Annotated in this window: 53 protein-coding genes and 2 tRNA genes (2 of these 55 only partly in view); 44 read left to right on the top strand and 11 right to left on the bottom strand. The window is 60.7% G+C overall.

Translation table 11 applies throughout. From position 1 onward, the window contains the following. Positions 1-1,802 carry the 5' portion of an asparagine synthase (glutamine-hydrolyzing) gene (gene asnB, locus PTZ19_RS05645; RefSeq protein ID WP_276352883.1) on the bottom strand. It extends 55 nt beyond the left edge of the window, so 1,802 of the gene's 1,857 nt are visible here — the first part of the coding sequence; it begins with the start codon at positions 1,800-1,802; its stop codon lies off the left edge, out of view. A gap of 126 nt (positions 1,803-1,928) precedes the next feature. Between asnB and PTZ19_RS05640 the strand changes: the two genes are divergently transcribed. Both PTZ19_RS05640 and PTZ19_RS05635 read left to right on the top strand, forming a co-directional pair. Beyond that, complete coding sequence (locus tag PTZ19_RS05640; protein WP_276352882.1) at positions 1,929-2,276, top strand: hypothetical protein; 348 nt, start codon at positions 1,929-1,931, stop codon at positions 2,274-2,276. Further along, a complete protein-coding gene (locus tag PTZ19_RS05635) occupies positions 2,270-2,620 on the top strand; it encodes a hypothetical protein (protein WP_276352881.1) in 351 nt (116 codons plus the stop codon). Before PTZ19_RS05640 ends, PTZ19_RS05635 begins: the two co-directional genes overlap by 7 nt. Before the next feature lie 266 nt (positions 2,621-2,886). On the opposite strand, the gene PTZ19_RS05630 is transcribed toward PTZ19_RS05635, so the two are convergent. The 6 genes from PTZ19_RS05630 to PTZ19_RS05605 all read right to left on the bottom strand — a co-directional run bounded on the left by PTZ19_RS05630 (position 2,887) and on the right by PTZ19_RS05605 (position 6,711). After that, on the bottom strand, positions 2,887-3,312 hold the full coding sequence (locus PTZ19_RS05630) for an EamA family transporter (protein ID WP_276352880.1): 426 nt from the start codon (positions 3,310-3,312) through the stop codon (positions 2,887-2,889). Positions 3,313-3,407: 95 nt separating this feature from the next. Further along, positions 3,408-4,088 carry a Crp/Fnr family transcriptional regulator gene (locus PTZ19_RS05625; protein ID WP_276352878.1) on the bottom strand — a complete coding sequence of 227 codons (681 nt, stop codon included), beginning with the start codon at positions 4,086-4,088 and terminating at the stop codon, positions 3,408-3,410. A gap of 26 nt (positions 4,089-4,114) precedes the next feature. Continuing rightward, positions 4,115-5,113, bottom strand: a complete 999-nt coding sequence (locus tag PTZ19_RS05620; protein ID WP_276352877.1) for an HD-GYP domain-containing protein — start codon at positions 5,111-5,113, stop codon at positions 4,115-4,117. Positions 5,114-5,318: 205 nt separating this feature from the next. Then, a tRNA-Arg gene (locus PTZ19_RS05615) sits at positions 5,319-5,395 on the bottom strand. A 326-nt stretch (positions 5,396-5,721) separates the two neighbouring features. Continuing rightward, positions 5,722-6,069, bottom strand: coding sequence for a hypothetical protein (locus PTZ19_RS05610; protein ID WP_276352875.1), 348 nt, complete (start codon positions 6,067-6,069; stop codon positions 5,722-5,724). A 568-nt stretch (positions 6,070-6,637) separates the two neighbouring features. Then, positions 6,638-6,711, bottom strand: a tRNA-Gly gene (locus PTZ19_RS05605). A gap of 233 nt (positions 6,712-6,944) precedes the next feature. On the opposite strand from PTZ19_RS05605, the gene PTZ19_RS05600 reads away from it, so the two are divergent. The 5 genes from PTZ19_RS05600 to ispG all read left to right on the top strand — a co-directional run bounded on the left by PTZ19_RS05600 (position 6,945) and on the right by ispG (position 12,501). After that, positions 6,945-7,874 carry a hypothetical protein gene (locus tag PTZ19_RS05600; RefSeq protein ID WP_276352874.1) on the top strand — a complete coding sequence of 310 codons (930 nt, stop codon included), beginning with the start codon at positions 6,945-6,947 and terminating at the stop codon, positions 7,872-7,874. 118 nt (positions 7,875-7,992) lie between these two features. Continuing rightward, positions 7,993-9,282, top strand: a complete 1,290-nt coding sequence (tig, locus tag PTZ19_RS05595) for a trigger factor (protein ID WP_276352873.1) — start codon at positions 7,993-7,995, stop codon at positions 9,280-9,282. Positions 9,283-9,467: 185 nt separating this feature from the next. Further along, a complete protein-coding gene (clpP, locus tag PTZ19_RS05590) occupies positions 9,468-10,058 on the top strand; it encodes an ATP-dependent Clp endopeptidase proteolytic subunit ClpP (protein ID WP_276352871.1) in 591 nt (196 codons plus the stop codon). 12 nt (positions 10,059-10,070) lie between these two features. Continuing rightward, a complete protein-coding gene (gene clpX, locus PTZ19_RS05585) occupies positions 10,071-11,330 on the top strand; it encodes an ATP-dependent protease ATP-binding subunit ClpX (RefSeq protein ID WP_276352869.1) in 1,260 nt (419 codons plus the stop codon). 73 nt (positions 11,331-11,403) lie between these two features. Further along, positions 11,404-12,501, top strand: a complete 1,098-nt coding sequence (gene ispG / locus PTZ19_RS05580; RefSeq protein ID WP_276352867.1) for a flavodoxin-dependent (E)-4-hydroxy-3-methylbut-2-enyl-diphosphate synthase — start codon at positions 11,404-11,406, stop codon at positions 12,499-12,501. 76 nt (positions 12,502-12,577) lie between these two features. Here the strand turns inward: ispG and PTZ19_RS05575 are convergent, their stop codons facing one another. Next, entirely contained in the window at positions 12,578-14,173 is a 1,596-nt protein-coding gene (locus PTZ19_RS05575; protein ID WP_276352866.1) for an MFS transporter, read from the bottom strand. 155 nt (positions 14,174-14,328) lie between these two features. Between PTZ19_RS05575 and PTZ19_RS05570 the strand changes: the two genes are divergently transcribed. From PTZ19_RS05570 to hemB, 12 genes are all read left to right on the top strand, one after another. Beyond that, entirely contained in the window at positions 14,329-15,225 is an 897-nt protein-coding gene (locus PTZ19_RS05570; RefSeq protein ID WP_276352864.1) for a LysR family transcriptional regulator, read from the top strand. A gap of 184 nt (positions 15,226-15,409) precedes the next feature. Next, positions 15,410-17,206: an ATP-dependent protease LonB gene (gene lonB, locus PTZ19_RS05565; protein ID WP_276352863.1), complete on the top strand. Its 1,797-nt coding sequence runs from the start codon at positions 15,410-15,412 to the stop codon at positions 17,204-17,206. Positions 17,207-17,552: 346 nt separating this feature from the next. Then, positions 17,553-20,000 (top strand): endopeptidase La, encoded by a 2,448-nt coding sequence (gene lon / locus PTZ19_RS05560; protein WP_276352861.1) that lies wholly within the window; start codon positions 17,553-17,555, stop codon positions 19,998-20,000. A gap of 31 nt (positions 20,001-20,031) precedes the next feature. Then, positions 20,032-20,685, top strand: a complete 654-nt coding sequence (gene yihA, locus PTZ19_RS05555) for a ribosome biogenesis GTP-binding protein YihA/YsxC (RefSeq protein ID WP_276352859.1) — start codon at positions 20,032-20,034, stop codon at positions 20,683-20,685. A 159-nt stretch (positions 20,686-20,844) separates the two neighbouring features. Continuing rightward, on the top strand, positions 20,845-21,435 hold the full coding sequence (locus tag PTZ19_RS05550) for a non-ribosomal peptide synthetase module (RefSeq protein WP_276352857.1): 591 nt from the start codon (positions 20,845-20,847) through the stop codon (positions 21,433-21,435). A gap of 365 nt (positions 21,436-21,800) precedes the next feature. Beyond that, on the top strand, positions 21,801-22,199 hold the full coding sequence (gene speD, locus PTZ19_RS05545) for an adenosylmethionine decarboxylase (protein ID WP_276352855.1): 399 nt from the start codon (positions 21,801-21,803) through the stop codon (positions 22,197-22,199). 236 nt (positions 22,200-22,435) lie between these two features. Then, positions 22,436-23,830 carry a glutamyl-tRNA reductase gene (hemA, locus tag PTZ19_RS05540; RefSeq protein ID WP_276352854.1) on the top strand — a complete coding sequence of 465 codons (1,395 nt, stop codon included), beginning with the start codon at positions 22,436-22,438 and terminating at the stop codon, positions 23,828-23,830. A 57-nt stretch (positions 23,831-23,887) separates the two neighbouring features. Further along, a complete protein-coding gene (gene ccsA / locus PTZ19_RS05535) occupies positions 23,888-24,703 on the top strand; it encodes a cytochrome c biogenesis protein CcsA (protein WP_276352851.1) in 816 nt (271 codons plus the stop codon). A 47-nt stretch (positions 24,704-24,750) separates the two neighbouring features. Continuing rightward, a complete protein-coding gene (locus PTZ19_RS05530; RefSeq protein ID WP_276352850.1) occupies positions 24,751-25,407 on the top strand; it encodes a precorrin-2 dehydrogenase/sirohydrochlorin ferrochelatase family protein in 657 nt (218 codons plus the stop codon). A gap of 23 nt (positions 25,408-25,430) precedes the next feature. Continuing rightward, positions 25,431-26,369, top strand: a complete 939-nt coding sequence (hemC, locus tag PTZ19_RS05525; RefSeq protein WP_276352849.1) for a hydroxymethylbilane synthase — start codon at positions 25,431-25,433, stop codon at positions 26,367-26,369. Between the two features lie 3 nt (positions 26,370-26,372). Further along, a complete protein-coding gene (gene cobA / locus PTZ19_RS05520) occupies positions 26,373-27,917 on the top strand; it encodes a uroporphyrinogen-III C-methyltransferase (RefSeq protein WP_276352847.1) in 1,545 nt (514 codons plus the stop codon). A gap of 16 nt (positions 27,918-27,933) precedes the next feature. Further along, positions 27,934-28,932, top strand: a complete 999-nt coding sequence (hemB, locus tag PTZ19_RS05515) for a porphobilinogen synthase (protein WP_276352846.1) — start codon at positions 27,934-27,936, stop codon at positions 28,930-28,932. 96 nt (positions 28,933-29,028) lie between these two features. On the opposite strand, the gene PTZ19_RS05510 is transcribed toward hemB, so the two are convergent. Next, positions 29,029-29,691, bottom strand: a complete 663-nt coding sequence (locus PTZ19_RS05510; protein WP_276352845.1) for a Crp/Fnr family transcriptional regulator — start codon at positions 29,689-29,691, stop codon at positions 29,029-29,031. 74 nt (positions 29,692-29,765) lie between these two features. Here PTZ19_RS05510 and hemL point away from each other — a divergent pair, with 74 nt between their 5' ends. The 19 genes from hemL (at position 29,766) to PTZ19_RS05415 (ending at position 51,953) form a co-directional block, all read left to right on the top strand. Next, the gene (gene hemL, locus PTZ19_RS05505; protein WP_422614970.1) at positions 29,766-31,076 is read left to right on the top strand and encodes a glutamate-1-semialdehyde 2,1-aminomutase; all 1,311 of its coding nucleotides are present in this window, start codon (positions 29,766-29,768) and stop codon (positions 31,074-31,076) included. A gap of 218 nt (positions 31,077-31,294) precedes the next feature. After that, a complete protein-coding gene (locus PTZ19_RS05500) occupies positions 31,295-32,587 on the top strand; it encodes a LysM peptidoglycan-binding domain-containing protein (RefSeq protein ID WP_276352841.1) in 1,293 nt (430 codons plus the stop codon). A 1,860-nt stretch (positions 32,588-34,447) separates the two neighbouring features. Next, positions 34,448-37,120 carry a valine--tRNA ligase gene (locus PTZ19_RS05495; RefSeq protein ID WP_276352839.1) on the top strand — a complete coding sequence of 891 codons (2,673 nt, stop codon included), beginning with the start codon at positions 34,448-34,450 and terminating at the stop codon, positions 37,118-37,120. Positions 37,121-37,126: 6 nt separating this feature from the next. Then, complete coding sequence (locus PTZ19_RS05490; protein WP_276352838.1) at positions 37,127-38,518, top strand: bifunctional folylpolyglutamate synthase/dihydrofolate synthase; 1,392 nt, start codon at positions 37,127-37,129, stop codon at positions 38,516-38,518. A 7-nt stretch (positions 38,519-38,525) separates the two neighbouring features. After that, the gene (gene murC / locus PTZ19_RS05485) at positions 38,526-39,911 is read left to right on the top strand and encodes a UDP-N-acetylmuramate--L-alanine ligase (protein ID WP_276352837.1); all 1,386 of its coding nucleotides are present in this window, start codon (positions 38,526-38,528) and stop codon (positions 39,909-39,911) included. A 34-nt stretch (positions 39,912-39,945) separates the two neighbouring features. Further along, positions 39,946-40,200 carry a hypothetical protein gene (locus PTZ19_RS05480; protein WP_276352835.1) on the top strand — a complete coding sequence of 85 codons (255 nt, stop codon included), beginning with the start codon at positions 39,946-39,948 and terminating at the stop codon, positions 40,198-40,200. 101 nt (positions 40,201-40,301) lie between these two features. Then, positions 40,302-41,615: an SPOR domain-containing protein gene (locus tag PTZ19_RS05475; protein WP_276352834.1), complete on the top strand. Its 1,314-nt coding sequence runs from the start codon at positions 40,302-40,304 to the stop codon at positions 41,613-41,615. A gap of 176 nt (positions 41,616-41,791) precedes the next feature. After that, complete coding sequence (locus PTZ19_RS05470) at positions 41,792-42,034, top strand: DUF4321 domain-containing protein (protein ID WP_276352832.1); 243 nt, start codon at positions 41,792-41,794, stop codon at positions 42,032-42,034. A gap of 25 nt (positions 42,035-42,059) precedes the next feature. Continuing rightward, the gene (locus tag PTZ19_RS05465) at positions 42,060-42,671 is read left to right on the top strand and encodes a Maf family protein (protein WP_276352831.1); all 612 of its coding nucleotides are present in this window, start codon (positions 42,060-42,062) and stop codon (positions 42,669-42,671) included. A 69-nt stretch (positions 42,672-42,740) separates the two neighbouring features. After that, a complete protein-coding gene (radC, locus tag PTZ19_RS05460) occupies positions 42,741-43,430 on the top strand; it encodes a RadC family protein (RefSeq protein ID WP_276352830.1) in 690 nt (229 codons plus the stop codon). Between the two features lie 40 nt (positions 43,431-43,470). Further along, entirely contained in the window at positions 43,471-44,496 is a 1,026-nt protein-coding gene (locus PTZ19_RS05455) for a rod shape-determining protein (protein WP_276352829.1), read from the top strand. 123 nt (positions 44,497-44,619) lie between these two features. Continuing rightward, positions 44,620-45,480, top strand: coding sequence for a rod shape-determining protein MreC (mreC, locus tag PTZ19_RS05450; protein WP_339329302.1), 861 nt, complete (start codon positions 44,620-44,622; stop codon positions 45,478-45,480). A 2-nt stretch (positions 45,481-45,482) separates the two neighbouring features. Next, complete coding sequence (gene mreD, locus PTZ19_RS05445; protein WP_276352942.1) at positions 45,483-46,007, top strand: rod shape-determining protein MreD; 525 nt, start codon at positions 45,483-45,485, stop codon at positions 46,005-46,007. A 75-nt stretch (positions 46,008-46,082) separates the two neighbouring features. Next, on the top strand, positions 46,083-46,745 hold the full coding sequence (locus PTZ19_RS05440; protein WP_276352827.1) for a septum site-determining protein MinC: 663 nt from the start codon (positions 46,083-46,085) through the stop codon (positions 46,743-46,745). A gap of 4 nt (positions 46,746-46,749) precedes the next feature. After that, a complete protein-coding gene (minD, locus tag PTZ19_RS05435; protein ID WP_276352825.1) occupies positions 46,750-47,544 on the top strand; it encodes a septum site-determining protein MinD in 795 nt (264 codons plus the stop codon). Between the two features lie 6 nt (positions 47,545-47,550). Further along, entirely contained in the window at positions 47,551-48,699 is a 1,149-nt protein-coding gene (locus PTZ19_RS05430; protein ID WP_276352823.1) for an FtsW/RodA/SpoVE family cell cycle protein, read from the top strand. Between the two features lie 137 nt (positions 48,700-48,836). Beyond that, positions 48,837-49,814 (top strand): M23 family metallopeptidase, encoded by a 978-nt coding sequence (locus PTZ19_RS05425; protein ID WP_276352822.1) that lies wholly within the window; start codon positions 48,837-48,839, stop codon positions 49,812-49,814. Continuing rightward, entirely contained in the window at positions 49,807-50,682 is an 876-nt protein-coding gene (locus PTZ19_RS05420; protein WP_276352821.1) for a site-2 protease family protein, read from the top strand. Before PTZ19_RS05425 ends, PTZ19_RS05420 begins: the two co-directional genes overlap by 8 nt. 35 nt (positions 50,683-50,717) lie before the next feature. Continuing rightward, positions 50,718-51,953 carry an Rne/Rng family ribonuclease gene (locus PTZ19_RS05415; protein WP_276352819.1) on the top strand — a complete coding sequence of 412 codons (1,236 nt, stop codon included), beginning with the start codon at positions 50,718-50,720 and terminating at the stop codon, positions 51,951-51,953. Between the two features lie 12 nt (positions 51,954-51,965). Here the strand turns inward: PTZ19_RS05415 and PTZ19_RS05410 are convergent, their stop codons facing one another. Beyond that, positions 51,966-52,754, bottom strand: a complete 789-nt coding sequence (locus tag PTZ19_RS05410; protein ID WP_276352818.1) for an arylamine N-acetyltransferase family protein — start codon at positions 52,752-52,754, stop codon at positions 51,966-51,968. Positions 52,755-53,037: 283 nt separating this feature from the next. On the opposite strand from PTZ19_RS05410, the gene rplU reads away from it, so the two are divergent. The 5 genes from rplU to obgE all read left to right on the top strand — a co-directional run bounded on the left by rplU (position 53,038) and on the right by obgE (position 56,306). After that, on the top strand, positions 53,038-53,349 hold the full coding sequence (rplU, locus tag PTZ19_RS05405) for a 50S ribosomal protein L21 (RefSeq protein ID WP_276352817.1): 312 nt from the start codon (positions 53,038-53,040) through the stop codon (positions 53,347-53,349). A 15-nt stretch (positions 53,350-53,364) separates the two neighbouring features. After that, positions 53,365-53,700, top strand: coding sequence for a ribosomal-processing cysteine protease Prp (locus PTZ19_RS05400; protein WP_276352816.1), 336 nt, complete (start codon positions 53,365-53,367; stop codon positions 53,698-53,700). A gap of 15 nt (positions 53,701-53,715) precedes the next feature. Further along, the gene (gene rpmA / locus PTZ19_RS05395; RefSeq protein WP_276352815.1) at positions 53,716-54,030 is read left to right on the top strand and encodes a 50S ribosomal protein L27; all 315 of its coding nucleotides are present in this window, start codon (positions 53,716-53,718) and stop codon (positions 54,028-54,030) included. A 117-nt stretch (positions 54,031-54,147) separates the two neighbouring features. After that, the gene (locus tag PTZ19_RS05390; RefSeq protein ID WP_276352814.1) at positions 54,148-54,927 is read left to right on the top strand and encodes a Spo0B domain-containing protein; all 780 of its coding nucleotides are present in this window, start codon (positions 54,148-54,150) and stop codon (positions 54,925-54,927) included. Between the two features lie 47 nt (positions 54,928-54,974). Beyond that, positions 54,975-56,306, top strand: a complete 1,332-nt coding sequence (obgE, locus tag PTZ19_RS05385; protein WP_276352813.1) for a GTPase ObgE — start codon at positions 54,975-54,977, stop codon at positions 56,304-56,306. An 86-nt stretch (positions 56,307-56,392) separates the two neighbouring features. Here obgE and PTZ19_RS05380 read toward each other — a convergent pair whose 3' ends face one another. Beyond that, positions 56,393-57,256, bottom strand: coding sequence for an HD-GYP domain-containing protein (locus PTZ19_RS05380; RefSeq protein ID WP_276352812.1), 864 nt, complete (start codon positions 57,254-57,256; stop codon positions 56,393-56,395). Between the two features lie 218 nt (positions 57,257-57,474). Here PTZ19_RS05380 and PTZ19_RS05375 point away from each other — a divergent pair, with 218 nt between their 5' ends. Beyond that, on the top strand, positions 57,475-57,671 hold the 5' portion of the coding sequence (locus tag PTZ19_RS05375) for an ACT domain-containing protein (protein WP_276352811.1). Its footprint extends 241 nt past the window's final position; only the first 197 of its 438 coding nucleotides appear in the window; it begins with the start codon at positions 57,475-57,477; the stop codon falls past the right edge of the window.

The raw sequence follows: 57,671 nt of genomic DNA, 5'->3' as shown, positions 1-57,671 counted from the left end.
TAAGCGAACATCTGGGGACCGGACATCAGCTGGCCGAACCAGGGCAGATGGGAACTTGCGTCCGTCTGTGCGGCGAGCTCCCGGACGCGTTTGACGTCGATCAGCGGAAGCAGCGGGGAGGACGGATCGTCCAACCGTTCCAGCAGCCGGTTTCTGACCGTCGCGAAGTAGTTCGGATTGTGGGTTTTCGGGTACGGGCTTTTTTTGCGGTACAGGACGTCGCGGGGCAATACCCCTTCCAGAGCCCGGCGCAGCACGCCTTTCTCGCGGTCCCCGGTCATCTTGATCTCCCAAGGGATATTGAAAACGTAGTCCACCAGCCGATGATCGCAATACGGGACGCGGACTTCCAAGCCGACCGCCATGCTCATGCGGTCTTTGCGGTCGAGCAAAGTCGGCATGAACCTCGTGATGTTCAGATAGGACATCCGCCGCATCCGGCGCCGCTCCTCGTCCTCTCCGGGCAGTTCGGGCACCTCCGCGACCGCTTGGGCGTAACGGTCGCCCAAATATTCCGCGGGGCGGAGCGAACGTTTCAGTTCCTCGGACAGCAGGCTGGTCCGCAGATCCGCGGCGAGCGACCAGGGGAACGTGTCCGCTTCCAACGTATCCCTCCGGTGGAACCAAGGATACCCTCCGAAAATTTCGTCCGCCGCTTCGCCGGAAATGGCGACCGTCGCCTGCTTCTTGATTTCCCGGCAAAACAGGTAAAGCGACGCGTCGATATCCGCCATGCCGGGCAGGTCTTTGGCCAGCACGGCGTTCTCCAAGGCGTCCGCCAGCTCCGGCGTGTCGAACCGCACTTCGTGGTGGATGGTGGCGAGATAATCCCGCATGCGCTGAATCCACGGCGCGTCGGCGTTCGGCTGGAACGCGTGCGCCTGGAAATACTTGTCGTTATCGACGTAATCGACGGAGAACGTATGGACTTTGCCTTGGCCCGTGGAATCGTAATAACGGACCGCCAAAGCGGTGAGCGCGCTGGAATCGAGTCCCCCGGACAGCAGCGTGCATACCGGGACGTCCGATACGAGCTGGCGAACGAGGGTGTCTTCGAGCAGCTCCCCGACCCGCCGCGCTGTCTCTTCGGCGTCTTCCTCGTGCGGCCGGCTTTCCAGCCGCCAATACGCCCGGGTACGCAATCCGTCCCGGCTGAACGTGAGGCAATGGCCCGGCTTCAACTCCCGGAAGCCCCGGTACACGCCATGGCCCGGCGTACGGGCCGGGCCGACGATGAACAGCTCCGCGAGTCCCTCCGCATCCACCTCCGGCTGCACGTCGGGATGGGCCAACATCGCTTTCGGCTCGGACCCGAACAGCAGGCGGCCCTCTTCATGCCGGTAAAACAACGGCTTGACGCCCAGCCGATCCCGGGCCATGAACAACGTCTCCTCGTCCGTCCTCCAAATCGCAAAGGCGAAAATCCCGTTGAATTTCTCCACGCAAGCCGGTCCCCATTCAACGTAGCTGAGCAGCAAAACCTCGGTATCGCAGGTCGTCCGGAACCGGTAACCGAGCCGGACCAACTCCCCGCGAAGCTCGGGGGCGTTGTACAGCTCGCCGTTGTACACGATCACGCAATCTTGGTCGTCGGCTGATTTGACCGGGCGAACCATCGGCTGCGCCCCGCCCGCGGGGTCGATGACGGACAGCCTGCGATGGCCGAACGCGCAATGCCTCGACAGCCAGGTGCCCGAGGCGTCGGGTCCCCTCAGCTCGAGCGTCTCCGTCATTTTTTCGATCGCGTCCGCGTGTTTCGTCAAATCCTCGTCCCAGTCGACCCATCCGGCAATCCCGCACATGGGTACTTTTCCTCCTCCCGCTGTAGCGATCAACCGATCATAAGATGGATATGCGAATGAAGGGATAACATGTATGTCCCGGGAGAAAATACGTAACGAATCGCGTCGGAAGGAGAGGGTCCCAGGATGGAAGACGGACGCAAAACGTATTACGTGGCGGTAGCCGCGGGACAAGTATTGGAGGACCGCCAGGCGGCTCCGTTCGAATTCGAGATCCGGGCGAACGAAGAAGAGTTGAACAAACTCCAGGAGTTGTTCGAAGAAACGTCCAGCGCGGAGGAAGCTTCCGCGTTCCACTTCGTCCGCCCGATTACGACCAAGGGCGAAGAGGATTACAATGCCGTGTACGATGCACAACTCAAAGACATTTACCGGTTGCTCTACCGGCTTGGAACCGATGAAACGAAACGCCACATCGCATCCATGAACGTCCTGAAACCGGAGATCGTTCAGGCGATGGTGCCGCCATGCTGACGGTCAGGCGGGCTGCTTGCCGCGGCATCCGGGAATGGGGAGACCAGCGGCTGGCCGAGGTCGAGGTGCACGCCGGCGATCCCGGCGTTCCGGAGCTGCTGGCCTATTTCCGCGAGGGTCCGAAAGGGTATCAGCTGGTCCGGGTGCTGGCTAACGACGCCAGGACCGAAGTCGACTGGTACGACAACGACATGCACGACGCGTTCCGGGACGTGACGATGCAATGGTTCTCCGGTCCGAGTCACCTGTCGGATAACGATCGCCGGACTTTCGCGGAGGACGTGCTGAATTCGGACGGCGTGCGGTCGGACCTGGATCTGTTGTTCGGCCGCAGCGGGAGGTGAGCGAAAAATGCCCGAGCGGTTTAAACAGAACGAAGGGAACCAAATCCGGAAAAAAGGCGAGACGTTCGTAGAAGAAGTTTTGCGGAAAAACGTGCGTCATCCGGCTCAGAACAATCCGAGGGATGAGGCCCAACGGTAATTTGTAATATCTATGTTATTTAACATAACGTAAAATGGTGCCGAATCCAAAAAAAAAGGATTCGGTATTTTATTTTGCGTTATAATACATTACATTAAATTGACATTTCCGCTGTTTTTATGCTCGCTTATTTCAAGGCGACCAGAATGGCTCCCGCGGCGATCATCGCCACGCCGAGGGCGTTCAGCCAGGAGATTCGCTCCCCTAGGAAAAGAAACGCCAGCACGACCGCGATCACCACGCTGAACTTGTCGATCGGCCCGACCTGCGAAACTTTGCCCGATTTCAGGGCGAGGAAGTAGAAGAGCCAGGAAAGCGCGCCCGCGACCCCGCTCAGGCAGATGAAGGTCAGCGCCTTTTTTTGTCCGAGGATTTGATGCACTTCCGCGAATTTTCCCTGGAAGGCGACCACGCCGACGAGGAAGAGCGCCATGATCACCGAGCGGATCGCGGTGGCGGCATTGGCGTCCAGATCCTTCAAGCCGATTTTGCCCAATACGGCGACCAGCGCCGCGGTAACCGCCGACAGCAGCGCGTAGAACAGCCAAGTCATCGCGTAGCGCCTCCGATTCGGTAAGGGTTTCCCGTTTATTATGGCCCCGGAAAGGCCATGAAAAAGAGGTTTTCCGGCATTCGGAAAACCTCGGTTCATTGATCTTCCAGCAGCTTCCGCTCCAACGTCGCCGGGTCGATCAAGCGGAACGTTTTGTCCTTGATCTCGATCAAGCCTTGGTCCTGGAGCTCCTGGAGCACCTTCGACACGGTTTCCCGCGCCGCCCCGACCATGTCGGCCAATTGCTGGTGCGTGATTTTCACCGGGATGCGGGTTCCGCCGTACTCCTCGCCGAGCAGCAGCAGTCTCTTGACGATCCGCGTTTTCACGTTCAGGAAGGTCAGGTCGTATATTTGCTGGTTCGCCTTCCGCAGTCGTTCCATGGTGTAGTCCAGCAGGTGGAACGCCAGGTTGCGGTCTTGCTCGATCAACGTTTGGAAATCGGATTTCCGCAGGGCGTAAAGCCGCGTCGGCATCAAGGTTTCGGCGGTGGCGGACCGCACCAGGCCGGGTTTGAGCAGGGCCATCTCGCCAAAATACTCGCCTTCCCGAAGGAACGCGAGCGTCACTTTTTTGGCTTTATCGAACGTATAGATGCCGACTGCGCCGGAACCGATGAAGTATATTTCGTCTCCTTCGTCCCCTTCGAGGAAAATGATTTGCCCTTTGCGGAATTTCTTCTCGAACATGAAGGGGACGATGCGGGCTAACAGGCCGGGTTCGATCTCGCGGAAAAAGGGAATGGAAAGTCGCAGTTTGGCGGCGTCGATCGGCAATCTCCATCCCTCCCGTTCCTTCCGGTTTATACGACCGGTTCCGCGCGTTCGATCCGGAACGTGATATGCTGCATTAGATCGAACCGGTCCCCGGTAGCCTGCAGCCGGATCACGGGGCGGCAAGGGTGGCCGGGGTTCGTCTCGGCGACGGTGCCTTCGAGGCCGCCGGTCAAAGTAACCGGGGTTCCGACGGGGTAAGGTTCGAATACGTTCAGGAAAGCGCGGACGATTTCGTAATCGTACGATGTATCCACTTTCGACATCACGAACTCAAATCCTTCACAAGGAAGGCGATTTGTCAAAGATCGGTTCATGAAATCGTCGAATTCGACCGCGAGGGCGCAAATTTGGGAGGCTTTCCGGAACGCGCCGCCGGAAATGCCGTGCGGGAATCCCCTGCCGTCGATCCGCTCGTGATGCTGCAAGACGATCTGGAGCGCGTCGGCCGTAATGCCCGGCACCTTGCGGAGCAGGTCGAAACCGATCAACGGATGGTTCAGCACCAGCTTGTCTTCCAGCGGGACGGCCAGCCCGATGTCATGCAGCAGGCTCCCTACCGCCACGTCAATCAGTTCCTTTTCCCTGTAACCCAGCGCTTTGGCCGTCAGGAGCGACAGAAAGCAAACGTTCAGGCTGTGGGCGACGAAAGGTTCCCGGTCGCGGGACATGTCCGCCAAGCCGATTTTCGCTCCGGCTTGTTCGGATACGATTTCCGTGACGTGTTCGGCCCAATCGAACAGCGGCTTGACGGGAAGGCTTTCCTTCTGGCGTACGGCCTCGAACCAGCGGAACAGCAAATCTTCCGTCAGGCGGCGAAGGTTCTTTTTCCAATCCCATTCTTTTTGGCCGGTTCTCGTCTCCGTCAGTTCAACGTAAACGTAATGCTGTCCGAGCCGTTTGATCCCTTCGATCAACCGCTCGTTCAGCCGGCTTCCCCGCCCCAGCATCAGGCGGCCGTCCGCCGAGTACAGTCCTTTGCCCAGCAAATCTCCGTCTTTCAAGTCTTGCACGGGAACCAGCAGCACGTTTTTCCTCACTCCATGTCCCGTTTGGCGGGTTTCTCTGATTGGAGAAAATCGTACCATGTACCCTCGGCGCGTTCTGTAACCCTGGTTACAAAATGCGCAAATTATAGGGTTCCGGTCCTAGAAAATACGCGAAAAAAGACGCTTCGTGTCGAAGCGCCTTTCGGTTAACGAGAGATGGAAGTTCGGTTTTTAAGCGTGATAATGGCGTCCCGGAAGGGATTCGAACCCCCGACCGTGCGCTTAGAAGGCGCATGCTCTATCCAACTGAGCTACCGGGACGCAGCTTGATTAGTTTATCATACGGAGCTCCCCTGTCTCAAGAGGGGAAAGAGGAAAAATCGCCTGAAATCCCCAAGCGGGGGTCTGCTGGGCGGCCACTGCCATATCGCCGCTGCTCGCGTGGTCGTTTTTCCTTGGTTGAGGTTGTCCGATAAGGGACTCGTTCGGATCTTGCCGGAAAGCATCCGCAGAGTCTCGCTCGTTCCGGATGTTGAATGACCGCGTTTTTCGCGGTCCGACTCGTCAGATCATTTCGAATCCGCAAAAATAGCCGTCGGGAAGCGGGAGTTCCCAACGGCCTTTTTGGGGTTCGCCAGCGGGGTTGGTTATTGCACCAAACCGTCTTCGGCGGCCATGGACTGTCCTTGGTCCGGCTGCGCGGACGCCGCGTTTTGTCCTTGAAGCGCGCTGACCGTGTTCTGGGCTTGGCCGATTTGCTGTTCGGCCGCCGTCAATTGCTGCGTGCTTTGCGCTTGCGCTTGCTGCAGCTGTTGGCTGAGCTGCTGGGCGGTCGTTGCCGTCTGCTCGGCTTCCTGGGCCAGTTGAGCCGCTTGCGAAGCTTGCGCGCTCACTTGGGCGGCCGCTTGCTGCGCCTGTTGGATCACTTGCTGCGCTTGCTGCTGCACGTTTTGGGCTTCCTGTACGTTCTCCTGTGGGTTTTGCGACGGGGTCATCGGTTCGGGTTCCCTCCGCGTTCAGATTAGTTGCCTGGCAACCTGCTTTAGCGTGAGCATCGGATCGGAATTTATGCGGAATTTCCGCCAAGTGAATCTTGGAATGGACGGATCGCGCCGGACATAACGGCTGGGGGTAAATTTATTCCCGCACGACATTGCGAGCGCTCTTTCAGCCTCATTTTCAAACCTGCCGACCCTTGTCCTTAACATGGCCGTACTTTAATCATATCGTAAAGCATCCCAGGGACAAGGAGGTGTTCAGACATGTTGTTTGGAATTCCCAATGGAACGAATTACGGAAGCGGCTCGTTACGCGGTACGAGCACGTCGGGCCGCTCCTCCGGCCGTTCTCGCGTCAAAGTCATCGTCATCGTCAAAGACCGGTCGAGAGGACGTTCGAGAGGTCGTTCCGGCGGCCGTAACGGTTATTGAACGAGCCGGGACCCATGCGCGGAATGAGAGACGTCGAAATGCCCTGCCGACCGATGAAGGAGGCAGGGCTTTTTTTTTTATGCGAAAATCAAAAAAGAAGCCTGCGTTGCAAGGCTTCTTCATCAATGTCGTATGGAGCGGGTGAAGGGAATCGAACCCTCGCCTCAAGCTTGGGAAGCTGGCGTTCTACCATTGAACTACACCCGCGTGTTGCTGTGAGCAGAAATTATGATAGCACAAACGGGAGAACGAAATCAATGGCAGCGAATGACAAGTTTTCGTTCCAACGGCGGCGCGGACAACTTCTCGGGCGGCGTTCGCCGACTCGGCCGCCGGGACCGTTCCGTCTTCTTCCGCTTTTCCATTTGCGCTAGCCTTCGTGTTATAATGCGGGAGACCGAACCTTCGCAACGAATATCCGGTCCGGAAGGGGACTGGCCATGAGCGGCCGCGCCAAAGACAATTTGGTGTTGTTTCCGAAAACGTTGGACTTTTATCAGATCAAATTAACGAAAATGCTGGAGACGGAACGCTACGGCGAGGCGAAAGCGCTGCTGGACTTTCTGCTCCAATGCGGCGGGGAAGCGGAGAAGCATCATACGGAGTGGCAGGCGCTGCTGGGATGGCTGGAAGCGGCGTTTCCGGAAGCGTCCGCGTCCGGCAATGACTGGGCCGGGCTGGAGGATGACGAGCTCCCGGACGAAGAGTCCGGAGAGTCCGACTGGGTCCGCCGGCGGGTGGAGGATCGGACGCGCCAAGACGCGGAGTACGTTACGAAGCTGCTGGCCTCCCTGCGGGAAGGGGAAGACCCCGAGCAGCAGCTTCTGGCCATCGGGCAGCTGGCGCACGTCGTGCGGCCGGACGTCCAGTTAGCGCTGAAAGATTGGCTGAGCGGCGGCGAACATCATCCGGCCGCGCAATTCAAGGCGCTGCAGGCTTTGCGGAACCAAGGCGCCGCGGGGCCCGTATCGATGTGGAGGGACGGGGAGGCGTTGACGCTGGAGATCGGGGATACGCCGCTCCAGTTTTCCGATTTTCCCCCGGCCGTGATCGACGTCATCGAAAGGGTGCGGTTGTCGGCTGAAGTGTCCGATCCCACGCTCGCCTATTTCGCCGAAGAAATGTGGAAGGAATGCGTGCAGGCCGCCTACGGGACGCCGATCTACCGGACGATGGCGGCGGACGAAGACGGCCAGGCGGACGTATGGGCGGCCGCGCTGCACCAGATGATGCTGGAAAAGCTGCACGGCGCCGAAGGCGACCAAGAAATCCGCGATCAGTACGGAATAACGGACGAGCTCCGGTTTCGGTACGAGCAGGCGCTCCGGTGGCTCCGCCAGTACGCGGTCGAACCGCGCACGGCGTTCTGAGCGGAACCGGCGAGGGCTTGTCTTGCGCAGGCCGCCGGGGTTGTATATAATGGAATGGTTTATGTGAAGACGCCGCAATCGGCGGCACGAAGAAGCCTTACGGAGGGGAAAGCAGCCAATGAAAGCAAACTGGGAAAAAATAGAGAAGAACGTCGGCGTACTCGACGTCGAGATCGATGAACAAAAAGTCGCCGCCGCCTTGGACAAGGCGTTCCGCAAAGTCGTCGCCAAGGTGAACGTGCCGGGATTCCGCAAAGGCAAAGTGCCGCGTAAAATTTTCGAAGCCCGTTTCGGGGTGGAAAGCCTGTATCAAGACGCGATCGACATCCTGCTTCCGGAAGCGTATTCCGAAGCCGTCGATCAAGCCGGCATCGAGCCGGTCTCCCGTCCGGAAGTCGACGTCGAGCAATTCGGCCGCGGTCAATCCTTCAAATTCAAAGCCAAGGTCACCGTCAAGCCGGAAGTGAAGCTCGGCGAATATAAAGGCATCGAAGTTCCCGCGGCCGACACCGAAGTGACGGACGAGGAAATCGGCAAGGAACTGGAACGCCTCCAGCAACGCCATGCGGAGCTGGTCGTCGTGGACGAAGGTCCGGCCCAAATGGGCGACGTCGCCGTGATCGATTTCGAAGGCTTCCTGGACGGCGAAGCGTTCGAAGGCGGCAAAGGGGAGAACTACTCTCTCGAACTGGGCTCCGGCTCGTTCATCCCGGGCTTCGAAGAGCAAGTTGTCGGCCTGAACATCGCCGAAGAGAAAGACATCAACGTCACGTTCCCCGAGTCCTACCAGGCGGAAGAGCTGGCCGGCAAGGCCGTCGTGTTCAAGGTCAAGCTGAACGAGCTCAAGCGCAAAAACCTTCCGGCGCTCGACGACGAATTCGCCAAAGACGTCAGCGAATTCGATACGCTGGAGGAATATAAACAGGATTTGGCGGCAAAGCTGAAGGAACGGAAGGAAAAAGAAGCGGAATCGGCCCGCGAGAACGCGATCATCGACAAAGCTTCCGAATCGGCGGAAGTCGAAGTGCCGGAGATCATGGTTCAGAACGAAGTCGACCAGATGCTGAAGGAATTCGAAAACCGCATCCGGATGCAAGGCTTGTCTCTCGACCTGTACTATCAATTCAGCGGCCAGAGCGAGGAACAGCTCCGGGAACAGATGAATGGCGACGCCTCCAAACGCGTCCGCAACAACCTGGTGCTGGAAGCGATCGCGAAAGCGGAGAACCTGGACGTGACGGAAGCGGACGTGGAAGAAGAGCTTTCCAACCTGTCCAAGGCGTATAACCGTTCTGTCGAAGAGCTTCGCGCCATTTTCTCCTCCAACGGCTACATGGATACGCTGAATTCGGACATCCGGATCCGCAAAGCGGTCCAATTCATCGTAGAGAACAGCAAAACGGCCTAAAAGCCGACATAGCGTCACGATTACAGGCACGTGCGGTCCGCGTGCCTTTTTTCGCCCGCGGAATCGGCATCGGCCGGCCCGCGGCGCGAAACCGGATGGGCGGGTCGTCAACATGACATTCCGCTTTGAACGTGTTAGAATATTACCGAAGATTTCGAGTTCACTAAGAAATGAGGTTGACCCCCATGAGCTTGGTGCCTATCGTCGTTGAACAAACCAACCGCGGAGAGCGGTCCTACGACATCTACTCCCGGCTCCTTAAGGACCGGATCATTTTCCTGGGAAGCGCCATTGACGACGACGTCGCCAATCTCGTTATCGCCCAGCTGCTGTTTCTGGCGGCGGAAGATCCGGAAAAGGACATTTCGCTTTACATCAATTCCCCGGGAGGCTCGGTCACGGCCGGCATGGGGATCTACGATACGATGCAGTTCATCAAACCGGACGTTTCGACCATCTGCTGCGGCATGGCCGCCAGCATGGGCTCCATCCTGTTGACCGCGGGAGCCAAAGGCAAGCGCTATGCCCTCCCGAACAGCGAGATCATGATTCACCAGCCCCTCGGCGGGGTGAGAGGCCAGGCGTCGGATATCAAGATCCACGCCGATTGGATCGTCAAGACGAAGGAAAAGCTGAACAATATCTACGTCAAGCACACCGGCCAACCGTACGAGAAAATCGAGCGGGACACCGATCGCGACAACTTCATGAGCGCGGAGGAAGCACTGGCGTACGGTCTGATCGACCGCGTCATTTCCGCCCCCATACCCGGATAAAGGAGGGTTCCCATGTTTAAATTCAACGACGAGAAAGGCCAGCTGAAATGCTCGTTCTGCGGCAAGTCCCAGGATCAGGTGCGCAAGCTGGTGGCCGGACCCGGCGTCTATATATGCGACGAATGCATCGAGCTCTGCACGGAGATCGTGGAAGAGGAGCTCGGGCATGAAGAAGAGCTGGATCTGAAGGAAATCCCGAAGCCGAAGGAAATCCGGGCGATTCTGGACCAATACGTCATCGGCCAGGAACAGGCGAAAAAATCGCTGTCCGTGGCCGTTTACAACCATTATAAGCGGATCAACTCGAAAGCGGCCAAGAGCGAGGAAGTCGAGCTGCAGAAGAGCAACATCATGCTGATCGGCCCGACCGGCTCCGGCAAGACGCTGCTCGCGCAGACGATGGCCAAAATCCTCAACGTGCCTTTCGCGATCGCCGACGCCACGTCGCTGACGGAAGCCGGCTACGTCGGGGAAGACGTCGAGAACATTTTGCTTAAGCTGATCCAAGCCGCCGATTACGACGTGGAGAAGGCCGAACGCGGCATCATCTACATCGACGAAATCGACAAAGTGGCCCGGAAATCGGAAAACCCGTCGATCACGCGGGACGTTTCCGGCGAGGGCGTACAGCAAGCGCTGCTGAAAATCCTCGAAGGCACGGTGGCCTCGGTGCCTCCGCAAGGCGGCCGCAAGCACCCGCACCAGGAGTTCATCCAGATCGACACGACGAACATCCTGTTCATCTGCGGCGGCGCGTTCGACGGTCTCGAGCAGATCATCAAGCGCCGGATCGGCAAGAAGGTTATCGGGTTCAGCTCGGCCCTCGAAGGCCAGAAGGAGCTGAAGCCGGGCGAATACTTGTCCCTCGCGCAGCCGGAAGACCTGCTCAAATTCGGGCTCATTCCGGAATTCGTCGGACGCCTTCCGGTCATCTCCACGCTGGAGCCGCTGGACGAATCCGCGCTGGTCCGCATTCTGTCCGAACCGAAGAACGCCCTGGTGAAGCAATACCAGAAGCTTCTCGAGATGGACAACGTCAAGCTCGAGTTCGAAGGCGGCGCCCTGGAGGAAATCGCTCGCGAGGCGATCAAGCGCAACACGGGCGCGCGGGGCCTGCGCGCGATCATCGAAGGCATCATGCTGGACGTCATGTACGAAGTTCCTTCGCGGGACGACGTCGTCCATTGCGTGGTGACCGAGAAGGTCGTCAAGGAGAAAATGGTACCCGAGCTGCAGACCAAGAAAGGCAAGAAAAAAGAAGAGAGCGCGTAACGCGTTTAAAGCCGATTCCACCTCGCCTTCGGGTGAGGTGGGATCAGTCTATTCGGGGAGAGAACGAAGAGCCATGTACAAGAGGACGGAAACCGTGCCCGTTCGGGTCGGCAATCTGACCATCGGCGGGAACAACCAAGTCATTCTGCAGAGCATGTGCACGACGAAGACGGCGGACGTGGCCGCGACGGTCGCCGAGATCAAACGGCTGGAGGAAGCCGGCTGCCAGCTCGTCCGCGTGACGGTCAACAACAAGGAAGCGGCGGAAGCGATCAAGGAGATCAAACGGCAAATCTCGATCCCTCTCGTGGCCGACATCCACTTCGACTACCGGCTGGCGCTGCTCGCCATCGAGAACGGCATCGATAAAGTCCGGATCAATCCCGGCAACATCGGTCGGCGCGAGAAGGTCGAAGCCGTCGTGAAGGCTTGCAAGGAGCGCGGCATTCCGATCCGGATCGGGGTGAACGCCGGCTCGCTGGAAAACCATCTGCTGGAAAAGTACGGTTATCCGACGCCGGAAGCCATGGTGGAGAGCGCGCTGTATCATATCGGCATTTTGGAGGAGCTCGATTTTCACGACATCATCGTTTCCTTGAAAGCCTCCGACGTGCCGATGGCGATCGCGGCTTACACCAAGGCGGCCGAAGCGATCCGGTATCCGCTTCACTTAGGCATCACGGAGGCCGGCACGCTGTTCTCGGGCACGATCAAGAGCGCCGCGGGGCTGGGCGTGCTGCTGAACGCGGGCATAGGCAACACGATGAGGATCTCGTTAAGCGCGGACCCGGTGGAGGAAATCAAGGCGGCTCGCGAGCTGCTCAAGGTGTTCGGGCTCATTTCCGACGCTCCGACGCTGATCTCTTGCCCGACATGCGGCCGTCTCGATATCGATTTGTTCTCGGTTGCGAACGAAGTAGAGGACTACTTGTCCAAGCTGAAAGTGCCGATCAAAGTCAGCGTGCTGGGCTGCGCGGTGAACGGCCCCGGCGAAGCCCGGGAAGCCGACATCGGCATCGCGGGCGCCCGCGGGGAAGGCATGCTGTTCCGCTATGGCGAGATGATCCGCAAGGTGCCGGAGGCCGAACTGGTATCCGAGCTCAAGCGCGAGATCGACCAGATCGCGGCGGCGTACAAGGAAACCGGCGTCATCCCGGGAAGGAAGCATTGAATGGGGCGAAAACGGAAAAGGGAGTTTGCTCGGACAAGCAAACTCCCTTTTTTTCGTGTTTCCGTGCGGAAGGAACTCATTCCGGATTCGCGAGGGTCGGAACCGAAGCTTTGCCGGCGGGAGAGACTGCCGGCCGGCTGATCCGGCTTCGGATCAAGATCAGCAGGCAGAGGACGCCGCATGCCAGACCGGCGGCCCCGGCCAGGACGAAGGCGCCGCCCATGCCTTGCACGAACCAGACCGGCGCCATATCGCCAAGCGCCTCCAGCGTCCGGGCAGGCAATCCGGAGGATGCCAAGCCCGACAGATTGCCGGAAGCGAGCGCCTCGCGGATTTCCGGTTGAATGGATCCCGGAACCTGAAGGGCGTCCATGCGGGAGCCGGACGAATGATTCACGATCGCCGACATCAGCGAGCCGGAAAGCGCGACGGCCACCACGGCGCTGATCTGCCGGAACGTATTGGCGATCCCGGACGCCATGCCCGCCCTTTCGGGCGCGGTATGCGACATCAGCGTGACGGTGGCGGAAGTGCCTGCGATCGGAAGGCCGATCCCGAGCAAAAGAAGGGGCCACACGTAGTCGGCCAACCCGGAACCCGGCTTCAGGGCGGTCAACCAGAGCAGCGCGGCACCGACCGCGAACGAGCCTGCCGGAATGAGCGCGAGCGGGGAAAACTTGACGGCCAGGCGGCTGCCGAGCGCGCTCATCACCATGATTCCCAGCGTCAGAGGCAGGAAACGGAGGCCGGTATCGATCGCCGAAAGCCCGTTCACGTTCTGAAGATACAGCGTCATGAGGAAGGTGACGGCATACACGCTGAAGAAAGCCAGCAAATTGACCAGCAAAGCGACGACGAACAACGGCTGACGGAAAAAGTCCATCGGCAAAAGCGGTTCCCGATGGCGGTGCTCCCGCCAGACGAACGCCGCGATCGCCGCCAGGGCGAACGCCAAGGACCCGACGATCCGGGCGTGATCCCAGCCGAGCGAGTGGCTTTCGATTAAGCCATAGGATAGAGAAGCGATCCCGGCGATGAAGAGGATTTGACCCGCGAAATCGAGAGACCGTTTCTTTCTCCCGGCCGGTTCTTTCATCAAGGCGGAGAGGGCGGCGAAAACGACGGCTCCGATCGGAACGTTCAGCCAGAACACGCTCTCCCAACCGTACCTCTCGACGAGCCAACCGCCGACCAACGGGCCGGCGGCCAGGGCCACCCCGCCGATGCCGGCCCAAATGCCGATCGCTTTGGCCCGCTGGACCGGATCGTGGTAGACGGCCCGGATGATCGCCAAGGACACGGGGATCAAGAGGGCTCCGAACGCGCCTTGCACGGCGCGGGCGGACAGCAAAGATCCGATGGACGCCGATTCGGCGCACCAGATGGAACTCAGCGTGAATCCCGCCATGCCGAGCAAAAACATCTTCTTATAACCGAACGAGTCCCCGAACACCCCTCCGGCCAGCAGCAGGCAGGCGAACGGAATCGAATAAGCGTTGATGACCCACTGCAAGCCGCGGATTCCGACGTCCCAGTCGGTCCGGATATCCGGAAGCGCGACGTTCACGATCATCGCGTCCAGGTAGACCATGAAAACGCCAAAACAGAGCAACAGGAAAGCCCACCCGTTTCCGGACCTTCCCGAATGCCGTTCCTCTCTCGCTTTCTCCATGTCGAAAACCTTCTTTCTGTTCATATCGGAATCGAATGCGTACCTCGGCCGCCTCCGTGAATCCATTGTAAAATTTGACAAGTGACAATGTCTAATTTATGATTTTCATCAAAATCATTATTTTCATTCATGAAAAACGGAGGAGGACGCCCGGAATGGAGCTCGTCCAAATGCAGTACTTCGCGGCGGTAGCGGAGCTTCAACACGTCACGAAAGCGGCGGAAAAGCTGAACATCACGCAGCCCGCGCTCAGCCATTCGATCGCGAGGCTGGAGGAAGAGCTGGGCGTGCCCTTGTTCGAACGCAGCGGAAGGAACGTGCAGTTGAACCGGTACGGCATGCTGTTCGCCAAAACCGTCCGGAACGTTCTGGCCGAGGTAGAGCGGGGGAAACGGGAAATCGCCGAGTTGGCCCACCCCGAAACGGGGACCGTATACCTGGCATTCCTGAATATTTTGGGGGCCTCTACGGTCCCTAGGCTGATCCACGCTTTCCGGGAGAGATTTCCCGGGATCCGGTTTGAACTCGAGCAAGGCAATCAGCAGCATATCCAAACTTTGTTGGAATCCGGCCGCTGCGACATGGCCCTGCTCTCGCCGAAGTCCGGCATGGTCGGCAATCGCTGGGTCCCGCTGTTTCAACGCAAGCTGTTTGCCGTCGTCCCCGACAGCCATCCGCTGGCCGCGCGGGAGGAGATCGGAATGGCGGATTTGGACGGAGAACCGTTCGTCGGGCACAAGACGATCTGCGGATTCCGCAAGCTGGTCGACCAACTGTTCCTGGATACCGGTTTCCGGCCCGATGTCCGTTACGAGGCCGAAGACCTTCAGACGGTGGCCGGCTTCGTTTCCCAGGGGCTCGGGGTTTCGATTCTGCCCGACTCCGAAGGACTGCGGCAGGAGGGGATTCGCTGGCTCCGCATCGGGGATCGCGAATGCGCCAGCACGGTTGGGCTGGAGTGGAAGGAAAACCGGTATGATTCGCCGGCGGCCCAGCGTTTCCGGGAATTCCTCGTCGAACGGTACGCCGACAATCTTCTGGACGCGGTTTGATATAAGATCCGGCAATCGGGCAATACTAGCCAGTATAGCCTGATGCCGGATTTTTTGCTGTTTAGGAAACGATGCAAACGCGATTTCCTAGGGATGCCCGGGGGCGCCGCCAAAAGCCATCGGAATCGGACATAGAACTACGCGTTGCTTTTGGGGACTTGTTTTTAGGGGAGGAAGGGAACGAATGAGTTTAAGCATGGTTTTGATGCTGATCCAAGTGTTTTTTGCCGTGGTGATCGGCGTTTACTTCTGGAACTTGCTCCGAAGCCAGAAAGTGAACAAAAGCGCGGTGGACCGCGAATCCCGCAAGGAGATGGACAAGCTGCGCAAGCTGCGTTCCATATCGCTGACCAAGCCGCTCGCGGAGAAAACCCGTCCGGCGACCATGGGCGATTTGGTGGGTCAGAAAGAGGGGATCCGCGCCCTCAAAGCCGCATTGTGCAGCAGCAACCCGCAGCATGTTCTGGTATACGGGCCTCCCGGCGTCGGGAAGACCGCCGCGGCGCGCGTCATTTTGGAGGAGGCCAAAAAGAACCCGCTCTCTCCGTTTCGCCAGGACGCCAAGTTCACCGAGATCGACGCGACGACCGCCCGGTTCGACGAACGCGGCATCGCCGACCCGCTGATCGGTTCGGTTCACGATCCGATATACCAGGGCGCGGGAGCGATGGGCGTCGCGGGGATCCCGCAGCCGAAGCCCGGGGCCGTGACGAAGGCGCACGGCGGCATTCTGTTCATCGACGAAATCGGCGAGCTCCATCCTATCCAAATGAACAAGCTGCTCAAGGTGCTCGAGGACCGCAAAGTATTCCTGGAAAGCGCCTATTACCATGCGGAAGACCCGAATATCCCGATGTACATCCACGATATTTTCCAAAACGGGCTGCCCGCGGACTTCCGGCTCGTCGGGGCGACGACGCGGTCTCCGAACGAGATTTCCCCGGCGCTGCGCAGCCGCTGCATGGAAGTGTATTTCCGTCCGCTGCTTCCGGATGAAATCGGCCGCATCGCCGAGAACGCGATCCAGAAAATCGGGTTCCAGCCGCAGCCGGAAGCGGTGGAGGTCGTCAAGCGCTACGCGACGAACGGCCGGGAGGCCGTCAACATCATCCAGCTGGCCGCCGGTCTGGCGCTGTCGGAGAACCGCGCGACGCTCGGCACGTCGGACGTGGAGTGGGTCGTGAACAGCAGCCAGCTGCCGCCGCGGCCGGACCGGAAAATCCCTTCCGAGCCGCAGGTCGGTCTCGTGAACGGCTTGGCCGTGTACGGACCCAGCATGGGAGCGCTGCTGGAAATCGAAGTGACCGCCATTCCGGCGGAGGCCGGACGGGGGCAATTCACGATCACGGGGGTCGTGGACGAGGAAGAGCTGGGCGGCGGACAGCGCACGCTGCGGCGCAAAAGCATGGCGAAAGGCTCCGTGGACAACGTGCTGACCGTGTTGAAGAGGCATGGGCTGCACCCGGAAAACTACGATCTGCACATCAATTTCCCGGGGGGAACGCCCGTGGACGGCCCGTCCGCCGGGGTGGCCATGGCCGTGGCGATCGCCTCCGCGATCACGAAGACGCCCGTCGACAACAAGCTGGCGATGACCGGGGAAATCAGCATTCACGGACGGGTCAAGCCGGTGGGCGGCGTGATCGCCAAGGTCGAGGCGGCTTTCCAATCCGGAGCCGAGACCGTGCTGATCCCGAAGGAGAACTGGCAGGAAATTTTCGCGGGGCTTGAAGGCGTGAGGGTCATTCCCGTGGATCGCATGGAGGAAGTGTTCACGCATGTGTTCGGCAGTCAGGTGAAGCTGGAAACGGAAATCGCAACGGCGGAGCCCGCGGCCGCTCCGGAGCCGTTCTCCCCGGCGCCGGCGGTGTCCGTGCTGCATGCGGGCATCGCGGGCGCGGAGGCGGCGCGCGCGGAAGGAGCGGGACACCGGCGGGACAAACCGCTGCCGGCCGGACCCGGGTTGCCCGCTCAAGGTTGATCCGTTTGATGGGAAAGCCGCCTGGACCAGAGGGAAAGACTCGGTCCGGGCGGCTTTTCGTCGTTGGGAAAATGTGCGGTTCGGATTCCTGCGAACCGCTTTTCGGCGGTTGCGGCGAGTAATTCCTCCCTGCGGAAGGGGAACCTATCCGGGGCGGCCGCCTCGCGGGGCATCGGCCGATTTTGCGGCAGGCGGTCACATTTGGTACAATGACGGAAACATGGCTTACGTTCCCAGGTCGTCGACTCCGCCGACTGCTCGGGCAAGCAACCTGCCCTGGTCGTCGGCTCCGCCGACTGCTCGGGCATGCAACCTACCACAACCGATTCGTATGGAGGTGCCGGACATGGGTTCGGGCAAACCGAAGAGCCGTTCCATCCCCTTGCTGCCCCTGCGCGGGCTGCTCGTCTATCCCAGCATGGTGCTTCACCTGGACGTCGGGCGGGAAAAATCGGTCAAAGCGCTGGAACAATGCATGATCGAGGATCATATGATCCTTCTTTGTTCCCAATCGGAGGTCAATATCGAAGAACCGACCCAGGACGATATTTACCGGGTCGGCACCATATCGAAAGTCCGGCAGATGCTCAAGCTGCCCAACGGGACGATCCGGGTGCTCGTGGAAGGCGTCGTCCGGGCGAGGATCGGGCAATACTTGCCGAACGAATCGTACTACGAAGTGCTGGCGAGCGAGCTGCAGGAGACGGGAGAAGGGGACCCGGAGCTCGGCGCCCTCATGCGCGCCGTTCTCGGCCAATTCGAAAACTACATCAGCTTGTCCAAGAAAGTGACGCCCGAGACGATGGCCGCGGTCTCGGACATCGACGAGCCCGGCAGGCTCGCGGACGTCATCACCAGCCACCTGTCGCTCAAAATCAAAGACAAGCAGGACATTCTGGAAACGACCGACATCCGCGAACGGCTGGAAAAGCTGCTCGATCTGCTCAATAACGAACGGGAAGTGCTGGAGCTCGAACGGAAAATCAGCCAGCGCGTAAAGAAGCAGATGGAGAAGACGCAGAAGGAGTATTACCTTCGCGAGCAGATGAAGGCGATCCAGAAAGAGCTCGGCGAGAAGGAAGGACGCGCGGGAGAAGCCGAAGAACTGCGCGCCCAATTGGCCGAGGCCGGCCTGCCGGAGAAAATCGCCGCCAAGGTCGAGAAGGAAATCGACCGGCTGGAGAAGATGCCCGCTTCGTCCGCCGAAGGCGCCGTCATCCGCAACTACGTGGAATGGCTGCTGGCGCTTCCGTGGACCAAGCAGACGGAAGACCACTTGGACATCGCCGAAGCCGAGCGGATCCTGAACGAAGAGCATTACGGCCTGGAGAAGCCGAAGGAGCGGGTGCTCGAATATTTGGCCGTCCAGAAGCTGGTCAAAAAGATGAAGGGGCCGATCCTGTGCTTCGTGGGCCCTCCGGGCGTGGGCAAAACCTCGCTCGCCCGTTCGATCGCCAAGTCGCTCGGCCGGGAATTCGTCCGCATCTCCCTGGGCGGCGTGCGAGACGAAGCGGAAATCCGCGGGCATCGCCGGACTTACGTCGGCGCCATGCCCGGACGGGTCATTCAAGGCATGCGCAACGCCGGCACCTTGAATCCGGTGTTCCTGCTGGACGAAATCGACAAAATGGCGATGGATTTCCGCGGGGATCCGGCCTCGGCGCTGCTCGAGGTGCTGGATCCGGAGCAAAACGCGACGTTCAGCGACCACTACGTCGAAATGCCGTTCGACCTGTCCAATGTCTTGTTCGTGACGACCGCCAACGTCGTGCACAACATTCCGCGCCCGCTGCTCGACCGCATGGAGCTGCTGACCATCCCGGGCTATACGGAGCTCGAGAAGCAGCAGATCGCCCAGCAGCATCTGCTGCCCAAGCAGATCCGCGAGCACGGCCTGCGGGAGGACCAGATTCAGTTCCAGCCGGACGCCTTGATGTCCCTGATCCGCGAATACACGCGCGAATCCGGCGTACGGAACATGGAGCAGCTGCTCGCCTCCGTCTGCCGGAAATCGGCCAAGACGATCGTCGCGGACCCGGAAAGCGCGCCGGTCGTCGTCGACATCCCCAAGCTCAAGGAGTTTCTGGGACCGCCGCGGTTCCGGTACGGCATGGCGGAGCAGGAGGACCAGATCGGCGCCGTAACGGGCTTGGCTTGGACGGAGGTCGGCGGCGACACGCTCGTCATCGAGGTGTCCGTCATGCCGGGCAGCGGTAAGCTGACGCTGACGGGACAGCTGGGCGACGTCATGAAGGAATCGGCCCAGGCGGCGTTCAGCTACACCCGCAGCCGGGTGAACGAGCTCGGCATCGCGCCCGATTTCCATGAGAAAACCGATGTGCACATCCACATACCCGAAGGCGCCATTCCGAAGGACGGACCATCCGCCGGGATCACGATGGCGACGGCGCTGATCTCGGCGCTGACGAACCGTCCCGTATCCCGGGAAGTCGCCATGACCGGGGAAATCACGCTTCGGGGACGGGTGCTTCCGATCGGCGGGCTGAAGGAGAAATCGCTCGCCGCCCATCGCGCGGGCATTCGCAAAGTGCTGATCCCGAAGGATAACGAAAGGGATCTTCGGGACGTGCCGGAGAGCGTGCGGGAGGACTTGACGTTCATTCCCGTCTCCCATATGGACGAGGTGTTGGTGCACGCGCTGGCCGACCCGATCCTCATTTCCCCTCCTCCCGTCGGCAGCGATCCCGTTGCCCGGAAGTCCGGTCCGGACGTTCCGATCCCGGGAGGGGTGGAGACGGAAACCGAGGACGGCCCCCCGCTCGGCACGCATTAACGCCATTTTCGAAAAGGACGTCGGATGCCCCATGAAAATCAAAACCAGCGAATTCATCATCAGCGCGGCCGGCGAGAGCCAATTTCCGGAAGACGGATTGCCGGAAGTGGCCCTTGCCGGCCGCTCGAACGTAGGCAAATCGTCGCTCATCAACCGCATGCTGGAACGCCGCAACCTGGCGCGGACCAGCTCGCAGCCCGGGAAAACGCAGACGCTTAACTATTACAAGGTCAACGGCATAGACGGCTCCCTGTATTTCGTCGATTTCCCGGGATACGGCTACGCCAGGGTGTCCAAGAGCCAGCGGGAGGCTTGGGGCAAGTTGGCCGAGCGGTATCTTCGAGGGCGCAAAACGCTGAAGCTCGTGCTCCAGCTGGTGGACCTGCGGCATCCCCCTTCGGCCGACGACCGCAACATGTTCGAATGGCTGTCCCATTACGGCATCCCGATGTGCGTCGTGGCGACGAAGGCGGATAAAATTTCGCGGGGCCGCATCCCGCAGCATGCCAAGGTCATCCGCCAAGAGCTGGGCATGCCCGGCCATTTTCCGCTCATTGTTTTTTCGTCGGAGACCGGGCAAGGACGCGAGGATTTATGGAGCCTGATCGAGCAAGAGGCCGAAATCTTCGATCGTCCCCCCTCCGAACCCCCCAAAGTCGGGCAGGAAACCGAGAATAACGGGTAAAATCCCGGGCGGAAGCCGGGAGGAATCGTTTTTTACGGGTTTTTTGCGGGAAAATCACGGGCCGGCGGTGAGAAACCGCAGCGGCATTCTTTTATAATAGAAGAAGGTTATACCTCGCAATACATTCGTGCAACACAAAGGGAATTGAGGAGATTTTTTATGGCTGGCAGGATCGCCACGGAATATGTCAACGCCGTTTTGACGTTACCGGAAGCCGAAATGCCAAAGCTAATCGCCCTGTGCAATGCCCAGCAGCTCAAGCTGCAGGTGTTCGTGATGGACAACGGAAACCAAGAGCTCGTTCTGGAAGAGGAAGCCGGGGGCGAATCGATCCGCCTCACGTTCGAGCGCGCCGGCGGACTATATCGCTGCCGCCTGACCTGCCGCGTCGTCCGGCCGAAACTGACGAACGCGCTGCGCAAATTGGTATCTTCCTTTAAAGGAGACGCCGTCGTCAACCGGATTTATCAAGGATTTACGATGGTCTACCACTATCAGCGCGGCGCCGTTGTCCGCATCGCGGAATGCAAGGACAGCGAATGCCGGATCGTCTACGAATACCGAAACGCGCTGGGCCGGTTGGAAGCCCAATTCAAGCTTCGCGCCGTCGAGGAGGAAATCGCCGGACTTCGGCAGTCCGTCAACGAGCTGCTGGACTTGCGCAACCGCTCGTCCGACGAAAACGAGCTGCGCGACATCGATCAGCGCCTTCAAGATCACAGCCGTCTGCTGTTTATTTTGGAGGCCTGATCAAGGCCCATTTTTTCCCGGATTCGCGGGAACCGCCGAGCGCGGTTCCTTTTTTGTTTCTCCTTCGGCAGGGGGCAACGGAAGCCGAAATCGCGCCCCGCGGGGCTTTCGCGGAAAGCGATTTGCAGAAACCGCGAAATCCCAAGCCCGGCGCGGCTTGGACAGACATCCTCCGGCCCGAAAAAAACAGTTGCATTTCACCCGGATAGATGTTATTTTTATTTTCGTTGAAAACACAATAGGAACCAGGATTCACTCAGGAACGGAATGCGATGGAGAGCAAATTCCCTCGAGAAGTGAATGACGTAGGTCCTAGCGGATGAAATCAGCTTCACATTTTATTCCTAGGAAGGGGGAACCGAAAGATGGAGTACTCTACTTTCGGACGGCACGTTGCAGTGGATACTTGGGGAATCGACTTCGATACGTTGAACGACGCCGAACTTCTCCAATCGCACATGATCGAGGCGGCCGAAGCTTGCGGCGCCACCGTTCTCTCGGTTCAAGCCAAGCAATTCGAGCCCCAAGGGGCGACGGTCCTGGTCATGTTGTCGGAGAGCCACATCTCCATTCACACCTATCCCGAGAAAGGATTCGCCGCGATCGATTGCTATACCTGCGGCGAGACGGTCGATCCGCAAGCCGCGATCGATTATCTGGTGAGCGTCCTGAAGCCTGAACGCACGTACGCGAAGAAACTCATCCGCGGCGTCGGCGAACTGCAAGTGGAAGAGCCGGTGCTGAAGCAGCACGAGCTCGTATAACCTAATCGCGCGTAGTCCGAAGCCATGAGGGCCCCTCATGGCTTTTTCAATTAGAAAAACGGGGGCTCGGGGGGAATAGCTCCGCCGAACGACGACGAGAATAGGGAAGGAGCGGCAAACGCTGGAAGACGGTTCAAAAACATTTCATATTTGCGCATGAGCCATAAGGATGATCTATGGTATAATGAGGCTTGACTTTGAAGGGTCGATTTTTGCAAAAAGGCAGGTGAATGCCCATGCATCTGATGGTTGTCGGCTTGAATTACCGCACGGCCCCCGTAGAGATCCGCGAACGTTTCGCCCTTGCGGAAGGCGACACGCTTCAGGCGCTGGAGTCTCTGAAACGGACGACGGGCATTCTCGAAGGCGTGATTTTGGCGACATGCAACCGTACGGAGATTTACGCGGTGGTCGACCGGCCGGTCCTGTGCGGCCATTATGTCCGGACTTTCATGGAACAATGGTTCCGGATTCCCAGACAGCAATTCAATCCTCATTTATATATGTACGAAGACGATCGGGCCGTGGAACATCTGTTCCGCGTAACCTGCGGGCTTGATTCCATGGTCATCGGCGAGACGCAGATCTTGGGCCAGGTGAGAGACGCCTTCTTGCAGGCGCAGGAACGGGGCGCGACCGGCACGATCTTCAACCGTTTGTTCAAGCAGGCGGTCACGCTCGCCAAACGGGCGTTCTCGGAAACTTCGATCGGGGAGAACGCCGTCTCCGTCAGCTACGCGGCGGTGGAGCTCGGCAAACGCATTTTCGGCCGTTTCGACGACAAAACGGTCCTGATCATCGGCGCCGGCAAAATGAGCGAACTGACGGCCCGCCATCTTCACGCCAACGGGGCGAACCGGGTGTTCGTAGCCGGCCGCACGGTGTCCCGCGCGGAGGAGCTCGCGAACAAATTCCAGGGGACCGCGTTTTCGATGGAGGAGGCGCTGCGCCGGCTGCAGGAAGCCGATATCGTGATCAGCAGCACCGGGGCCGAAGGATTCGTGCTGGACCGCCGCTCGGTGGAAAGCGCGATGGCCCGGCGGAAGAAACGCCCCCTTTTCCTGATCGACATCGCCGTGCCGCGGGATATCGAACCGGCTGCCGGCGATATTCCGAACGTGTTCCTGTACAATATCGACGATCTCGAAGGGATCGTGGAAGGCAATCTGGAGAAACGGCGCCAAGAGGCTGCCGTCATCGAAGGAATGATCGCGGAAGAGCGGGAGGCGTACCGCGAATGGTACGCGACGCTGGGCGTCAGCCCGCTGATCCGGGCGCTGCAGGAGAAAGCCGCCGCCATCCACGAGAGCACGCTGGAGAGCATGCTTCGCAAGCTGCCCGAACTGGATGAGCGGGAGCGGAAAGTCATCCGCAAGTTGACCAAGAGCATGGTGAGCCAAATGATCCATGATCCGATCCTGCGGGTGAAGGAGCTGGCGGCGGAGAAGAAAAGCGAAGAAGCGCTGAAGCTGTTCGTCCAGCTGTTCTCCTTGGAGGAAGAAGTGGCCAAGATCCGAACGGAAACCGCCTCCGCAACCGCGGCCCGGCCGGAAGCCGGTTCCCGGGAGACCCCGGGCGCGGCGCGGGAGCTGGAATCGCTGCTCACCCGTCTGGCGGGCGCTCTTCAATAAAGCCGACCGGCGTCCGAATCGGTTCGGACCGGCGGAACGAGGGGAGGCGCTGCCCCGATGCTGACGCAAGATTGGCTGACCGATGCCGTCCTTTACGTATATGCCCTGAGCTTGCTGTTCTTCGCGTCCGATGCCGCATCCGGCAGACGGAACGCCGGGAAGGCCGGCACAGGGCTGCTTGTTTTCGTCTGGGTGCTGCAGACGGTATTTCTTCTGATGTTGCTGGTGCAGCGGTTCACCGCCTTGCCGGAGCTTTCGATTCGAGACTTTCTGTTTTTCGTGTCCTGGCTGCTCGTCTCCGTTTCGTTTATCGTCAACCGATGGGTTCGGGCGGAATTGCTCGTTTTGTTCGTCAACGTCGTGGGCTTTGCCGTACTCGCGCTCAATTTGCTGCAACGGCCCCAGCGGCACTTCGCTTTGTCTTCGTGGGAAGCGGCGGAAAAGCTGCTTGTCGTGCACATCGGCCTCATCACGCTGTCGTTCGCCGTTTTGACGGTGGGCGCGATCTTCGGCGGGATGTACGTGTTCCTGCACGCCCGGCTTAAGAAAAAGCGCTGGACGCCGGCGATGAGCCGCATGCCGAGTTTGGAGCTGATCGACCGGTATGCGCTGCGCGCCGCGTTGATCGGCGTGCCGCTTCTGTTCCTCTCGCTGTCCACGGGAACGGCCGCGCTGCTCGCGGAAGGGCGGGCGGCTGGGCTGGCCGACATCAAAGTGCTGCTGTCGTTTGCCGCCGGTCTATTGTATGTCGTCTTTCTGGTCCGCAGAACGGCGTCGAGAGACGACGGCATCCGCGCCGCGAGGTGGAATTTGGCCGGATACGCGCTGCTGGTCGCGGCGTTTTTCGCCAATTCGGTATACCGCTGGATGTAAAGTGAGAGTTTGACTCCGATAAACTCCTGATGTAAGGAGGAACCCCCGTGGCGGGATGGTATCCGATCATGCTGCGTCTGGACGGCCGGCTCTGCGTCGTGATCGGCGGCGGCCAGGTGGCGGAACGCAAAACGGCCGGCCTGCTCGAGGCGGGCGCCAAGGTTCGCGTCGTCAGTCCGGAGCTCACGCCCGCGTTAAGCCGGCTCGTCTCCGAAGCCGCCATGGAATGGCGGAAGAAAGAGGCCGAGCCTTCCGATTGGGACGGGGCCTTTCTCGCGTTCGCGGCGACGGACCGTCCGGAAGTCAATCGCGCGATGGCGGAAGCCGCGAAGGAATCGGGCATTCCCGTCAACGTCGCCGACGAAGGGGAGAGCGGGGATTTCATTCTCCCCGCGGTGCTGCGAAGAGGCGACCTGCTGCTGGCCGCCGGCGTATCGGGATCCGGACCGGCGTTGGCCGCGCGGATCGTCCGGGAGTTGGCGGAGCGGTACGGGCCGGAATACGCAGGCTATGCCGCCGCCTACCGCGAAGTCCGGGCCGCGGTCCGATCGTACGCGGAGAATCCGGAGGAGCGGCGACGGTTGCTTGCCGCCGCCGCGGAAGAAGAGGTTTTGGCGGAATGGGCGTCCTCCGGCCTGCCGGGGGATCCCCGGGGCTTGGTCGACCGTCTGCGGGCGCGGGTCCGTCCGAATCACGAAGTCTGAGAGAAGAATCGAGGAGCTTGCAAATGCGTAAATGGATCGTGGGTACCCGCCAAAGCGCGCTGGCGCTGACGCAGACCGGTCAGACCGTAGACCGGCTGAAGGCTTTGTCCGAAGCCGCCGGTTTGGATGATACGTTCGAGCTGAAGCCGATCGTCACCCGCGGAGACCGCATTCTGGACGTCACCCTGTCCAAGGTCGGCGGAAAAGGCCTTTTCGTAAAGGAAATCGAACAAGCATTGCTCGACGGAGAGATCGATATGGCCGTGCACAGCATGAAGGACATGCCCTTCGAGCTGCCGGAAGGATTGACGATCGGAGCGGTGCCCGAACGGGAAGACCCGCGCGACGGGCTCGTAGGCCGAACCGCCGCCCGCTTCGAGGAATTGCCGCAAGGGGCCCGGGTCGGCACGAGCAGCCTCCGGCGCGCGGCGCAGCTCAAGGCGGCGCGGCCGGATTTGTCCATCGAGTCCATCCGCGGGAACATCGATACCCGCCTCCGCAAGCTGGAGGAAGAAGGGCTGGACGCCATCATCCTGGCGGCGGCCGGTCTGCATCGGATGGGCTGGGGGAACCGGATCACCTCTTATCTGCCGCCCGAGCTGAGCTTGCCTGCCGTCGGGCAAGGCGCGCTGGCGATCGAATGCCGGGCCGGCGACGAGGAGATGCTGGCGCTGCTGGCCCGGTTGAACGATCCGGCGACCGCGCGCGCCGTCGCGGCGGAACGCCGGCTGCTCGGCCTGCTGAACGGAGGCTGCCAGGTGCCGATCGGCGCGTATGCGACCGTGGACGGCGACGCGTCGTCCGGCGGCATCCGCCTGACCGGCATGGTCGCTTCCCCTGACGGCGTTCGCCTGATCAGAGCTTCGGCAGAGGGCGCGGACCCGGAGAAGGTCGGGGAGAAAGCAGCGGCGGAATTGCTGGCGCAAGGAGCCGACGACATATTGGCCGAAGCGAGGGAATAACGGATGACCAAGGGCAAAGTGTATTTGGTGGGAGCCGGCCCCGGCGATCCGAAGTTGATCACCGTCCGGGGGCTGGAGGCGCTGCGGCGCTCCGACTGCGTCGTTTACGACCGCTTGGCGGGGCCCCAGCTGCTCCGGCAGGCGAGGCCCGACGCCGAGCTGATCTATGTCGGCAAGCTGCCGGACCGCCACACGATGAAGCAGGAAGAGATCAATCGGCTGCTCGTGGACTTGGCGCTGCAGGGGAAGACGGTGACGCGGCTCAAGGGCGGGGATCCGACCGTATTCGGCCGGGTCGGGGAAGAAGCCGAGCTGCTTCGGCAGCACGACATCCCTTACGAAATCGTGCCGGGCATCACCTCGGCCATCGCCGTGCCGGCCTATGCGGGCATTCCGGTTACCCATCGCGAACTGGCTTCCTCTTTTTCCGTTATTACCGGTCACGAAAGCCCGGATAAGCTGGATCTGTCCATCCACTGGGATAAGCTGACCCAGGCGACCGGAACGCTCGTGTTCCTGATGGGCGTCGCCAAAATCGGCTATATTTCCGAACAGTTGCAAAAATACGGACGTCCGCCGGAGACGCCGGTGGCCCTGATCCGATGGGGAACGAGGGCGGAGCAGCAGACGCTGACCGGCACGCTCGCGGACATCGAAGAACGCGTGCGGGAAGCCGGGTTTCAGCCGCCCGCGGTGATCGTCGTCGGCGAGGTGGTCCGCCAGCGGGAGACGCTCGCCTGGATCGAGCGCAAGCCGCTGTTCGGCAAACGCGTGCTGGTCACGCGTTCGCGCGCCCAAGCGAGCGAGCTGTCGGAACGAATCGACGAGCTCGGCGGCGAACCTTACGAGTTCCCCGTGATCGAAACCCGCCTGCCGGAGTCGGAGGAAGCGGCGAACGCCGTCCGGGAAGCGCTCGGGCGAGCGGAATCATACGATTGGGTCATCTTGACGAGCGTGAACGGGGTGGACTATTTCTTCCGCTGGCTGGAGCGCTGCGGAACGGATATCCGGCAGTTTCACCGCGCCCGGTTCGCGGCCGTCGGTCCCCGCACGGCGGAGGCGCTGGCGAGCCGGGGCATCCGGCCGGAGGCGCTGCCGGAGAAGTTCCAAGCGGAAGGGCTGCTGGAAGCGCTGGGGGAGCACATCCGATCCGGGCAGAAAGCGCTGCTTCCCCGGGGGGACTTGGCACGGGCATGGCTGCCTCGCGAGCTTACGCGACTCGGTCTGGAGGCCGTGGAAATCGACGTGTACGAGACGGTTCCGGCCGACGGCCGCGACCCGTTCCTTCTGGACATGCTGAAGGAAGGCGAAATCCATGCCGTGACGTTCACGAGTTCATCCACCGTCGTGAATTTGCTGGAAGCGCTGAAGCGGATGGGGGCGCCGGACCCGGCCGAGCTGCTGGGGAAAACCCGGATCGCCTGCATCGGTCCCGTCACGGCCCGGACGGCCGAAGAGAACGGGCTGAACGTCGCGGCGACGGCGGAAACCTCCACGCTTACGGGATTGCTGGACGCTCTATCCAGTCTATGGCAAGCGTCCGATTGAAAGGAGAAGAAGGAAAATGGCTTATCCGAACACAAGGCACCGCAGGCTTCGCGCCTCCGCCGCCCTCCGCGGCTTGGTCCGGGAGACGGTTCTTACGGCCGACGATTTCATCATGCCGATTTTCATCGCGCGGGGAGAAGGGGTCCGGCAGGAAATTTCGTCCATGCCCGGCGTCTATAACCTGTCGCTCGACAAGTTGGACGAAGAATTGCACGAAATCGTCTCCCTGGGGATCAAAGCCGTGCTCGTCTTCGGCGTACCCGATCCCGCGGAGAAAGATGCGGTCGGCGCCTGCGCGTACGATGAACAAGGAATCGTGCAGGAAGGGATCCGGCGGATCAAAAAGTCGTATCCGGACCTGCTGGTCGTGGCGGACACGTGCCTGTGCGAGTTTACCGACCACGGCCATTGCGGCGTCGTTCACGAACACGGAGGCCAGGCGGTCATCGACAACGACGAATCGCTCGAACTGCTCGTGAAAACCGCGGTTTCCCAAGCGGCGGCGGGCGCGGACATCATCGCCCCGTCGAACATGATGGACGGCTTCGTGGCCGCCATCCGGAAAGGGCTGGACGAAGCGGGATTCGCGCATGTCCCGATTATGGCCTATTCGGTCAAGTATTCCTCGGCCTACTACGGGCCGTTCCGCGAAGCCGCCCAGTCCGCTCCGCAGTTCGGGGACCGCAAATCGTATCAGATGGATCCCGCCAACGCCCGGGAGGCGATCCGGGAAGCGCGGTCCGACGCGGAGGAAGGCGCCGACTTCCTGATGGTGAAGCCCGGCCTGGCGTATCTGGACATCGTCCGGACCATCCGCGACCGGTTCGATCTGCCTCTGGTGGTGTATAATGTAAGCGCGGAGTACTCCATGGTCAAAGCGGCCGCCATGCAGGGATGGATCGACGAGAAAGCGATCGTGCTCGAGACGCTGACCGGCATGAAGCGGGCCGGCGCCGACCTGATCATCACGTACCATGCCAAAGACGCCGTACGCTGGCTGAACGAGAAGAAATAATCGGAATTCCGCGGATCGCGGAAAAAAGGCCGGACCCCGCAAGCTCCCGATCGGAAGCCGCAAGGCCCGGCCCGTACATAACGATTGCTGATTCGCTTACCCGCGGAGCTTGGCCAAATTCAGACGGTATTCGTTGATGCCGAACTGCAGCACGCCCCGGCTTTCCAGCTCTCGAAGCACGTCCGACAGCACCTGCTTCGAAACGCCCGCGAGCTGAGCCAACTCGTCGTAGTTGAGCGCCATGTGCATCGAAATCGTCTGCCCGTCGCGCTTGCCGCCGCGGTTCGCCAGGGTAATCAGGTTTTTGAGCACGCGGGTGCGGCCGTCGAGAAACGTCAGGTCGTTCACCTGTTCGTTCGTTTGGCGGAGCCTGCGGCACAGTTCGGCCAGGATGCCGCGCGTGATGTCGAAATGATTTTGGAGAAGTTCCATGAAAGCCTGGGAGGAAAGCTCGAGCACGGTGGTAGCTTCCAGCGTTTGCGCGGAAGTGGAACGCGGCCGTCCGTCCAGCAGGGACAGTTCGCCGAAGCTCTCGCCCGGATTGACGACCGACAGCACTTTTTCCTCGCCGGCCGCGCTGCGCGTGAACAGCTTGATCGATCCGGCGAGCACGATATAGAAAGTCAGTCCGAGATCTTTCTCCTGGAACAGGACGGTTCCGGGGGAGAACGATTTGCGATGGGCGATCCGGACGATGTTTTCGAGTTGTTCGTCATTGAGGTTGTCGAAAAGCGACACTTTTTTGAGCCATTCGATCATAAACGGTTATTCCTCCCTGAATTTGCCTGACTCTCTCAGTTTACCACAGGCTTTTCCAAATCAGATAGTAGGATGTGACGAACTTGAACGAAAATCTTCGGGAACGCGTCGACACGAAATCCAAGGAAGCTTTCGAACGCGCCAAACGCTCCATTCCCGGCGGGGTGAACAGCCCCGTGCGGGCTTTCAAGTCGGTCGGCTTGACGCCGCTCGTGATCGACCGGGCGCAAGGCAGCCGCATCACGGACATCGACGGCCAAACCTTCATCGATTACGTGCTTTCCTGGGGTCCGCTGATCGTCGGCCATGCGCACCCCGAAGTCGTGGAAGCGATCAAGCGGACGGCGGAAAAAGGCACGAGTTTCGGCGCGCCGACGGAGCTCGAGACGCTCATGGCGGAGCTCGTGTGCGAGCGCGTGCCTTCCGTGGACGTCGTTCGGATGGTCAACTCCGGCACGGAAGCGACGATGAGCGCGCTGCGCCTGGCCCGTGGGTACACCAAGCGCAGCAAAATCCTGAAATTCGAAGGCTCTTACCACGGGCATGCCGACAGTCTGCTCATCAAGGCGGGTTCCGGCGTCGCCACGCTGGGCTTGCCCGACAGCCCCGGGGTGCCGGAGGGCGTGGCGGCCCAAACGATCGCCGTTCCCTACAATGACCTGGAGGCGGTCCGGGCGGCATTCGAGCGTTTCGGGGAGGAGATCGCGGGCGTGATCGTGGAGCCGGTCGCCGGGAACATGGGCGTCGTGCCTCCGCTTCCGGGCTTTCTGGAAGGCTTGCGCGAGATCACGCAGCGTTACGGCAGCTTGCTGATTTTCGACGAGGTGATGACCGGATTCCGCGTGCACTTGAACTGCGCGCAAGGACGGTTCGGCATCACGCCCGACCTCACTTGTTTCGGCAAAGTCATCGGAGGCGGCCTTCCGGTCGGCGCTTACGGCGGTCGCCGGGAGATCATGGAGCAAATGGCGCCGTCGGGGCCGATTTACCAGGCCGGCACGCTGTCCGGGAACCCGCTCGCCATGGCGGCCGGATATACGACCTTGAAGCTCATGACGAAAGCGCAATACGATCTCTTGGAAAAATTGTCGCAACGGCTGCAGAACGGGCTGGAGCGGAGCGCGCGGGAAGCCGGCGTGCCGATGACGGTCAACCGCGTGGGCTCGATGGTGTGCCCCTTCTTCACGGAACAGCGGGTCGTCAATTACGAGACCGCCAAATCGGCGGACGCCGCCCGGTTCCGTTCCGTGTTCGCGGGCTTGCTCGACGGCGGCGTGAATATCGCTCCTTCCGCTTTCGAAGGATGGTTCGTGTCCACGGCCCATACGGAACAAGACATCGATTTCACGGTCGAAGCGTTCCGGGAGGCGCTTCGCCGGTCCTGATCCAGCGGGGCGCTTCCCATCCTCATCAGTAGGTTACTATGCATCCGTTTCGGCGAATCGGACAACCCCGATCGGTCCTCCTTGGGCCGAGCAGGGGTTTGTTTGCTTTTTGGGGGAAGGGCAGGCATGCCCGACTTTCGGCGGCATATAGATAGTGGAGAGAGTTGCTTGGTGCCCGCGGCGTTTTCGGGCGCCACGCCGAAAGGAGGACACCGAAAGTGACGGAACCGTTTAACGGTTTAAGGTTCGACATCTACGAACGGGTGAACTTGCCCGAACAAGCGGCCGCCATCGGAGAACTGGAAGAAATCGAGCTTGTCCCCAACATGCGGGCCTTGAACCAGGAGGATCACGTCCTGCTCAAGGGGCATTTGCTGTTGTCCGGGGTATACCGCGCCGCGGATGACCGCGGGGGAATGTCCCGGCTGGAGCACCGCATTCCCGTGGAAATCTCGCTGCCGCAGAACCGTGTCTCCCGGTTGGAAGACTTGACGGTGGAAATCGATAATTTCGACGTCGATGTGCTGTCCGCCCGTTCCTTGAACGTAACCGGCGTATTGGCCCTGAGGGGACTGCAGGCCGAATCCCAACCGGCTCCGGTATGGCGGGACGACAGCTTCACGGTCGTTCACCAGGCGGGGGAGGAACCGGCTGACGCTTCGGAATTACGGGAAGCGGAACTCTCGTTTGGAGGGTCGGAGGAGCCAGCGGAAACTTCGCAGGCGCAGCCGTTCGTGGACGAAGAGAATGCCGATCTCGACGGCAGCCGGGACTTCGCGTATTCCGAGCCGCCATCGCCGGGCGGAGCTTGGAATTTCGAGGGGGTCTCTTCTCCCGCCGATTCCGATACCGGGAACTCGGCCGTACCCGCTCCGCTGGAATGGAAGTCGGAAGTCGGCTGGGGAGACATCCCCGTACGTGCCGACTCCTCGGGGACCGGGATACCGGATTCCATTTCGGATTCCGAAGAGTCGCCGGCCGACGATCGGCAGGAGCTGTCCGTTGAAGAGATGACGGACGTTGCGGAAGACCCGATTTTCGGCGGGACGATCGACTCGGACCCCCAACCGGCTGCGGAGTCCGTCGAACCGGCCGCGGCGGAACCGGCGCCGGAAAAGCCGGCCGAAATGAAGGTGGCGCTCGGCGGCAAACCGCTGGACTCGTCCGAACGCGTGCCCTCGGGCGTCGGCCTGCTCTCGATGCTGGGGGACAAGGGTGCGGCCAAGGAAGCCCTGCAGAAGGCGATGCGTTCCGCGCTGGAGGAAGAGGAGCAGGAGCGGCGGGAAGCGGACCGGTCCAGCACGGGAGATGAGCTGGAGTGGACCAAGCTGTTTCTCAGCAAAGGGTCGGAGTCCCAGGAATTCAGCAAAGTGAAAATGTGCATCGTGCAGAAGGAAGAGACGCTGGATTCGATCGCGGCCCGGTACAACGTGCAAACTCGGGAACTGCAGCTGCGGAACCGGCTGAGCGATATTTACGTATCCGAAGGCCAAGTGTTGTACATTCCGTAAAGCACGTAAAGCATATGCTCGCACGATGGCCGCCCCGCGCGTCGGGGCGGCTTTTGGCGTTCATGCCGATTGTGCGCATGGGTGCATGCAGGTTTAAGCCTGCGTGGCAGGCTTAACGGGCTCTGGATATTGCCCGTTAGTGGGTTTAAGCTTGCGCGGCAGGCTTAACGGGCTAAGGGCATTGCTCGTTATCAGGTTTAAGTCTGCGTGGCAGGCTTAACGGGTTCAGGGCATTGCTCGTTAGCAGGTTTAAGCCAGCGTGGCAGGCTTAACGGGCTCTGGATATTGCCCGCTAGTGGGTTTCAGCTTGCGCGGCAGGCTTGACGGGCTAAGGGCATTGCGCGTTATCAGGTTTAAGTCTGCGTGGCAGGCTTACCGGGGTCAGGGCATTGCGCGTTAGCAGGTTTAAGCCTGTGTGGCAGGTTTAACGGGTTCAGGGCATTGCTCGTTAGCAGGTTTAAGCCTGTGTGGCTGGCTTAACGGGTTCAGGGCCCCCGCGTATACCACAGGTTTAAGTCGGCGAGATCGACTTAACTCATCGCGCCCCCGCGTATACTACAGGTTTAAGTCGGCGAGACCGACTTAACGTCCCGCGCCCCCGCGTATACTACCGGTTTAAGTCGGCGAGACCGACTTAACCTCCCGCGCCCCCGCGTATACTACAGGTTTAAGTCGGCGAGATCGACTTAACGACCCGCGCCCCCGCGTATACCACTGGTTTAAGTCGGCGAGAACTAGTTAACTTACCGCGCCACCGCGTTTACTACAGGTTTAAGTGGGGGAGATCGACTTAACGTCCCGCGCCCCCGCGTATACTACCGGTTTAAGTCGGCGAGACCGACTTAACGTCCCGCGCCCCCGCGTATACTACAGGTTTAAGTTGGCGAGATCGACTTAACGTCCCGCGCCCCCGCGTATACCACGGGTTTAAGTCGGCGAGACCGACTTAACGTCCCGCGCCCCCGCGTATACTACAGGTTTAAGTCGGCGAGACCGACTTAACGTCCCGCGCCCCCGCGTATACTACAGGTTTAAGTCGGCGAGACCGACTTAACGTCCCGCGCCCCCGCGTATACTACAGGTTTAAGTCGGCGAGACCGACTTAACGTCCCGCGCCCCCGCGTATACTACAGGTTTAAGTCGGCGAGACCGACTTAACGTCCCGCGCCCCCGCGTATACTACAGGTTTAAGTTGGCGAGATCGACTTAACGTCCCGCGCCCCTGCATAGACCACGGGTTTAAGTCGGCGAGACCGACTTAACGTCCCGCGCCCCTGCATAGACCACGGGTTTAAGTCGGCGAGACCGACTTAACGTCCCGCGCCCCCGCGTATACCACGGGTTTAAGTCGGCGAGACCGACTTAACGTCCCGCGCCACCGCGTATACTACAGGTTTAAGTCGGCGAGACCGACTTAACGTCCCGCGCCCCTGCTGTACCACGGGCTTAAGCCGTTAAACCGGAAAATGAACGTATTTCATCGTTCCCAATAGGGAATGCTGTGACATATTGACTCTCCACGGAACGGTGGGTAGAATAGGATAGAAAGACGCGGAAAGGGAAGAGCTGCGGTTAACCCCTTCAGAGAGCGGAGCCGCCGGTTGTCCGGCGCTGTGAGGATCCGCAGGAGGCGCCATAAGCCGGTCACCCTGGAGTCTCCCGTAAGATTCCGAAGCGAGAGCGTTCGGAGGTAAGACGGGACGGCCTGCAGCCGTTATCCTGCGACAAGTGCCGTACGGCAAAGCAGTAATCAGCCGGACGGAACGAAGGTGGTACCACGGAAGCGAGAGCCTTTCGTCCTTTGCGACGGAGGGCTTTTTATTTTGATTTCCGAATGGAATCAAGGAGGCCGCAAGGAACATGTCGAAAGCCCAAGAACGGCTTCAGACCGAAATGCCGACGACTTACGATCCGACCGTCGCGGAACAGCGATGGTACGACGCCTGGATTCAAGGCGGCTATTTCCGGGCCGGCCGTCGCCCGGACGCGCCCAAATATTCGATCGTCATCCCCCCGCCGAACGTGACGGGCATGCTGCATATCGGCCACGCGCTCGATTTCACGCTGCAGGATATCCTGATCCGCTTCAAGCGGATGCAGGGCTTTGACGCGCTGTGGCTGCCCGGCACCGACCACGCGGGCATCGCGACCCAAACGAAGGTCGAGCAGAAGCTGCGCGAGGAAGGCGTCACCCGCTACGATTTGGGCCGGGAGGCATTTCTCGAAAAAGTGTGGGAGTGGAAGGAACATTACGCGAACACGATCCGCAGCCAATGGGGCAAAATGGGGCTCAGCCTGGACTACTCCCGCGAGCGGTTCACGATGGACGAAGGATTGTCCCAAGCCGTGCGCGAGGTGTTCGTCCGCCTTTACGAGAAAGGCCTGATCTACCGCGGCAAACGGATCATCAACTGGGACCCGGCCGCCCGGACCGCCTTGTCCGACATCGAAGTGGAATACAAGGAAGTTAACGGGCATCTGTACCATCTGCAATATCCGCTCGCGGACGGCAGCGGCCACCTGACGGTGGCGACGACCCGGCCCGAGACGATGCTCGGCGACACGGCCGTGGCCGTGCATCCGGAGGATCCCCGGTACAAGCCGCTCATCGGCAAAATGCTGCGGCTCCCGATCGTGAACCGCGAGATTCCGATCATCGCGGACGAGTACGTGGACCGCGAATTCGGCAGCGGCGCCGTGAAAATCACGCCTGCCCACGACCCGAACGACTTCGAGGTCGGGCAACGCCATGACCTTCCGCAAATCACGGTCATGGACGAGAGCGGCAAAATGAACGAACTCGCCGGCCCGTACCAAGGCATGGACCGCGCGGATTGCCGAAAAGCCATCGTGAAGGACCTGCAAGAGCAAGGCGTGCTGATCAAAATCGAAGACCACGTCCACCAGGTCGGCCACAGCGAGCGGTCCGGCGCCGTCGTCGAGCCGTATTTGTCCACGCAGTGGTTCGTATCGATGAAGCCGCTCGCCGAGAAAGCGATCGAAGCGCAAAAATCGGGCCAAGGCGTCAATTTCGTGCCGGAGCGGTTCGAGAAAATTTATTTGCATTGGATCGAGAACGTCCGCGACTGGTGCATTTCCCGCCAGCTGTGGTGGGGCCACCGCATTCCGGCCTGGTACTGCGACGCTTGCGGCGAAATGCACGTGTCCCGCGAAGACCTCGCGGCATGTCCGGCATGCGGCGGCGCTTCGCTGCGGCAGGACGAGGACGTGCTCGACACCTGGTTCAGCTCCGGCCTGTGGCCGTTCTCCACGATGGGCTGGCCGGACGAAGATTCCGCCGACCTCAAGAAGTACTATCCGACGGACGTGCTGGTCACCGGTTACGACATCATCTATTTCTGGGTCGCCCGGATGATTTTCACCGCCCTTGAATTCACCGGCGAAATCCCGTTCCGGGACGTGCTGATCCACGGCCTCGTCCGGGACGCGGAAGGCCGCAAAATGTCCAAATCGCTCGGCAACGGCGTCGATCCGCTCGACGTCATCGCCGAATACGGCGCGGACGCGATGCGTTTCATGCTCTCGACCGGCAGCACGCCGGGCCAAGACGTCCGCTACCGGACGGAGAAGGTCGAGCAGGCGCGCAACTTCGCCAACAAGATTTGGAACGCCTCCCGCTTCGCTTTGATGAACCTGCAAGGCTTCGCGGCAGAGGACATCGATCTGTCCGGTCCGCTGTCGACTGCGGACCGTTGGATCCTGCACCGCTTTAACGAGACCGCCCGCGACATCGCCCGCTTGATGGAAAATTACGATTTCGGGGAAACGGGCCGGCTGCTGTACAACTTCATTTGGGACGATCTGTGCGACTGGTACATCGAGTTCGCGAAATTGACCCTTTACGGAGAAGACGACGCCGCCAAGCGTTGCACGCAGTCGGTGCTGGCGTACGTACTGGACCGCACCTTGCGGCTGCTGCATCCGTTCATGCCGTTCCTGACCGAGGAAATCTGGCAGCACCTCCCGCATGAAGCGGGGGAAACGATCACGCTCGCCGCTTGGCCGGCCTACGATCCGAAGTTCGAGGCGGAAGAGGCCGTGAAGGAAATGAGTCTGCTGATGGAAGCGATCCGCGCCGTGCGGAATATCCGCGCGGAAGTGAACGTATCCCCGGGCAAAAAAGTCGAGCTGCTGATCAAGCCGTCCGGAGCCGCGGAAGAAAGCATCCTGCGCCGGAACGAGACGTACGTCCGCCGCTTCTGCAACACGTCTTCGCTCGCGCTGGACGCCGGTCTGGCCCCGCCCGACAAGGCGATGACGGCGATCGTCACCGGGGCGGAGCTGTATTTGCCGCTCGCGGGTCTGATCGACATCGGCCAGGAAATCTCCCGGCTCGAGAAGGAGCTGGCGAACCTGAACGCCGAGGTCGAACGCGTCGAGAAGAAGCTGGCCAACGAAGGCTACATCGCCAAGGCGCCCGCGCACGTCGTGGAGCAGGAGCGGGCCAAAGGGCAGGATTACCGGGACAAAAGAGACAAAGTGCTCGCCCGGATCGCGGAACTTCGGGGTTGACGGGAGATGGGCAGATTGGAAGAAGAGAACGTTAACGCCGCGCCGTTCCGGACCGCGGCCGAGGCGGTGGACTGGATCACCGGCCTCATGCCGGTCACCGGCATCCGCCCCGGCTTGGAAAGAATGCGGCTTCTGATGGAGAAGTTCGGCCACCCCGAACGCCGGCTCAAGTTCATCCATGTGGCGGGCACGAACGGCAAAGGCTCCGTTTGCGCCTACTTGAACCGCGTGCTTCGGCAATGCGGATACGACGTGGGGATGTTCACGTCCCCCTATCTCACCTCGTATTCCAACCGGCTTCAATACAACGGGGAAGACATTCCGGACGATGTCCTGCTGCGGCTCGTCAACCGGATCAAACCGGAAGCGGACGCGATGGCCGATACGGAATGGGGTCCCCCGACGATGTTCGAGGTGACGACCGCGCTGGCCTTGCTTTATTACGGCACGGTCGCCTATCCCGACTACGTCGTCTGGGAGACCGGGCTGGGCGGGCGGCTGGACGTCACCAACATCGTGACGCCGGTCGTCTGCGTGATCACGAACGTCGGCCACGACCACATGGACCTGCTGGGGCCGACGCTCGCGGACATCGCCCGGGAAAAAGCCGGCATCATCAAACCCGGCGTACCGGTCGTCACGACGGAGACGCGCCCGGAAATCGTGGATATTTTCCGGGAGAAAGCCGCGTCGGGGAATTCGACGCTGTACGTGCTCGGCGAGCAGTTCCGTTTCGAATCGCTGTCCGTTTCGGAAGAAGAGCAGAGCTTTTCGTTCTCGGATCCGTTCCGGACCTTTCCTTCCTTGACGATCCGGCTCGGCGGGAAGCACCAGCAGGCGAACGCCGCGGCCGCGGTGATGGCGCTCGAAGTGCTTCGCCAATACTACGCCTTGATCATGGAAGACGGGGACTTGGAGGAAGGGCTGCGCGGGACGGCTTGGCCGGGACGTCTGGAGACGGTGTCCCGCGAGCCGCGCGTTCTGATCGACGGAGCGCACAATCCGGAAGGCATGGAGGCGCTGGCCGCCGCGCTGCGGGACGTATACCGGTTCGACAAGCTGAAGGTCATGATCGCGATGATGCCGAATAAGAATCACGAGTCGACGTTACGGCATATACTACCAATGGTGGATTTGCTCGTGATTACGGAACCGGATTTCCATAGAAAAATGAAGGCCGGGGACTTGGCCGAAGTCGTGGATCGCCTGCAAAAAGAGATCGGCCGCCCGGACCGCGTGATCGTGGAGCCGGACTGGAGAAAGGCGCTGGAAAAGCTGACGGAAGCGGAGGACGCCGCATCCCCCGGTACGCTCCATTTGGTCACCGGGACGCTTTACCTGATCGCCGATGTCCGCTCGTGGCTGCTCCAAGGAACGAAATCAGAAAAAGGCTGGTGAAACGTCGTTGCGAACGGCTGAACATGTACATTTTATCGGCATCGGCGGCTATGGCATGAGCGCCATCGCACGCGTCATGCTGGAGATGGGCTATGAGGTGTCCGGTTCCGACGTCGCCTCCCAGGAGCTGACGGAGAAACTCGCCGCCAAGGGCGCGAAGATCTACATCGGCCACGAAGCGGAGCATGTGCGCGGAGCCGATCTCGTCGTGTATTCCACGGCCTTGCCGAAAGACAACGTAGAGCGCAAAGCGGCGGAGGAGCTGCGGATTCCGACGCTGCACCGTTCGCAAATGCTGGCCCGCCTGCTCAATTCCCGCACGGGCGTTGCCGTCGCGGGCGCCCACGGCAAAACGACGACCTCCTCCATGATCGCCCTCGTCATGGAAAGCTGCGGCCTGGATCCGACCTATATCATCGGAGGGGAAATCGTCAACCTCGGCACCAACGCCAAAGCGGGCAAAGGGGAGTACGTCGTAGCCGAAGCGGACGAGAGCGACGGCTCTTTCCTGCAATACGTCCCCGCCGTGGCCGTCGTCACCAACATCGAGGCGGACCACCTGGAAAACTACGAGGGGAATTTCGAGAAGCTGAAGGAAGCTTACGTTTCTTTTATCGGCAACGTCCGGGAGGACGGATTCGCAGTCGTCGGCATCGACGACGATAACGTCCGTTCCATCCTTCCCCGCGTAGCCGGAAAACGCATCATCACGTTCGGGGTCGATTCCGAAGCCGACTATACGGCGACGGACATTCGGCTTGGCGACCGGTGCGCTTCTTTTGCCGTGCGCCGGGGCGCCGACACGCTCGGCACCATCGAGTTGTCCGTTCCCGGCCGCCACAATGTCTATAACGCGCTGGCCACCGTGATCGTGTGCCTGCAGGCGGGCGTACCGTTCGCCGCCATCGCGGAAGCGATCCTGGCGTTCCGCGGAGCCAAACGGCGCTTCCAGGTGCTCGGGGAAGTAAGGGACATGCTCGTCATCGACGATTACGCCCACCATCCCACGGAAATCCAGGCGACGATCCAGGCGGCCAAGGCGACCGGCAAGCGCATCATCGCGGTGTTCCAGCCCCAGCGCTACACGCGGACTTATTTCTTGCTGGACGCGTTCAGCCGGGCGTTCGCGGACGCCGACGAGGTGATCATTACCGACATCTACTCCCCGGCGGGCGAGCAGCGCATCGAAGGCGTCACGTCGCAGAAGCTGGTGGAGATGATCGCGGCGAACTGCAATCCGAACGTCGCGTACGTTCCGACCAAGGAAGAAGTGTTGGAGAAGCTGGCGGAGCGGGTGGCCCCCGGCGATTTGGTTCTCACGATGGGAGCGGGGGACATCTGGAAGACGGCGGACAGCCTGGCGAAGCTGCTGCGGGAACGCGAAGCGGTCTGACAGCCGGTCCGGCAGGCATAATGAGTGAAAAGGGATGGCGACCGAAGCCGGCCAAACGGCCGAGGCCGCCATCCTTTTTTTGGCTGCAAATTCCCTCAACGCCCCCCCAAAACCCGTCGAAAGCGAGCAGTTAAGAAACTTTCTTTCTCAACGCCCCCGCAAAACCCGTCGAAAGCGAGCAGTTAAGAAACTTTCTTTCTCAACGCCTCCGCAAAACCCGTCGGCAATGAGCAATTTAGAAACTTTCTTCCTCAACCCCCCGCAAAACCCGTCGACAGCGAGCAGTTAAGAAACTTTCTTCCTCGACGCCCCCCACAGTTCCCGAATCATATTTGTCCCGCCCGTCTCATAGTCTAGTTACTAGAAAAGAGACCAAGGGAGAGACGCGACATGCAGCCGAAAGCGCGAATGACTTTCCGTTTCGATCCCCCGGCTAAACCCGCGCCGAAAACGGCGGAATCCGTTCCGTCGGAGAGACGGGAGCCGGAGCCTATAAGGACGAAACTTGCCATCCAAGAGAAAGAGCCCGCCGGGCTGGCATCCGCCGATCCGGGGCCGGCGCCCCAAGAAACCGCAAGCCCCGGACCCGTATTCCCATCGAGCCGAAACAATCACCAGGATGGGGGATTGCTCCTCGACGACCCATTTACGCTGGAGGAGTTGATCCGCAATTCCGGGCCCGTGCCGGAGAAACCGTCGGTACGGCCAAGCCCGAACGCGTCCAAATCTTCGCGCGAAGCGCATCCGCCGCAGCCCGAATCCGAACCGGGTCCGCTGTATGAGCCGGAGCTCGTCGGATGGGATCTGCCGGGCGATTCTCCGTCCGGGGGCAAGATCACGTACGCGAAAGGCTCGCAGACGAACGGACCTTCCTGGTGGAGGGCGTTCGTCACCGTGACGGGGGCGGTCGCGACGGGCGCGTTGTTCGGTTATCTCGTGCTGACGCTTTTCACCGGGGAATCCGTGCTGCCGGACAAGCCCGGGAGCACGGCCGCGCCGGCGCAAGCGACGGCCGGGAGCGGCGCGGCGCCGTCCGGAACGGCAACAGCCGTCCCGAACGGGAAATCGGGCGGCGTCAACGTGGAAACGGAGCTGCCCGGAGAGACGTATTATTTGCTGCAGTACGGCGTTTTCCGTACGGAGGAAAGCTTGGACGCCGCCCTGGAGGAACTGAAGAAAAAGGGCTTTCCGGCGGTCGCGGACCGTTCCGACGGGTATCGAGCCTTTGCGGGCGCTGCCGCCACGAAGGAAGAAGCCGATCGGCTCGCCGAACAGATGCCCAGCGTGCAAGTGTTTGTCAAAGAGGTCACCGCCGCACCCCTGGAGATGGGAGGAGAAGCTTCGGAACGGCTTGCGCCATACGTTCGGCTTAGCCACGAGTTGGCCAAGAAGCTCGCGGATTTGTCCGTCGGGGCCTTGCAAGACCCGATGCCGCAGCCGATCGGAGAGGAGGAATTGGCCTCGCTCAGGGAGACGTTCCGACAATGGACGGCGGCCTCCGCCGCCGCGAAGGGACTGCCCGATTCCGTGCGCGATGCCGCCGGAGAGATGGCGAGGTCGCTCAACGCCGCCATGGTGTCCGTGGACGATTACGGACGTAACGTCTCCCGATTCCACCTGTGGCGCGTGCAGGCGGACGTCGTGGACGTCGTGCTGGCGGATCGGGCGCTGCGTTCGGCCTGGGCGCCGGCGGAAGGGAACTGACGGCGTCCGGCATGAGGGAATTTTAACAATCCGCGGCGCTCAAGGCTTTGCGCCGCTTCGGCTCCCGTTCGGGGGCCGTTTTCCCGTTTCGGCGCCAAAATCCCGCATTGTGGGACTTGGCCGGGCAACGTATAATGAAGAAACGGGTGTCAAAAAATGGTGGGAGACGGGGAAACATGAAGAAAAACGGCTGGATTCTGCTCTTGTTCGTCGTACTGGGCTTAGCGGCGGGGACATTGGTCGCAAGATGGCTGCAGGACGTTCCCGGCCTTTCCTTCCTGACGCGCGCCATGCCGGTGACTTTGGAGCCCTCGGCGGATCTCGCGGTTCTCCGTTTCGATCTGAATTTCAGCCTCAACTTAACGCTGCTCAGCATCATCGGGGCCGCCGCGGCCATTTGGCTGTATCGCAAATTTTAAAGGCGAACGAAAGGAAGATTACGGCATGTTAGCGACCGCATCGCACCGTCCCACGCTGATTCTGGCTTCTTCATCCCCCCGCCGGCAGGAACTGGCGGGTTCGCTCGGACTGCCGGTGCTCATCCGACCGAGCCATGCGGATGAGAGTACGCCGGCAGGCTGGGCGCCCGACCGCGTCGTCGAGGAGCTCGCCGCGCGCAAAGCCGCGGTCGTCTGGGAACGGTCCCGTGAAGACGTTCAAGGCCCGGCTGTCGTGGTCGGCAGCGATACGATCGTGTACATAGACGGCCGCATCCTGGGCAAGCCCCGGGACGAGGCTGACGCGGAAGCCATGCTGTCCCTGCTGTCCGGGCGGACCCACGAGGTGTACACGGGCGTTTGCTGCATCGGCTTGCCGGACGGCGTACGGGTGATCGGCCACCGAAGGACCTGCGTCCGCATGCGCGCCCTGTCTACGGAGCAAATCCGCCGCTACGTCGCGTCGGGCGAACCGATGGATAAGGCCGGCGCTTACGGAATCCAGGGGCTCGGCGCGGTGCTCGTGGAGTCGCTGGAAGGCTGTTATTTCAATGTCGTCGGACTTCCGCTCTCGCTCTTGGCCGTCCAATTGGAAAGTTTCGGCGTTAACCTTCCTTGAATCCGCCAGCGTCCCTCGACGACCCCAGCCAATTCCGCGGCCGACGCGGCTGACGAAAGCAGGGAATTCATGGTGTCGCAAGCTTATCGGTTAAGGGATTGGCCGGAGGAGGAGCGTCCGCGGGAGAGGATGATCCGGCACGGCCCGGAAGCGCTCAGCCATGCGGAGCTGCTGGCTATCCTGCTGCGGACCGGCACGCGCAACGAATCCGCCGTGCATCTCGCGCAGCGGATCTTGCAGGAATGCGGAGGCCTAAGGCGGTTCGCCGAGAGAAGCTGGGACGAGCTGACGCACATTGCGGGAATCGGCCCCGCCAAAGCCTTGGAACTGCAAGCCTCGCTGGAGCTGGGGCGCCGCGTCGCCCGCGCGCGCCTGCCGGAGGCGCACGCCATTTCCCGGCCGCAGGACGCGGCCGACTTGCTCATGGAGGAGCTTCGCCATTTGCGGGAGGAGCATTTCGTCGTGATGTTCCTGAACACGAAAAATCGCGTGATCGGCCGGCAGACGCTGTCGATCGGCAGCCTGAACGCATCCGTCGTGCATCCCCGCGAAGTGTTCCGGGCAGCCATCCGCCGGAGCAGCGCATCCATTCTCTGCGCGCACAACCATCCAAGCGGAGACCCGACCCCGAGCCATGAGGACATCCGTCTCACGAAGCGGCTGGCGGAAGCCGGCGAACTCGTCGGCATCGAGCTGCTGGATCATATTGTCATCGGCGATAACCGCTTTATCAGTTTGAAGGAACTAGGCTGCCTGTAATATAATGATATGGATTGTCTAATGCAGGAGGTACCCATACATGTTTGGTGGATTTACGCGCGATCTGGGCATTGACCTTGGAACCGCAAATACGCTTGTTTTCGTTAAAGGTAGAGGAATTGTCGTCAGGGAACCCTCCGTGGTGGCCCTGCGTACCGATACGAAGAAAATCGAAGCCGTCGGCGCCGACGCGAAAAAAATGATCGGCCGGACGCCGGGCAACATCGTAGCCATCCGTCCGATGAAGGACGGGGTCATCGCCGACTTCGAGACGACGGCGACGATGATCAAGTATTTCATGAACCGCGCCCAGAAGAAGCGCATGTTCGGCGGCCATCCGAACGTGATGGTATGCGTGCCGTCCGGCATCACCGCCGTCGAAAAACGCGCCGTCGAAGATGCCACCAAGCAGGCGGGAGCCCGCGAAGCCTATACGATCGAGGAGCCGTTCGCGGCCGCGATCGGGGCGGATTTGCCCGTATGGGAGCCGACCGGCAGCATGGTCGTCGACATCGGCGGCGGCACGACGGAAGTAGCCGTCATTTCGCTCGGCGGCATCGTGACCAGCCGCTCGATCCGCATCGCCGGCGACGAGATGGACGAAGCCGTCATCCAGTACATCAAGAGGCTCTATAATCTGATGATCGGGGAACGCACGGCCGAGCAGCTGAAAATGGAGATCGGCTCCGCCATGCCGCTGGACAAGCTGGAATCGATTGAAATCCGCGGCCGCGACCTCGTTACGGGACTTCCCAAAACGCTGGCTATCACCTCCGACGAGGTGAGCGAGGCGTTGTCCGACACGGTGAACGCGATCGTCGACGCGGTGAAGGTTACGCTGGAGAAATGCCCGCCCGAGCTCTCGGCCGACATCATGGACCGGGGCATCGTGCTGACGGGCGGCGGCGCGCTGCTGCGCAACCTGGACAAAATGCTGGCCCGCGAAACGGGCATGCCGGTCCTCGTGGCGGAGAATCCGCTGGACTGCGTCGCCATCGGAACCGGAAGGGCGCTGGAAAACATCCATCTGTTCAAGAACAAGGGCGGTTCGCGTTCCGGCCGTTGAGGCGGACGGTCATGATACTTGGGGGGCTCACCCAAAAGTAATCGGAATTGTCTACAGAGCTTCGCGTCACTTTTGGGGGACGTTCATGGGGGATGGGGAAGCAGGTGAGCCGACATATTTAAATTGCTCCGCAACAAACGGTTGTTCATCTTGATGATCGGTTTAATCGTATTCATCGCCGTCATGGGTTTCACGCTCGGACGAACCCGGCTTACTTGGCCGGAGAAGTTCCTGAATGACGCGTTCGGGACGGCGCAGGGCGCACTGTACCGGCCGGCTTCCGCGGTCGCCGATTTTTTCGGCGACCTCAGCCGGCTTTCCGACGTCTATAAGGAAAACCGGGAGCTGCGGAAGACGGTTGCCCAGTATGCCCAGGACCGGGCGACGTACAACTTCGTGGAAGCGGAAAACGAGCGGCTTTATGAAGCGCTGGGCTTCACGGAAAAGCAAAAGCAGCTGTACGACTACCGTTACTTAATCGCCCAAATCGTCGGAAGCAGCTCCAATCCGCTGGACCGCACGATCAAAATCAATTTGGGCTCCCGCGACGGGATCAAGCCCGAGATGGCCGTCACCACCACGGACGGCAGCCTGGTCGGGCTCGTCAGCCGCGTGTCGGAATTCACGTCCACCGTGGAGCCGATCACGGATTTGAACGTCGAATCGACGGGCGGGGTGCAGATCGCCGCGACGATCTTCGGCAAGGAAAAGGAATCTTTCGGCATTATCGATTCATACGACGCGGAAACCGGCATGCTCCAAATGTCCAAAATCGACGAGAACGATAAAATGGCCCCCGGGGACAAAGTCATCACGTCCGGCCTCGGACTCGTGTTCCCCCGCGGCATCCTGATCGGGACGGTCGTGGACCGGCAGGTTGGGGATTTCGGCTTGACGCAGAAAGCCACGGTCGCTCCGGCCGCGAAATTCGACCATCTGCGGGAAGTGTTCGTCGTGGTCGTTCCGGATGTGAACGGCCCTTGACGATGCGCATGAATCGGGCCGTCGCGGCCGGCATCCTGCTGCTGATTCTGGAGAACGGGGTCGTCCCGTGGCTCGTTCCTTCCGACTGGAGCAGCCGGCTGACGCCCCACCTGACTTTTGTCCTCTTGGTATACGTAGCCTGCTTCGCCGGCCGGCACCGCGCTTTCCTGTTCGGACTCGGCTTCGGCTTGCTGAGCGACATCTTGACATACGGCAACTTGATCGGGCCTTACGCTTTCGGCATGGGACTGATCGGATATGCCGCCGGCCTCGTGATGGAACGTTCGACCCCGACGATCGCCAAAGTCATCGGAACCGCCGCTTTCGGGAGCGCGGCCATCGGCACCGTCGTGTATATGATCTACCGCTTGTTCCGGCTGACGACCTGGTCGTACGGCTTCGCCTTTTACTGGTTTATCGCTCCGACCCTGCTGCTGGAAGTCCTCATCGCCCTCGCGCTGTATTTGCCGGCCCGCCGGTTGTTGCTCAAGCCGGCCGTCTCCTCCGCGGAGGAAACGGCGGCTTGACGGAAGTTCCGGCGTTAGGCAGGAATTCCGTCTCCCATGGCAGAATTCTCTAATGATTGAGGGAGGAGCGACAACGTGGCCGGCAAACCCCGCATAACGATTAAAGGCGTCAGGGAAGGCCTGGTCTTCCTGTTGGACGACCAGTGCGGCTTCGAGGAGCTGCTGGAAGACCTGGGCGCCAAGCTGGACAAGCACGAACAACAGTTCACCGGACCGATCATCCATGTCTACCTGAAGCTGGGAGCCCGCGCCATCGGGGAGGAAGACAAGGAGCGTCTCCGCGAAATTTTCAAAAAACAAGGCAACCTGCTGGTGCAGTCGATCGAAAGCGATCCGCCATTCCCCGATCCGGGGGAAGAGGCGAAACCGGTGCTGCATACGATGACCGGCATCATCCGCTCCGGACAGACGGTCGAACACGAGGGGCATCTCCTGCTGCTGGGGGACGTGAACCCCGGCGGCACGCTCCGCTGCACCGGGGATATCTACGTGCTGGGCGCGCTCAGGGGAATCGCGCACGCCGGTTCCGGCGGCGACGAAAGCGCGATTATCGCGGCTTCGCTGATGAGGCCGACCCAGCTCCGGATCGCGGGCGTCGTCAGCCGTCCGCCCGACGAATGGGCTTCGGACGATCCTTGGATGGAATACGCGTTCTTGCGCGAAGGGACGATGGCGATCGACAAGACGACGAGCCTCGCCCGCCATCGCAAGCAAGTCATGCAGTTCAAAGGAGTGTAGAAACATGGGAGAAGCGATCGTAGTGACATCCGGCAAAGGGGGCGTCGGCAAAACGACGACCTCGGCGAATTTGGGGACGGCTTTGGCGCTGCTCGGGAAAAAGGTATGCATGGTGGATACCGATATCGGCCTTCGGAATCTCGACGTGGTCATGGGCCTTGAGAATCGGATCATCTACGATCTGGTCGACGTGGCGGAAGGCCGCTGCCGGGTGAACCAAGCGCTCGTCAAAGACAAACGCTTCGACGAGCTTTACATGCTGCCGGCCGCCCAGACGAAGGACAAAAACGACGTTTCCCCGGAGCAAGTCCGCCAAATCATCGAAAGCCTGAAGCCGGATTTCGATTACGTCATCATCGATTGTCCCGCCGGCATCGAGCAAGGCTTCCGCAATGCGGTGGCGGGGGCGGACCAGGCGATCGTCGTGACGACGCCCGAGAACGCCGCCGTGCGGGACGCCGACCGGGTCATCGGCTTGCTGGAAAAATCGAAAATGGCGCCCCCGAAGCTGGTCATCAACCGCATCCGCCCGAACTTGCTCCGGAGCGGGGACATGCTGGAAATCGACGACATTTGCCAAGTACTGGCCATTGACCTGCTCGGCATCGTGCCGGATGATGAACAAGTGATCAAAGCGGCCAATTCCGGCGAGCCGACGGTGATGAACCCCGCTTCCCGCGCCGCGATCGCTTATCGCAACATCGCCCGCCGGATTCTCGGGGAGACCGTTCCCCTGCTGCAATTGGACGAGAAGGCCGGCGTGCTGCGCAAGGTCAAAAAGTTTCTCGGAATGGGCTGATCGGGTTTGCTGAACAGATTGAAAAAAATGGACTGGATGATGCTCCTGATCCTCGTCGTGATGATGGGATTCAGCACGCTTCTGGTCCGGAGCGCGACGCACGGCAACCCCCTGTACCCGAATTACGATCTCAAGACGCTGATCTATTATGCCATCGGCTTCGTCGTCATCCTGGTATGCACTTTATTCGACTATCGGCTGCTGCTGAAAACGTGGTACGTGTGGTATGGAATCGGCCTGATCCTGCTGGTGCTGGTGTTCAAGTTCGCTCCGTCCATTAACGGAGCGCGCAGCTGGTTCGAGCTGCCGGGGGGACTCAAGTTTCAGCCGGCGGAATTCATGAAGCTGTTCCTGATCTTGGCCATCGCGGCCATCATGGGACGACGCCAGGGGGATCCCTTGCGCATGAAAAGCGACGTGCCCCTCGTGGCGGCGTCCGTTTTCATCCCTTTCGTCCTCGTCATGGTGCAGCCCGATTTGGGCAACGCCGTGATCTATATTTTCATCACGCTCGGCATGCTCTGGATCGGCAACATCCGATACACCTACGTGCTGGCGGGGATGGCCGCCGTCATCGGCCTGTTGATGCTGTTCGTCACGCTGTTCAACAGCTATAACACGGAAATATTCGATTATCTGAAAGCCCACGACAAGGTCCACTGGTACAAAAGGATCAACACGTACATCCACCCCGACGAAGTGTCGAGCGACGACAGCATGCAATCGAAATACGCGAAAATCGCGATCGGCTCCGGCGGATTGGCCGGGGACGGCTTTATGAACGGAGACTCCAAAAACCGCAAGTTCATCCCGTATCCGTATTCGGATTCGATCTTCGTCGTCGTCGGCGAGGAATTCGGCTTCCAGGGCGCGGCGCTGCTCCTGCTGCTCTATTTCCTGTTCATTTACCGGATGATCATATCCGCCTATCAAGCCGCGGATTTACGTGGTTCGTACATCATCATCGGAATCGCCTCCATGATGGTGTTCCAGATTTTCGAGAACATCGGGATGATGATCGGCCTCATGCCGATCACGGGCATCACGCTGCCGTTCATCAGTTACGGCGGCACGTCCCTGCTGCTCAATATGGCGTGTATCGGCTTGATCTTCAGCATCCGGGCCCACCAGAATAAACCGGAATCGGAAGTTTGACGGCGTCCCGCTTTCCCAAGCGCGGCGTCGTTTTTTTTGCTGCCGGGGTTCCGTATTTTTCGGGGATTTGTTTTGTCCTATTCGCGCCTTGTCCGCCATAAATTGAAAGTAGCAAACGCGGACAAGGAGGGCTTGGCATGGAAATCCGCGAGAACGTCCGGCGCCGCAGAAGACGGCGAATCGAGCAGTTGACGGGCGAGACGCCATTCGGCGCGTCCGTGAATCTGCCGCTGGCGGGGGACCGGATCCCGTCCGACCGGCCGGAAGGAACGGATAAGCCGGAACCTGCGCCGAAGCCGGCATCCGTTCGGCCGGTGCCGCCGGAAACCTATGCGTTTCCGACCGATCCGGCGATGCCGGAACCGGATATCGATCCGGAGAAATGGTGGAAGGAGCAGCAGAAACGGCTGAACCGCGCGGGCCCGTCCTGGCGGGGAATCGACAGCCTCGCGCCGACCTCGGTTCCGCCGGGATCGGATGCCGGCAAACGGCCGGTTTCCCGTTTCGCGGCCGGCTTCGCGATCCGGATCGCGATCTCGGCGGCGCTGCTCGCGGGCGCTTGGGGCTGGTTCCATTCCGATTGGCCGGGAAGCCGGGAAGCTCGGGATTGGACGGCCGAGGCGGTGTCCCGGGATATGGACTTTCAGGCGATCGAAGCCTGGTACGAGGAGCATTTCGGCGGTTCTCCGTCCTTTCTGCCCGTCTTCCGCGCGAAAGGGGAGACCCGCGAAGTATTCGGGGAATGGAACCGCAGCAAGGCGGTGCCGCCGGTCCAAGGCAGGCTCGTGCAGACGTTCGCCCAAGACGGGAGCGGCGTGCGGGTCGCGGCTGCCGGAGGGAGCGACGTCAAGGCGGTTTCCGACGGCCGCGTGATGCATGTGGCCGCGGAAGCGGACGGCAAGGCGACCATTCGGATCCAGCATGCCGGCAAAGTCGTGACGATCTACGGCAACGTGGAGCATCCGGCCGTCCGGGCGAACGATTGGGTGGAGGCGGGCCAGAAGCTGGGGAACGTCCCGGCCCCGCGGGACGAAGGCGGCGAAAGCCTGCTGTATTTCGCGGTGGAGCAGGACGGCAAATCGGTCGATCCCGCGGAAGTGGTGCCGTTTGGTTAAATGGCGGGGCATCGCGTTTCGGCTGCATCCCTTGTTCGTCCTCGTCATGCTGGGCGCGGTGGCGACCGGCCGGTTCCTGGAATTGGCCGCCTTGTTCGTCATCGTGCTGATCCACGAGCTGGGTCACTTGGCCGCAGCCCTGAAGTTCGGCTGGACGGTCAAAGAAGTGAAGCTGCTGCCGTTCGGCGGCGTCGTCGAAGTGGAAGAGGCGGGGGCCTTGCCGTCCAAGGAAGAAGCCTGGGTCGCCTTATGCGGCCCCCTGCAGAACGTTTGGCTGGCGGCAGCCGGCTGGCTCGCCGGACAAGCCGGCTGGATCGACGGCGGATGGGCCGAAGGATTCGTCCGGTCGAACTTGCTCCTGCTGTGCTTCAACCTGCTGCCGATCCTTCCGCTGGACGGCGGCAAGCTGCTGCAGACCTGGATCGGGCTATACGTGCCGTACCACCGGACGCTCCTGTGGTGCGCGAGGATCAGCCTCGTCTTCAGCGCGGCGGTCGTTATCGGTTCCGCGGCGCCCGTCGGGTTCGGGGGACATCTCCAGCTCAACCTGCTGGCGGTGGGCGCTTTTCTCCTGTACTCGAACTGGTTCCATTTGCGGAACGTGCCCTATTTGTTTTTCCGCTTCCTCGTCCATCGGAAGAGACGTTCCGAGCGCCGGATCGACGCGGGGGTGCTCGCGAGGCCGATCGTCCTGTCCGAGCGGCGCCCGGTTACGGCCGCCCTGCGCTTATTCATGAAGGAAGGCTACCATTTGATCTACGTCATGAGGCAGGGGCGCGTCGCCAAGGTGCTGCCGGAGGGGACGGTGATCGACGGGGTGCTGGGGCGCATGCATTCGGGGAATGCGGATTTCCGCTTTTTCAGGTAAAATAGAAAACAAACGGACGATATTCGGAGGACGGAATGAAACAGCTGTTTGTCCATTGCACCCGCGAATGGACGCAATTGGCTTTGCTCGAGGACGGCCGGCTGGCCGAACTCAGCGTGGAGAAGACGGAAGCGGCTTCCCTCGTCGGCAACCTGTATAAGGGCCGGGTCGTCAACGTGCTGCCCGGCATGCAGGCGGCGTTCGTGGACATCGGATTGTCCAGGAACGCTTTTCTGTACGTGGACGACGCGCTGCACCACCATTTGGAGAAACAGCCGAAGGACAAGCCTTCCATCTCGGAGCTGCTCTCCCCGGGGGACGAGCTGATCGTGCAGGTGATGAAGGAGCCGCTCGGGGGCAAGGGAGCCCGCGTCACGACGCACTATTCCTTGCCGGGCCGCTGGCTCGTCTACATGCCGGACGCCGATTACGTCGGGATCTCCAAAAAAATCGAGGCGGAAGCGGAGAGAACCCGGCTGCGCGCGCTCGCGGAGGAGATCCGGGGCCCGGAGGAAGGCATTATCCTGCGCACGAACGCGGAAGGCATGAGCCGGGAGGCGATCCTTTCGGATTTGCAAAGCCTGCGCCGGACATGGGAAGAAGCCCTCAAGCGGGGAGAGGCGGTGCGGGCTCCGGCGGAGCTCCACCGGGATTCCGGTCTCGTCCAGCGGATGGTGCGGGATATCGTCACCCCCGATACCGAAGAGCTCATTTTCGACGACGAGGCGCGTTTGGAGGAAGGGCGCGCCTACCTGCGGGCCGCGGCGCCCGAACTGGTCGGCCGGGTCCGTCTGCACCGGGATTCCGTTCCGCTTTTCGAGCGCTTCGGCATCAAAGAGCAGATCGACCGGGCTTTCCACCCCCGCGTCCGGCTGGCGAGCGGCGGCTACCTGGTATGGGACCAGACGGAGGCGCTGACGGTCATCGACGTGAATACCGGAAAGTATACGGGATCCGTCGATTTGGAAGAAACGGTGTTCCGCACGAATCTGGAAGCGGCGGAGGAAATCGCCCGGCTGCTTCGCCTGCGGGATGTCGGCGGCATCATCATCGTGGATTTCATCGACATGGAGAAGGAAGAGCATCGGACGCTGGTCGAACAGAAGCTGGAGGCGACGATGAAGCGCGACCGGACCAAGTGCCAGGTCGTAGGCTGGACTCGCCTCGGGCTGCTGGAAATCACCCGCAAGAAAGCCCGGGAGAGCGTCTCCAGCTTCTTCTGGGAAACGTGCCCGACGTGCAAGGGACGCGGAAAAATTTCGCTGCGTTGATCGGGTCCGGCGTTATCGGTTAAAGGTCAGTCCGAAATGTCGTCGCAAAACGGTTCCGAAATGCTCGGCGTCCATTTCTTCTTTGGAAACTTGCCCGTTCTCCCATACGGTGAACGAAGAAGAAGTTAACGTCATATGGCCAGTTAACGTCCGCATCGTGACCAGGGGCGTTCGATTGAACGGAGACTCTTCGTGCCGGGCGATCGTCGTTTGGATCGCGTCCAGGTCCGCGGGGCCGATTTCCGGCCGGCGCGAATCGAAGGCATACCCCGTTTTCCAGTCCGGATCTTTGTGTTTCAGTTTCATCTCCAGCACGTAATCCCCGTGTTCGGTCGTTTTTTTCGCCGCCCGGAATTCCCCGTTCTCCGAAGAGACGGTCCGCCCGGACAAAGGAACGGGTTTGAGCGGCAAGTTCCCTCCGAATCCCGCGTCGACCAGGAACGTCTCGCCTTCGTGCTTCAGCAGGATGGCGACATGGGTTCTGCCCAACGTCAAAAACGCCTGCTTTTTCTCGTTATACACGACTCCGTTCGTCAATGACGCGTCAAAGCCGGTTTCCTTCAAATAATAGTATAGGATCGGATTGATTTCGTAGCATAATCCGCCTTCCCGGCCGGACAGGATTTTATCCGCCAACGAACGTTTCGTGATCGGCCCGATCCGGTCCGCGAGGATGCGCAGGTTTTCGAACGGAATGCGAAGCGCCATCCGTTGCAATATTTCGTCAAGCCGATCGAACGACGGTTCCCAATCTTCCGGCAGACCGATCCGCCGATGAAATAACGCGCGAATAGAGTCCATGGTTTCCCCCTCCAATAACGAACAATCATCTCCATTATACCATGGATTTCCATCCGCGGGTGCCGGGCATGGCGGCCGCCGGTCGTTTTGGAAACAAACATTTGCAGAATTCGATTGAAAATGCCTGCCCATTGTGATAGTATAGTCAAGTGCGTGCAATGGTTTTGCATGCGGAAACCGCACTTATCAAGGTCGAGAAGACCGGCTCTGCTCTGGCTGAATCGCGAGGCCGCGGCATTCCGGCACCTTGTCGGGCGAGTCTTAAGTATGGGAGGTGCACCAGATGTACGCGATTATCGAAACCGGCGGCAAACAATACAAGGTTCAAGCAGGCGACGTCATTTTCGTGGAGAAGCTTTCCGCGAATGAAGGCGACAGCGTCACGTTTGACCGCGTGTTGGCCGTATCCGGAGACAAAGGCTTGAACGTGGGCAGCCCGCTGCTCGCAGGCGCCGTCGTGACGGGCAAAGTCGAAAAGCATGTCAAAGGCGAGAAAATCATCGTCTACAAGTACAAGCCCAAGAAAAACTACCATCGCAAGCAAGGCCATCGCCAGCCGTACACGAAAGTGACGATCGAAGCCATCCAGGCATAAGGCTAAGGTGCCGTCATGATTACGGTGAAGATCGAACGCGCAAGCTCTGGCCGGCTCCTGCGGTTTTCCGTCTCGGGCCATGCCGGCTTCGACGATCCCGGCAAGGACATCGTATGCGCGGGCGTATCGGCGGTTACCGTCGGTGCCGTCAACGCGGTCGAGAAGCTGACGGGGCTCGTGCCCAAGGCGAAAATGCGCAAAGGTTGGCTCCATGCGGAAGCGCCCGCGGGCGCCGATCCGGAGTCGGACCGCAAGGCGCAGCTGCTGCTCGAAGGCATGGTCGCCCAGCTGGAAACCATTGCGGATGAGTACGGAACGTACGTGCAAATAAAAGAAGTCATCCAACCATAAAGGAGGTTGAACCTCATGCTTAAGCTGAATCTTCAGCTTTTCGCCTCGAAGAAAGGCGTAGGCTCGACGAAGAACGGACGCGACAGCCGTTCCAAGCGTCTCGGCGCGAAGCGCGCGGACGGTCAGGTCGTAACGGCCGGCAGCATCTTGGTCCGTCAACGCGGAACCAAGATCCATCCGGGCAACAACGTCGGCATCGGCAAAGACGACACGCTGTTCGCGAAAGTCGAAGGCGTCGTCAAATTCGAGCGCTGGGGACGCGACCGCAAGAAGGTCAGCGTATATCCCGCCGAGCAGGCGCCGGTAGCGGCCGCTCTCGAAGCTGAATAATCATCCAGAATCCCGGCCGGCACTCGGCCGGGGTTTTTAGTCATCGGGGGATTGTTCCTTCAGGGGGGCCAAGCGGCCTTCCGGATTTCACTGACGAAGAGGGAAGGATGGAGGGGCTTGCGACCTGCATATCCCGATGGCGGTGCCCGACGGGGAGTCTGGGCATTCGCCACGCTTCCGGTTCCCGCGGCCGCCGTGTTTGTCTGGCGGGATTCCTGGTGGCCGTTGGTCCTATTCGTTCTCTGGACGGCCATGGCGGCGGCGTATTACGCGGTTTCGCTGAGGCGCGAGAGCCGCAGCCGCAGCGCCCGCATGCTCGAGAACGCCCGATCGTCCGCGCTCCGGACGCTCAGCCATCACCGCCATGACTGGATGAACGACCTGCAGATCTTATACGGATACATAAGATTGAACAAACCCGATAAAGCCGCCCAGATCGTGGACAGAATAAGGGAACGGATGGAGAACGACGGCCGCGTGTCGCAGCTTGGCAACACGGAGTTGTCGAATTTCCTGTTGTCTTTCCGCACGGTTTGCGATCATATGCGGCTGGACGTCAAAGTAGCCGAGGGAGTCAGCCTGGAGCGCGTGACGGCGGATCCGGCCAAGCTGTCGGCTTGTTTGATCGGCTTGATCAACGCCGCTCGGTTCCGGGCCGTGACCCCGTCTGCCGGGGAAAACGTGCTGTCCCTCTACTTACATGCGACCGATGACGGCTTGCGCGCGGAATTCGCCTACGAGGGGCAATGGGTGTCCGGCAAAAGCTTGGCCGAAGAAGCGGCAGGCTTGCTGAACGGATTGGGACAACTGAAGGAAACGGAAGGGACGGAAGCGGCCGCGGGAACGTGTTGGCGGATGCTGGTTCTTTTCCCGACGTCTTTCCCGGCCGTCGAGTAAAGTCGGCTGCTTGGGGATGCAACCACCGAATCGGAGTTGAACGCATCATGTTTGTCGACAAAGCGAAAGTGTTCGTGAGAGGCGGCGACGGAGGGGACGGATTGGTCGCCTTCCGCCGCGAGCTGTACGTACCGGAAGGCGGGCCTGCCGGCGGGGACGGCGGCAAAGGCGGAGACGTCGTGTTCCGCGTGGACGAAGGGCTGCGCACGCTGATGGATTTCCGCTACCAGAAGCATTTCAAGGCGCCCCGCGGCGAGAAGGGCCGCAACAAGTCCCAGCACGGGGCGAACGCGGAGGATTTGATCGTGCGCGTGCCGCCCGGGACCGTCGTCGTGGATGACGATACCGGCGAAGTCATCGCGGACATGACCCGGCATGGCCAAGAGGTCATCGTGGCCAAAGGCGGCCGGGGCGGGCGCGGCAACACGCGTTTCCGTTCTCCGAGCAATCCCGCGCCGGCCATTGCCGAGAACGGCGAGGAAGGCCAGGAACGCTGGGTCGTGCTGGAACTGAAGGTGATGGCGGACGTCGGGCTCGTCGGATTCCCGAGCGTCGGCAAATCCACGCTGCTCTCGGTCGTCTCCGGCGCGCGGCCGAAAATCGGCGCGTATCATTTCACGACGCTGACCCCGAACCTGGGCGTCGTGGACTTGGGGGACGACCGCAGCTTCGTCATGGCCGATTTGCCGGGTCTGATCGAAGGGGCGCATACGGGAGTCGGCCTGGGTCATGAATTCCTGCGCCACGTGGAGCGTACCCGGATCATCGTGCACGTCGTGGACATTTCGGGTGCCGAAGGGCGGGATCCGTTCGAAGACTGGGTCAAGATCAACGAAGAGCTGAAGCTCTACAATCCGAAGCTGGCGGAACGCCCGCAGATCGTCGCGGCGAACAAAATGGACATGCCGGAAGCGGGCGAACATCTCGAATCGTTCCGGAGGCAGCTGGAAGAGACCGCCCCCGGCACCGAAGTGATGCCGATTTCCTCCCTGACGCGTCAAGGCGTGCAGGAGCTGTTGTACCGGGTGGCCGATCTGCTGGATTCGCTGCCCGAACCGTCGGAGATGGAAGAAGCGGAGGAAACGGGAGCGGAAGACGTCGTCTACCGGTATGAGGGGACGGGCGAGAACGAATTCCGCATCCGCCGGGAGAACGAGACGTTCGTGGTGGAGAGCGAGTCGATCGAGAAGCTGGTGCGGCGCACGCAATTCGCTTCCTACGAGGCCGTCATGCGGTTTGCCGCGATTCTTCGGAACTTGGGCGTCGACGCCGAACTGCGCAAACGCGGGGCCAAAAACGGCAGCACGATCCGGATCGGGGACTTCGAGTTCGAGTTTTTCGAGGGAGCGTCCGAGGATTATCTATACGACGACGTTTAAGGAAGCCAAGCCGATTCGCGGACGCGCAAGCGCCCGGCCGAATCGGTTTTTTCGTCTCTTGGGAAGACCGCGGCCGGGATACGCGTTCAGCCGATGACGCGCTCCAGGCGCAGCTCGGGCTCTTTGCCCAGGTCCACGAAGGTACCCCCGAGCTGAATGAGGGGAGCCGTCGGGTCGACCGGGTTCAGCATGACGATTTTACCCCGGCGGCCGTCCGACAGTTCGGCCGCGCATCCGACCATGGCGTTCATCAGCCGCTGCGTGAACGCGTGCAGGATGCGGGGGTCCAGGCGGCCGAGCGAACCGTTATACATTTGGCGGAGCACTTCGTAAAAAGGCGATGCGGGACGATACATCCGGTCGCTGCCGAGCGCGTGGAAAACGTCGGCCACGGCGGTGATCTTGCTGAGCGGATCCGTCCGCGAACCCGCGAGGCGCAGGGGATACCCGGTCCCGTCTTCCCTCTCGTGATGCTGCAAGGCGATCAGCGCCGACCTCCGGCTCAGACCGACCGTCCGTTCGAGCATCTCGTAACCGATCACGGTATGCCGCTTCATTTGCTCGAATTCTTCCTCGTCGAGCGGGCCTTTCTTTTCCACGATCGATTCGGACAGCCTCAAGCTCCCCGCGTTGTGCAGCAAAGCCCCGACCGTCAGCATGTTGACCTCGTTTTCGGGCAATTCCAGCCATTTTCCGATCAATGTCGCGATGATGCTGACGGCGACGGGATGGCGGTACAAGTAGTCGTTTTTGGACCTGAGCGCAAGGAGCAAGGGGTACACGTCCGCGCGTTCGATGACTTCCTGGATGAGCGGCAAGACGTATTCCCGGATTTCCATGATCGGGATTTGCCCTTTCTGGCGGATGACGCCCGACAGTTCTTCCATGCGCCGCACGGCTTCGTCGACTTTGGGCATCCAATACGGATCTTTGACTCGGACGGTTTGCATAAGATCCCCCTCCGCAAAATCGGATGGATTTAGACATCAGGCACGATTTTCCAATGTTATTCGACATTGTAGAACGAGGGACTGAAAATTTTCTGAACAAACCGGAATCGAACCGAAAAAATGCGGCGTCGAAGCCGGTAAGCCTATTGCCGCCCTGCAGCCGTTCCGTTATAATGTCCTCTATAAATAAACAAACGTCTCTTACGGGAGGACGGATTATGGCGGATCGCTATTACGCCGTCCGGGAGGACCTGCTGCCCGAGGGCATTCTGAAAACGGAGCAGGTCAAGGAACTGCTGCGCCGCGGGGAAGCGGCGACGGTCCACGAGGCCGCCGAACGGGCGGGACTCAGCCGGAGCGCCTTCTATAAGTACAAAGACGGAGTATACTTGCTGGAGCAGGCCGGCAGAGAGCG

Source organism: Cohnella caldifontis (assembly GCF_029360585.1).
GTDB classification, from domain to species: domain Bacteria; phylum Bacillota; class Bacilli; order Paenibacillales; family Paenibacillaceae; genus Cohnella; species Cohnella caldifontis.
The sequence above is the reverse complement of the archived record's forward strand: the minus strand, read 5'-3'. Positions and strand labels throughout refer to the sequence as shown.

Excerpts from the sequence above, each read along its gene's own strand:
- PTZ19_RS05640 (WP_276352882.1), top strand. The coding sequence starts at position 1,929 with ATGGAAGACGGACGCAAAACGTATTACGTGGCGGTAGCCGCGGGACAA.
- PTZ19_RS05635 (WP_276352881.1), top strand. The coding sequence starts at position 2,270 with ATGCTGACGGTCAGGCGGGCTGCTTGCCGCGGCATCCGGGAATGGGGA.
- PTZ19_RS05630 (WP_276352880.1), bottom strand. The coding sequence starts at position 3,312 with ATGACTTGGCTGTTCTACGCGCTGCTGTCGGCGGTTACCGCGGCGCTG.
- PTZ19_RS05610 (WP_276352875.1), bottom strand. The coding sequence starts at position 6,069 with ATGACCCCGTCGCAAAACCCACAGGAGAACGTACAGGAAGCCCAAAAC.
- PTZ19_RS05600 (WP_276352874.1), top strand. The coding sequence starts at position 6,945 with ATGAGCGGCCGCGCCAAAGACAATTTGGTGTTGTTTCCGAAAACGTTG.
- tig (WP_276352873.1), top strand. The coding sequence starts at position 7,993 with ATGAAAGCAAACTGGGAAAAAATAGAGAAGAACGTCGGCGTACTCGAC.
- clpP (WP_276352871.1), top strand. The coding sequence starts at position 9,468 with ATGAGCTTGGTGCCTATCGTCGTTGAACAAACCAACCGCGGAGAGCGG.
- clpX (WP_276352869.1), top strand. The coding sequence starts at position 10,071 with ATGTTTAAATTCAACGACGAGAAAGGCCAGCTGAAATGCTCGTTCTGC.
- ispG (WP_276352867.1), top strand. The coding sequence starts at position 11,404 with ATGTACAAGAGGACGGAAACCGTGCCCGTTCGGGTCGGCAATCTGACC.
- PTZ19_RS05575 (WP_276352866.1), bottom strand. The coding sequence starts at position 14,173 with ATGGAGAAAGCGAGAGAGGAACGGCATTCGGGAAGGTCCGGAAACGGG.
- PTZ19_RS05570 (WP_276352864.1), top strand. The coding sequence starts at position 14,329 with ATGGAGCTCGTCCAAATGCAGTACTTCGCGGCGGTAGCGGAGCTTCAA.
- lonB (WP_276352863.1), top strand. The coding sequence starts at position 15,410 with ATGAGTTTAAGCATGGTTTTGATGCTGATCCAAGTGTTTTTTGCCGTG.
- lon (WP_276352861.1), top strand. The coding sequence starts at position 17,553 with ATGGGTTCGGGCAAACCGAAGAGCCGTTCCATCCCCTTGCTGCCCCTG.
- yihA (WP_276352859.1), top strand. The coding sequence starts at position 20,032 with ATGAAAATCAAAACCAGCGAATTCATCATCAGCGCGGCCGGCGAGAGC.
- PTZ19_RS05550 (WP_276352857.1), top strand. The coding sequence starts at position 20,845 with ATGGCTGGCAGGATCGCCACGGAATATGTCAACGCCGTTTTGACGTTA.
- speD (WP_276352855.1), top strand. The coding sequence starts at position 21,801 with ATGGAGTACTCTACTTTCGGACGGCACGTTGCAGTGGATACTTGGGGA.
- hemA (WP_276352854.1), top strand. The coding sequence starts at position 22,436 with ATGCATCTGATGGTTGTCGGCTTGAATTACCGCACGGCCCCCGTAGAG.
- ccsA (WP_276352851.1), top strand. The coding sequence starts at position 23,888 with ATGCTGACGCAAGATTGGCTGACCGATGCCGTCCTTTACGTATATGCC.
- hemC (WP_276352849.1), top strand. The coding sequence starts at position 25,431 with ATGCGTAAATGGATCGTGGGTACCCGCCAAAGCGCGCTGGCGCTGACG.
- cobA (WP_276352847.1), top strand. The coding sequence starts at position 26,373 with ATGACCAAGGGCAAAGTGTATTTGGTGGGAGCCGGCCCCGGCGATCCG.
- hemB (WP_276352846.1), top strand. The coding sequence starts at position 27,934 with ATGGCTTATCCGAACACAAGGCACCGCAGGCTTCGCGCCTCCGCCGCC.
- PTZ19_RS05510 (WP_276352845.1), bottom strand. The coding sequence starts at position 29,691 with ATGATCGAATGGCTCAAAAAAGTGTCGCTTTTCGACAACCTCAATGAC.
- PTZ19_RS05495 (WP_276352839.1), top strand. The coding sequence starts at position 34,448 with ATGTCGAAAGCCCAAGAACGGCTTCAGACCGAAATGCCGACGACTTAC.
- PTZ19_RS05490 (WP_276352838.1), top strand. The coding sequence starts at position 37,127 with ATGGGCAGATTGGAAGAAGAGAACGTTAACGCCGCGCCGTTCCGGACC.
- PTZ19_RS05480 (WP_276352835.1), top strand. The coding sequence starts at position 39,946 with ATGGCGACCGAAGCCGGCCAAACGGCCGAGGCCGCCATCCTTTTTTTG.
- PTZ19_RS05475 (WP_276352834.1), top strand. The coding sequence starts at position 40,302 with ATGCAGCCGAAAGCGCGAATGACTTTCCGTTTCGATCCCCCGGCTAAA.
- PTZ19_RS05470 (WP_276352832.1), top strand. The coding sequence starts at position 41,792 with ATGAAGAAAAACGGCTGGATTCTGCTCTTGTTCGTCGTACTGGGCTTA.
- PTZ19_RS05465 (WP_276352831.1), top strand. The coding sequence starts at position 42,060 with ATGTTAGCGACCGCATCGCACCGTCCCACGCTGATTCTGGCTTCTTCA.
- radC (WP_276352830.1), top strand. The coding sequence starts at position 42,741 with ATGGTGTCGCAAGCTTATCGGTTAAGGGATTGGCCGGAGGAGGAGCGT.
- PTZ19_RS05455 (WP_276352829.1), top strand. The coding sequence starts at position 43,471 with ATGTTTGGTGGATTTACGCGCGATCTGGGCATTGACCTTGGAACCGCA.
- mreD (WP_276352942.1), top strand. The coding sequence starts at position 45,483 with ATGCGCATGAATCGGGCCGTCGCGGCCGGCATCCTGCTGCTGATTCTG.
- minD (WP_276352825.1), top strand. The coding sequence starts at position 46,750 with ATGGGAGAAGCGATCGTAGTGACATCCGGCAAAGGGGGCGTCGGCAAA.
- PTZ19_RS05425 (WP_276352822.1), top strand. The coding sequence starts at position 48,837 with ATGGAAATCCGCGAGAACGTCCGGCGCCGCAGAAGACGGCGAATCGAG.
- PTZ19_RS05415 (WP_276352819.1), top strand. The coding sequence starts at position 50,718 with ATGAAACAGCTGTTTGTCCATTGCACCCGCGAATGGACGCAATTGGCT.
- PTZ19_RS05410 (WP_276352818.1), bottom strand. The coding sequence starts at position 52,754 with ATGGACTCTATTCGCGCGTTATTTCATCGGCGGATCGGTCTGCCGGAA.
- rplU (WP_276352817.1), top strand. The coding sequence starts at position 53,038 with ATGTACGCGATTATCGAAACCGGCGGCAAACAATACAAGGTTCAAGCA.
- PTZ19_RS05400 (WP_276352816.1), top strand. The coding sequence starts at position 53,365 with ATGATTACGGTGAAGATCGAACGCGCAAGCTCTGGCCGGCTCCTGCGG.
- rpmA (WP_276352815.1), top strand. The coding sequence starts at position 53,716 with ATGCTTAAGCTGAATCTTCAGCTTTTCGCCTCGAAGAAAGGCGTAGGC.
- obgE (WP_276352813.1), top strand. The coding sequence starts at position 54,975 with ATGTTTGTCGACAAAGCGAAAGTGTTCGTGAGAGGCGGCGACGGAGGG.
- PTZ19_RS05380 (WP_276352812.1), bottom strand. The coding sequence starts at position 57,256 with ATGCAAACCGTCCGAGTCAAAGATCCGTATTGGATGCCCAAAGTCGAC.